Origin of the sequence: Aeromonas sp. Y318-3, from assembly GCF_027706185.1 — a bacterium.
GTDB classification, from domain to species: Bacteria; Pseudomonadota; Gammaproteobacteria; order Enterobacterales; family Aeromonadaceae; genus Aeromonas; species Aeromonas veronii.
On sequence record NZ_JAPDCN010000001.1, the window covers coordinates 226,536 to 282,383 of the forward strand.

Annotated in this window: 59 protein-coding genes (2 of these 59 running past the window's edge); 32 read left to right on the top strand and 27 right to left on the bottom strand. The window is 57.4% G+C overall.

Annotated elements, in window-relative coordinates; translation table 11 throughout:
- The 4 genes in view from OKB77_RS01135 to OKB77_RS01150 are tightly spaced (at most 14 nt apart) and all read left to right on the top strand, a layout consistent with a single transcriptional unit that may run on beyond the window.
- A protein-coding gene (locus OKB77_RS01135) for a DUF2878 domain-containing protein (RefSeq protein ID WP_150390358.1) crosses the window boundary here: on the top strand, positions 1-21 show its 3' end. Its footprint begins 453 nt before the window's first position; 21 of the gene's 474 nt are visible here — the last part of the coding sequence; the start codon falls outside the window, past its left edge; it ends in the stop codon at positions 19-21.
- Positions 21-242, top strand: a complete 222-nt coding sequence (locus tag OKB77_RS01140) for a TIGR02450 family Trp-rich protein (protein ID WP_005338671.1) — start codon at positions 21-23, stop codon at positions 240-242. Before OKB77_RS01135 ends, OKB77_RS01140 begins: the two co-directional genes overlap by 1 nt.
- Complete coding sequence (locus OKB77_RS01145) at positions 199-741, top strand: chalcone isomerase family protein (protein WP_190973214.1); 543 nt, start codon at positions 199-201, stop codon at positions 739-741. Before OKB77_RS01140 ends, OKB77_RS01145 begins: the two co-directional genes overlap by 44 nt.
- Positions 742-755: 14 nt before the next feature.
- Positions 756-1,295, top strand: a complete 540-nt coding sequence (locus OKB77_RS01150) for a DUF3833 domain-containing protein (RefSeq protein WP_270816820.1) — start codon at positions 756-758, stop codon at positions 1,293-1,295.
- Between the two features lie 73 nt (positions 1,296-1,368).
- Here the strand turns inward: OKB77_RS01150 and nqrM are convergent, their stop codons facing one another.
- The 9 genes from nqrM to OKB77_RS01195 all read right to left on the bottom strand — a co-directional run bounded on the left by nqrM (position 1,369) and on the right by OKB77_RS01195 (position 9,228).
- Positions 1,369-1,593 (bottom strand): (Na+)-NQR maturation NqrM, encoded by a 225-nt coding sequence (gene nqrM / locus OKB77_RS01155; protein ID WP_005338668.1) that lies wholly within the window; start codon positions 1,591-1,593, stop codon positions 1,369-1,371.
- Positions 1,594-1,602: 9 nt separating this feature from the next.
- A complete protein-coding gene (locus tag OKB77_RS01160; protein ID WP_199416163.1) occupies positions 1,603-2,640 on the bottom strand; it encodes an FAD:protein FMN transferase in 1,038 nt (345 codons plus the stop codon).
- A 3-nt stretch (positions 2,641-2,643) separates the two neighbouring features.
- Entirely contained in the window at positions 2,644-3,867 is a 1,224-nt protein-coding gene (gene nqrF, locus OKB77_RS01165; protein WP_005338656.1) for an NADH:ubiquinone reductase (Na(+)-transporting) subunit F, read from the bottom strand.
- Between the two features lie 32 nt (positions 3,868-3,899).
- Positions 3,900-4,496 carry an NADH:ubiquinone reductase (Na(+)-transporting) subunit E gene (gene nqrE / locus OKB77_RS01170; protein ID WP_005338645.1) on the bottom strand — a complete coding sequence of 199 codons (597 nt, stop codon included), beginning with the start codon at positions 4,494-4,496 and terminating at the stop codon, positions 3,900-3,902.
- A 3-nt stretch (positions 4,497-4,499) separates the two neighbouring features.
- Positions 4,500-5,132 carry an NADH:ubiquinone reductase (Na(+)-transporting) subunit D gene (locus OKB77_RS01175; protein ID WP_005338644.1) on the bottom strand — a complete coding sequence of 211 codons (633 nt, stop codon included), beginning with the start codon at positions 5,130-5,132 and terminating at the stop codon, positions 4,500-4,502.
- Positions 5,125-5,913, bottom strand: coding sequence for a Na(+)-translocating NADH-quinone reductase subunit C (locus OKB77_RS01180; protein WP_005358609.1), 789 nt, complete (start codon positions 5,911-5,913; stop codon positions 5,125-5,127). The genes OKB77_RS01175 and OKB77_RS01180 overlap by 8 nt, the downstream gene beginning before the upstream one ends.
- Entirely contained in the window at positions 5,903-7,132 is a 1,230-nt protein-coding gene (locus tag OKB77_RS01185) for an NADH:ubiquinone reductase (Na(+)-transporting) subunit B (protein WP_005338642.1), read from the bottom strand. Before OKB77_RS01185 ends, OKB77_RS01180 begins: the two co-directional genes overlap by 11 nt.
- Positions 7,133-7,135: 3 nt before the next feature.
- Positions 7,136-8,479 carry a Na(+)-translocating NADH-quinone reductase subunit A gene (locus OKB77_RS01190; RefSeq protein ID WP_005349684.1) on the bottom strand — a complete coding sequence of 448 codons (1,344 nt, stop codon included), beginning with the start codon at positions 8,477-8,479 and terminating at the stop codon, positions 7,136-7,138.
- Between the two features lie 434 nt (positions 8,480-8,913).
- Positions 8,914-9,228, bottom strand: a complete 315-nt coding sequence (locus OKB77_RS01195) for a BolA family protein (RefSeq protein WP_064337123.1) — start codon at positions 9,226-9,228, stop codon at positions 8,914-8,916.
- Positions 9,229-9,432: 204 nt separating this feature from the next.
- On the opposite strand from OKB77_RS01195, the gene OKB77_RS01200 reads away from it, so the two are divergent.
- From OKB77_RS01200 to OKB77_RS01220, 5 genes are all read left to right on the top strand, one after another.
- Positions 9,433-10,566 (top strand): methyltransferase, encoded by a 1,134-nt coding sequence (locus tag OKB77_RS01200; RefSeq protein WP_270816821.1) that lies wholly within the window; start codon positions 9,433-9,435, stop codon positions 10,564-10,566.
- Positions 10,567-10,583: 17 nt separating this feature from the next.
- Complete coding sequence (locus OKB77_RS01205) at positions 10,584-11,168, top strand: YajG family lipoprotein (protein ID WP_005349692.1); 585 nt, start codon at positions 10,584-10,586, stop codon at positions 11,166-11,168.
- Positions 11,169-11,170: 2 nt separating this feature from the next.
- Complete coding sequence (locus tag OKB77_RS01210; RefSeq protein WP_042053243.1) at positions 11,171-11,758, top strand: peptidylprolyl isomerase; 588 nt, start codon at positions 11,171-11,173, stop codon at positions 11,756-11,758.
- 173 nt (positions 11,759-11,931) lie between these two features.
- Entirely contained in the window at positions 11,932-13,311 is a 1,380-nt protein-coding gene (locus OKB77_RS01215; RefSeq protein WP_265775715.1) for an AmpG family muropeptide MFS transporter, read from the top strand.
- Between the two features lie 156 nt (positions 13,312-13,467).
- Positions 13,468-14,310, top strand: a complete 843-nt coding sequence (locus OKB77_RS01220) for a nucleoside-specific channel-forming Tsx family protein (protein ID WP_042053245.1) — start codon at positions 13,468-13,470, stop codon at positions 14,308-14,310.
- A 107-nt stretch (positions 14,311-14,417) separates the two neighbouring features.
- Here OKB77_RS01220 and OKB77_RS01225 read toward each other — a convergent pair whose 3' ends face one another.
- Positions 14,418-14,900: a YajQ family cyclic di-GMP-binding protein gene (locus OKB77_RS01225; RefSeq protein WP_005338634.1), complete on the bottom strand. Its 483-nt coding sequence runs from the start codon at positions 14,898-14,900 to the stop codon at positions 14,418-14,420.
- Between the two features lie 200 nt (positions 14,901-15,100).
- Here OKB77_RS01225 and OKB77_RS01230 point away from each other — a divergent pair, with 200 nt between their 5' ends.
- Together OKB77_RS01230 and OKB77_RS01235 are read left to right on the top strand one after the other, a co-directional pair.
- Positions 15,101-16,054 carry a ketopantoate reductase family protein gene (locus OKB77_RS01230; protein ID WP_129504580.1) on the top strand — a complete coding sequence of 318 codons (954 nt, stop codon included), beginning with the start codon at positions 15,101-15,103 and terminating at the stop codon, positions 16,052-16,054.
- 31 nt (positions 16,055-16,085) lie between these two features.
- Positions 16,086-16,646, top strand: a complete 561-nt coding sequence (locus OKB77_RS01235; RefSeq protein WP_129504579.1) for a DJ-1 family glyoxalase III — start codon at positions 16,086-16,088, stop codon at positions 16,644-16,646.
- 111 nt (positions 16,647-16,757) lie between these two features.
- Here OKB77_RS01235 and OKB77_RS01240 read toward each other — a convergent pair whose 3' ends face one another.
- The gene (locus tag OKB77_RS01240; protein WP_005338629.1) at positions 16,758-16,964 is read right to left on the bottom strand and encodes a hypothetical protein; all 207 of its coding nucleotides are present in this window, start codon (positions 16,962-16,964) and stop codon (positions 16,758-16,760) included.
- Between the two features lie 131 nt (positions 16,965-17,095).
- On the opposite strand from OKB77_RS01240, the gene dinB reads away from it, so the two are divergent.
- The 6 genes from dinB (at position 17,096) to rlmM (ending at position 23,709) form a co-directional block, all read left to right on the top strand.
- A complete protein-coding gene (gene dinB, locus OKB77_RS01245; protein ID WP_129504629.1) occupies positions 17,096-18,151 on the top strand; it encodes a DNA polymerase IV in 1,056 nt (351 codons plus the stop codon).
- A gap of 66 nt (positions 18,152-18,217) precedes the next feature.
- Positions 18,218-20,359 carry a methyl-accepting chemotaxis protein gene (locus OKB77_RS01250; protein WP_113739001.1) on the top strand — a complete coding sequence of 714 codons (2,142 nt, stop codon included), beginning with the start codon at positions 18,218-18,220 and terminating at the stop codon, positions 20,357-20,359.
- A 282-nt stretch (positions 20,360-20,641) separates the two neighbouring features.
- Entirely contained in the window at positions 20,642-21,562 is a 921-nt protein-coding gene (locus OKB77_RS01255) for a transcriptional regulator GcvA (protein WP_005338622.1), read from the top strand.
- Positions 21,555-22,184, top strand: a complete 630-nt coding sequence (locus OKB77_RS01260; protein WP_150390363.1) for an alpha/beta family hydrolase — start codon at positions 21,555-21,557, stop codon at positions 22,182-22,184. Before OKB77_RS01255 ends, OKB77_RS01260 begins: the two co-directional genes overlap by 8 nt.
- Positions 22,185-22,235: 51 nt before the next feature.
- On the top strand, positions 22,236-22,622 hold the full coding sequence (locus tag OKB77_RS01265) for a DUF423 domain-containing protein (protein ID WP_150390364.1): 387 nt from the start codon (positions 22,236-22,238) through the stop codon (positions 22,620-22,622).
- Positions 22,615-23,709 (top strand): 23S rRNA (cytidine(2498)-2'-O)-methyltransferase RlmM, encoded by a 1,095-nt coding sequence (rlmM, locus tag OKB77_RS01270; protein WP_005338617.1) that lies wholly within the window; start codon positions 22,615-22,617, stop codon positions 23,707-23,709. The genes OKB77_RS01265 and rlmM overlap by 8 nt, the downstream gene beginning before the upstream one ends.
- Positions 23,710-23,791: 82 nt before the next feature.
- Here the strand turns inward: rlmM and OKB77_RS01275 are convergent, their stop codons facing one another.
- From OKB77_RS01275 to queF, 7 genes are all read right to left on the bottom strand, one after another.
- Positions 23,792-24,250 carry a hypothetical protein gene (locus OKB77_RS01275; protein ID WP_005358627.1) on the bottom strand — a complete coding sequence of 153 codons (459 nt, stop codon included), beginning with the start codon at positions 24,248-24,250 and terminating at the stop codon, positions 23,792-23,794.
- 117 nt (positions 24,251-24,367) lie between these two features.
- Positions 24,368-25,375: an isocitrate dehydrogenase gene (locus OKB77_RS01280; RefSeq protein WP_005349723.1), complete on the bottom strand. Its 1,008-nt coding sequence runs from the start codon at positions 25,373-25,375 to the stop codon at positions 24,368-24,370.
- A gap of 159 nt (positions 25,376-25,534) precedes the next feature.
- Positions 25,535-26,335 (bottom strand): flap endonuclease Xni, encoded by an 801-nt coding sequence (xni, locus tag OKB77_RS01285; protein WP_128836329.1) that lies wholly within the window; start codon positions 26,333-26,335, stop codon positions 25,535-25,537.
- A gap of 135 nt (positions 26,336-26,470) precedes the next feature.
- Positions 26,471-27,826 (bottom strand): nucleotide 5'-monophosphate nucleosidase PpnN, encoded by a 1,356-nt coding sequence (gene ppnN, locus OKB77_RS01290; protein WP_005338611.1) that lies wholly within the window; start codon positions 27,824-27,826, stop codon positions 26,471-26,473.
- A gap of 148 nt (positions 27,827-27,974) precedes the next feature.
- Positions 27,975-29,591, bottom strand: coding sequence for a GGDEF domain-containing protein (locus OKB77_RS01295; protein WP_270816822.1), 1,617 nt, complete (start codon positions 29,589-29,591; stop codon positions 27,975-27,977).
- Positions 29,592-29,674: 83 nt separating this feature from the next.
- Positions 29,675-31,957 carry a tetratricopeptide repeat protein gene (locus tag OKB77_RS01300; protein ID WP_265775709.1) on the bottom strand — a complete coding sequence of 761 codons (2,283 nt, stop codon included), beginning with the start codon at positions 31,955-31,957 and terminating at the stop codon, positions 29,675-29,677.
- A gap of 210 nt (positions 31,958-32,167) precedes the next feature.
- Positions 32,168-33,016, bottom strand: coding sequence for an NADPH-dependent 7-cyano-7-deazaguanine reductase QueF (gene queF, locus OKB77_RS01305; RefSeq protein WP_265775708.1), 849 nt, complete (start codon positions 33,014-33,016; stop codon positions 32,168-32,170).
- 204 nt (positions 33,017-33,220) lie between these two features.
- On the opposite strand from queF, the gene syd reads away from it, so the two are divergent.
- The gene (syd, locus tag OKB77_RS01310; protein ID WP_265775707.1) at positions 33,221-33,769 is read left to right on the top strand and encodes a SecY-interacting protein; all 549 of its coding nucleotides are present in this window, start codon (positions 33,221-33,223) and stop codon (positions 33,767-33,769) included.
- 92 nt (positions 33,770-33,861) lie between these two features.
- Here the strand turns inward: syd and OKB77_RS01315 are convergent, their stop codons facing one another.
- From OKB77_RS01315 to OKB77_RS01335, 5 genes are all read right to left on the bottom strand, one after another.
- Positions 33,862-34,647 (bottom strand): Zn-ribbon-containing protein, encoded by a 786-nt coding sequence (locus OKB77_RS01315; RefSeq protein ID WP_139463048.1) that lies wholly within the window; start codon positions 34,645-34,647, stop codon positions 33,862-33,864.
- Positions 34,648-34,650: 3 nt separating this feature from the next.
- Positions 34,651-34,947, bottom strand: coding sequence for a hypothetical protein (locus OKB77_RS01320; protein WP_047435583.1), 297 nt, complete (start codon positions 34,945-34,947; stop codon positions 34,651-34,653).
- Between the two features lie 84 nt (positions 34,948-35,031).
- Complete coding sequence (locus tag OKB77_RS01325; RefSeq protein WP_047435586.1) at positions 35,032-35,268, bottom strand: DUF2789 family protein; 237 nt, start codon at positions 35,266-35,268, stop codon at positions 35,032-35,034.
- Positions 35,269-35,342: 74 nt separating this feature from the next.
- On the bottom strand, positions 35,343-35,642 hold the full coding sequence (locus OKB77_RS01330; RefSeq protein WP_204380779.1) for a DUF3301 domain-containing protein: 300 nt from the start codon (positions 35,640-35,642) through the stop codon (positions 35,343-35,345).
- 111 nt (positions 35,643-35,753) lie between these two features.
- Positions 35,754-36,794 carry a DUF3549 family protein gene (locus OKB77_RS01335; RefSeq protein ID WP_265775706.1) on the bottom strand — a complete coding sequence of 347 codons (1,041 nt, stop codon included), beginning with the start codon at positions 36,792-36,794 and terminating at the stop codon, positions 35,754-35,756.
- A gap of 276 nt (positions 36,795-37,070) precedes the next feature.
- On the opposite strand from OKB77_RS01335, the gene OKB77_RS01340 reads away from it, so the two are divergent.
- From OKB77_RS01340 to ptsG, 6 genes are all read left to right on the top strand, one after another.
- Positions 37,071-37,406 (top strand): YqcC family protein, encoded by a 336-nt coding sequence (locus OKB77_RS01340; RefSeq protein WP_005338596.1) that lies wholly within the window; start codon positions 37,071-37,073, stop codon positions 37,404-37,406.
- Complete coding sequence (truC, locus tag OKB77_RS01345; RefSeq protein WP_206874759.1) at positions 37,403-38,176, top strand: tRNA pseudouridine(65) synthase TruC; 774 nt, start codon at positions 37,403-37,405, stop codon at positions 38,174-38,176. The genes OKB77_RS01340 and truC overlap by 4 nt, the downstream gene beginning before the upstream one ends.
- 89 nt (positions 38,177-38,265) lie before the next feature.
- Positions 38,266-38,706, top strand: a complete 441-nt coding sequence (locus OKB77_RS01350; RefSeq protein WP_265775705.1) for a flavodoxin — start codon at positions 38,266-38,268, stop codon at positions 38,704-38,706.
- A 542-nt stretch (positions 38,707-39,248) separates the two neighbouring features.
- Positions 39,249-40,610: a maltoporin gene (locus OKB77_RS01355; protein WP_309507623.1), complete on the top strand. Its 1,362-nt coding sequence runs from the start codon at positions 39,249-39,251 to the stop codon at positions 40,608-40,610.
- A gap of 91 nt (positions 40,611-40,701) precedes the next feature.
- The gene (locus tag OKB77_RS01360) at positions 40,702-41,673 is read left to right on the top strand and encodes a MalM family protein (RefSeq protein WP_005358661.1); all 972 of its coding nucleotides are present in this window, start codon (positions 40,702-40,704) and stop codon (positions 41,671-41,673) included.
- Between the two features lie 423 nt (positions 41,674-42,096).
- A complete protein-coding gene (gene ptsG / locus OKB77_RS01365; RefSeq protein ID WP_005338586.1) occupies positions 42,097-43,527 on the top strand; it encodes a PTS glucose transporter subunit IIBC in 1,431 nt (476 codons plus the stop codon).
- Positions 43,528-43,803: 276 nt separating this feature from the next.
- On the opposite strand, the gene OKB77_RS01370 is transcribed toward ptsG, so the two are convergent.
- From OKB77_RS01370 to map, 4 genes are all read right to left on the bottom strand, one after another.
- Positions 43,804-44,187 (bottom strand): DUF3461 family protein, encoded by a 384-nt coding sequence (locus OKB77_RS01370; RefSeq protein WP_005338583.1) that lies wholly within the window; start codon positions 44,185-44,187, stop codon positions 43,804-43,806.
- 127 nt (positions 44,188-44,314) lie between these two features.
- The gene (gene dapD / locus OKB77_RS01375; RefSeq protein WP_064338550.1) at positions 44,315-45,142 is read right to left on the bottom strand and encodes a 2,3,4,5-tetrahydropyridine-2,6-dicarboxylate N-succinyltransferase; all 828 of its coding nucleotides are present in this window, start codon (positions 45,140-45,142) and stop codon (positions 44,315-44,317) included.
- 174 nt (positions 45,143-45,316) lie between these two features.
- The gene (gene glnD / locus OKB77_RS01380; RefSeq protein WP_064338549.1) at positions 45,317-47,953 is read right to left on the bottom strand and encodes a bifunctional uridylyltransferase/uridylyl-removing protein GlnD; all 2,637 of its coding nucleotides are present in this window, start codon (positions 47,951-47,953) and stop codon (positions 45,317-45,319) included.
- Between the two features lie 85 nt (positions 47,954-48,038).
- On the bottom strand, positions 48,039-48,827 hold the full coding sequence (map, locus tag OKB77_RS01385; protein ID WP_021229216.1) for a type I methionyl aminopeptidase: 789 nt from the start codon (positions 48,825-48,827) through the stop codon (positions 48,039-48,041).
- Positions 48,828-49,198: 371 nt separating this feature from the next.
- Between map and rpsB the strand changes: the two genes are divergently transcribed.
- The 8 genes from rpsB to rseP all read left to right on the top strand — a co-directional run.
- The gene (gene rpsB, locus OKB77_RS01390) at positions 49,199-49,927 is read left to right on the top strand and encodes a 30S ribosomal protein S2 (RefSeq protein WP_005303470.1); all 729 of its coding nucleotides are present in this window, start codon (positions 49,199-49,201) and stop codon (positions 49,925-49,927) included.
- Positions 49,928-50,031: 104 nt separating this feature from the next.
- Entirely contained in the window at positions 50,032-50,913 is an 882-nt protein-coding gene (gene tsf, locus OKB77_RS01395; RefSeq protein WP_005338578.1) for a translation elongation factor Ts, read from the top strand.
- Between the two features lie 71 nt (positions 50,914-50,984).
- Positions 50,985-51,719, top strand: coding sequence for a UMP kinase (gene pyrH, locus OKB77_RS01400; RefSeq protein ID WP_005338577.1), 735 nt, complete (start codon positions 50,985-50,987; stop codon positions 51,717-51,719).
- A gap of 101 nt (positions 51,720-51,820) precedes the next feature.
- Positions 51,821-52,378, top strand: a complete 558-nt coding sequence (gene frr, locus OKB77_RS01405) for a ribosome recycling factor (RefSeq protein WP_005338576.1) — start codon at positions 51,821-51,823, stop codon at positions 52,376-52,378.
- 72 nt (positions 52,379-52,450) lie between these two features.
- Entirely contained in the window at positions 52,451-53,227 is a 777-nt protein-coding gene (uppS, locus tag OKB77_RS01410) for a polyprenyl diphosphate synthase (RefSeq protein WP_005338574.1), read from the top strand.
- 27 nt (positions 53,228-53,254) lie between these two features.
- Positions 53,255-54,112: a phosphatidate cytidylyltransferase gene (locus tag OKB77_RS01415; RefSeq protein WP_026034918.1), complete on the top strand. Its 858-nt coding sequence runs from the start codon at positions 53,255-53,257 to the stop codon at positions 54,110-54,112.
- Complete coding sequence (ispC, locus tag OKB77_RS01420; protein WP_265775702.1) at positions 54,112-55,308, top strand: 1-deoxy-D-xylulose-5-phosphate reductoisomerase; 1,197 nt, start codon at positions 54,112-54,114, stop codon at positions 55,306-55,308. Before OKB77_RS01415 ends, ispC begins: the two co-directional genes overlap by 1 nt.
- Positions 55,308-55,848, top strand: the 5' end (the start) of a protein-coding gene (gene rseP / locus OKB77_RS01425; protein WP_005338567.1) for a sigma E protease regulator RseP. Its footprint extends 812 nt past the window's final position; the window shows 541 of its 1,353 coding nt (coding positions 1-541); its start codon is at positions 55,308-55,310; its stop codon lies beyond the right edge, outside the window. Before ispC ends, rseP begins: the two co-directional genes overlap by 1 nt.

Genomic DNA, 55,848 nt, shown 5'->3' on the forward strand with positions numbered 1-55,848 from the left:
GTCAAGCTGGAGGGTGAATGATGACAAACACCTTTTCGACCGACTCGTTGCTTTTTTCCAAATGGACCAAAGAGAGCCAGCATGAGCTGACTGATCGCTTCTATCTGGTGGTTGCCTGCCAGCGGGATGCGCAGGGGCAGCTGGTGCAGGTGGTGATGCAGGATATCAATACCCTGCAGGAACAGGAGATGGATTGGCATGAACTGGAAGACCCCAACCACTGGCATATGGGGTGGAATTAACCCGCTGCTGCTGGCGTTTACGCTCTTTGCTGCAACCGCGGTGCAGGCTTCTGCCGCCCCCTGGCAACAGTTGCGCCCGGTCGGGCAGGGGGAGATGAAATGGCTATGGTTCAAGCTCTACGATGCCACCCTCTACAGTGCGAGCGGGCGCTATCAGCCCGGTCACTATCCACAGGCACTGACCCTCACCTATGCCAGATCCATCGAGCGGCAAGATCTGCTGAGCGCTACTGCCGCCGAGTGGCAGCGGCTCGGTCTTGGCTCTGACGCCGAGCGTCAGCGCTGGCTCGGCCGGCTCGCTGTACTCTGGCCCGATGTGCAGGCAGGCGACAAGCTCACCTTCTATGTCGACAAGGGCGGGGCAGGCCACTTCTGGTGGCAGGGGAAGTCCCTCGGGACTCTGGCCGATCCGCAATTCTCGGCCGCTTTTCTCGCCATCTGGCTGGCTGACAACAGCCGCGATCCCGCCCTGACCCGCCGCCTGCGTGGCCAACCCTGAACATGGAGTCTCTGATGTCTTTCTATCGTGCATACCGCTGGTTGCTGTTGCTCCCCTTTTTGCTGCTGAGTGGCTGTGGTGCCAGTCTCGATGACTATCGGGGGCAGGGGCCAAACTGGGATCTCGCCCGTTTCTTCAACGGCAAATTGGTGGCTCACGGCCTGGTGACCGACCGCAGCGGCGAAGTGACCAGTCGCTTTCGGGTCGAGATGGTGGGTCGTTGGAAGGATGGCAAGGGAGAGCTGTTCGAGCAGTTCTACTTTGATGATGGCCGCCAGCAGACCCGTACCTGGTATCTGAGCAAGGGCGATGATGGTCATTGGCGCGGTACTGCTTCCGATGTGGTGGGGGAGGCGATGGGCAAAAGCCAAGGGTTTGCCCTCAACTGGCGTTATCAGCTTGATCTGGCGCTGCCGGATGGCGAGGTAGTGCGGGTGAGCTTCGATGACTGGATGTATCTGCTGGACGAAGATCGTCTGATCAATCGTGCCGAGATCAGCAAGTTCAGTATCCATCTTGGCGAGGTGATCCTCTATATCGAACGTCAGCCCTGACCGTTAACGCAAGATAACGGCCAGTAAAAAGCGCGCCTCGGGCGCGCTTTTGTTTACCGAAAAACCAGAGTCATCAGATGATGCGGTTCTCTTCCAGCATCTTGCGACGGGCCTCTTCCTTGGCCATCTTCTTCTTGCGGTTGTCACAGGGTTCCGGGCAATCGCACTCTTTCTCGATGCCGACACTACCCAGACCGCCACAGGAGCCGGAGATGGTCTTCTTCTGGAAGATGTAACCGATAGCCATGGCGGCTATCACCAGCATGAATACCCCGAAGGTGATCAGAAAAATCTGCATCTCTACCTCTTACTTCTTGACCAGATAGGGCTTGAAGGCATCGGAGTAAGCCTCTTCAAAGCCGTTGTCCGTCTTGGTGACCACGAAGATCGCCAGGCCGCGCTCGTTGGCATAGGCCAGGCTTTTCTCGGTCCCCATCACCATAAACACGGTGGCCAACCCGTCTGCAGTCATGCAGGAGGGATGGATCACGGTGACCGACACCAGACGGTGCTGGATCGGTTTGCCGCTGCGCGGATCTATGGTGTGGGAGAAGCGCTGACCATCCAGTTCATAGTAGTTGCGGTAATCGCCGGAGGTGGCCACCCCGTTGTCACCGGGCACGATCACCTCTTGTACCGTGCCGGTGCCTGCGGTGGGCTTCTCGATGGCCACGCGCCAGGGGTGACCCTTACCGTTGACGCCATTGATCCGCAGCTCGCCACCAATCTCCACCAGATAGTTGCGCGCACCCAGTGACTCCAGATATTCGGCTACCTTGTCCACACCAAAGCCCTTGGCGATGGCAGAGAGATCGACGTAAAGATCCGGAATGTCTTTTTGCAGGGTATCGGCATCTACCGAGGTGATGACGTGCAGGTTGCCCAGACCGGTCTTCTGGCGAGTCTGGGTGATCAGCTCGTCGGAGGGAACCTTGGTCGGCTTCTTGTCCGGGCCAAAGCCCCACAGATTGACCAAGGGGCCAACGGTGACGTCCAGCGCCCCCTGGCTCTCACGGCCAATGTGAATGGCCTCTGTGACGACCCGTGCGGTATCGCGGGAGACCACTACCGGTTTGTTGTCACGGCTCTGGTTGAAGCGCGACAGTTCGGAATCGGGGCGATAGGTCGACATCTGATCGTTGACCCGCTCCAGCAACACATCCACCTCAGCTTGAAGCTTGGCCGGATCGGTGATGGCGCTGTCCGCCACCTTGATGGAGTAGTAAGTGCCCATGGTGCTACCGGTGATGTGGATCTCCGGTTTGGATTGGACCGTCTCCTGACCGCACCCAGTCAAGAAAAAGGCTAGCCCGAAGGCTAGCCAGGTCTTTACAACACTGTGCATGGATTAACCACCAAAGTCATCCAACAGGATGTTTTCGTCTTCAACGCCCAAGTCTTTGAGCATGTTGATGACGGCAGCGTTCATCACCGGAGGTCCACACATGTAGAACTCGCAATCTTCCGGTGCTTCGTGGTTCTTGAGATAGTTCTCGTAGAGCACGTTGTGGATGAAGCCGGTGTAGCCGTCCCAGTTGTCTTCCGGTTGCGGATCAGACAGGGCGACGTTCCAGGTGAAGTTCTCGTTCTCGGCGGCGAGCATGTCAAAGTCTTCGACATAGAACATTTCGCGCTTGGAACGGGCACCGTACCAGAAGCTCATCTTGCGCTTGGACTTCAGGCGACGCAGCTGGTCGAAGATATGGGAACGCATCGGCGCCATACCTGCACCACCACCGATGAATACCATTTCGGCATCGGTATCCTTGGCGAAGAACTCACCGAACGGACCGGAGATAGTCACCTTGTCGCCAGCCTTCAGGCTGAAGATGTAGGAGGACATCTGTCCCGGAGGGGCAGTCCAGTTGCTGGGCGGCGGGGTCGCGATACGCACGTTCAGCATGATGATGCCGAACTCTTCCGGATAGTTGGCCATGGAGTAGGCACGGATGATTGGCTCATCGACCTTGGACTCCAGCTCAAAGATCTTGAAGCGATCCCAGTCACCGCGATACTCCTCGGGAATATCGAAGTTCTTGTAGTGCACGTGGTGAGCCGGGGCTTCAATCTGGATATAACCACCGGCGCGGAACGGTACGCTCTCGCCATCGGGGATCTGCAGCTTGAGCTCCTTGATGAAGGTGGCCTTGTTATCGTTGGAGATAACAGTACATTCCCACTTCTTCACCCCGAAGATCTCTTCCGGCAGTTCGATATCCATGTCGGAGCGAACGGTAACCTGACAGGCCAGACGCTCGCCATGACGGGCTTCGCCCTTGCTGATGTGATCCAGTTCGGTCGGCAGAATGTCGCCGCCACCGGATTTCACCCGTACCTTGCACTGGCCGCAGGAGCCACCGCCGCCACAGGCGGAGGAGACGAAGATACCGCTGCCAGCCAGCACGCCGAGCAGCTTGCCACCGGCCGGGCTGGTCACAGCCTTGGCCGGGTCACCATTGATGCTGATTGTCACGTCGCCCGCGGTCACCAGCTTGGACTTGGCGAACAGAATGACTGCCACCAGTGCCAGCAGGATCACGGTAAACATGACCACACCCAAAATAATTTCCATCTATCGTTCCTTTCTGATTGCAGGAAAGCCGATTACAGGGAGATACCAGAGAAGGACATGAAGCCCAGCGCCATCAGACCGGCGGTGATGAAGGTGATGCCCAGACCGCGCAGGCCTTCCGGAACATCGGAATACTTCATCTTCTCGCGGATACCTGCCAGCGCAACGATCGCCAGCATCCAGCCTGCCCCTGAACCCACACCGTAGACCACAGACTCCATGAAGTTGTAGTCACGCTGCACCATGAAGGAGACGCCACCGAAGATGGCGCAGTTCACGGTGATGAGCGGCAGGAAGATACCCAGCGCGTTGTAGAGTGCCGGGAAGTACTTGTCCAGCGCCATCTCCAGGATCTGTACCAGTGCTGCAATCACACCGATGAAGGTGATGAAGCTCAGGAAGCTCAGATCCAGACCGGATACCAGAGCGCCATCTTTAAGCACGTAGTTGTAGATCAGGTTGTTGGCAGGAACCGCGATGGTCTGCACCACAATAACGGCAATACCAAGACCCATAGAGGTCTTTACCTTCTTGGACACCGCCAGGAAGGTACACATCCCCAGGAAGAAGGAGAGTGCCAGGTTTTCGATGAAGATCGATTTAATCAACAGACTCAGATAGTGTTCCATACCTTAATCCTTCGCCTCCACCTGCTTGGGATCCTTGGTGCGAACGCCCCAAATGATCAGACCAATGATGAAGAATGCACTCGGCGGCAGCAGCAGCAGGCCGTTGGGCACATACCAGCCACCGTTGTTCACCAGCGGCAGCAGCTCGATGCCGAACCAGGTGCCGGAGCCCAGCAGTTCACGCACGGTCGCGACGCTCAGCAGAATGGCACCATAGCCCAGACCGTTGCCGATACCATCCAGGAAGGAGGGCAGCGGGGCACTCTTCATGGCGTACGCTTCAGCGCGGCCCATTACGATACAGTTGGTGATGATCAGACCCACGAAGACCGACAGTTGCTTGGAGATGTCATAGGCGTAAGCCTTGAGCACCTGGTCAACCACGATAACCAGTGAGGCGATGATCGCCATCTGTACGATGATCCGGACGCTGTTCGGGATCTGGTTGCGGATCAGGGAGATGAACAGGTTTGAGAAGGCGGTGACCGCCATGACCGCGAGGGTCATTACAAACGCTGTCTTCATCTGGCTGGTAACCGCCAGTGCAGAACAGACACCCAGCACCTGCAAGGCGATGGGGTTGTTGCCCAGCACAGGCGTCAACAGCAACTTCTTCATTTCGCTCTTGTCAGCCATTGTTGATTTCTCCTGCACGAACCTTGGCCAGGAAAGGACCGAAGCCCTTGGGACCCATCCAGAAGTCGAAGGTATGCTGTACGCCGTTACCGGTCAGAGTGGCACCGGAGAGACCATCGATCTCGTGCTCGGAGCCCGCCGGAGCATGGCCCTTGATGACGCGCAGCGCCGGCATGCCATTCTGGTCGAACAGTTTCTTGTCCTTGAACAGCGCCTGCCAGGCCGGGTTTTCGATCTCGCCACCCAGACCCGGGGTTTCACCGTGGTCATAGTAGGTGATGCCCTTGATGGTCTGGCCATCAGCGGCAACGGCGACGAAGGCATACATGGTCGACCACAGACCCTGACCGTAGATGGGCAGGATGATGCTGTCGATCTTGCCTTCGGCATCCTTGGCGAAGAATACCGGGATCTGCTTGGAGATCTGACGCAGGCTGGCCTTGTCGTCAGCGGCGGCAAGACGGATGCTGCGGGCCGGATCTTTGGCTGCTTGCTTGGTGTCGAAGTTGTCGGCATCGCCGTCAACAAAGTCACCGGTCGCCAGATCCACCAGACGGGCTTCGATCTTCTCGCCATACAGTTTGGCCAGGTCGCGCTTGGCCACTTCGCTCACATCCACACCGGCTACGGAGAGAATGTTGCTCTGCTTGTCCAGCGCCTTGTTTTCCTGCTGGGTAGAACGCAGGCCCACAGCGGCAACGGATACCACGATGGAACAGGCCAGACAGAGGCCGGTGACCACGCTGACGGTGCCGAGGGTTGAATCTTTATTAAACGCCACGAGCAATCCTCCGCTTGATGTTTGCCTGAGCGACGAAGTGGTCAAACAGGGGAGCAAACAGGTTCGCAAACAGAATGGCCAGCATCATGCCTTCCGGGAACGCAGGGTTGACCACGCGAACCAGCACGACCATTACGCCGATCAGGGCGCCATACCACCACTTGCCTTTGTTGGTAAAGGCGGCGGAGACAGGGTCGGTCGCCATGAAGGCCATACCGAAGGCGAAGCCACCCAGTACCAGATGCCAGTGCCACGGCATGTTGAACATGGGGTTGGTATCGGAACCGATGACATTGAACAGCAGGGAGGTGGCGATCATACCGATCATCACGCCGGCGATGATGCGCCAGGAGGCGATGCGCATGTAGACGATCATGGCGGCACCCAACAGGATCATCAGGGTAGAGACTTCACCGATGGAACCCGGCAGGTTACCCAGGAAAGCGTCCATCCAGCTGATAGCCTGGCCGGTTGCACCGTTGATCAGCGCCATCTGGCCGCCTTGGGCCCACTGGCTCAGGGCAGTCGCGCCGGAGAAGCCGTCAACGGCAACCCACACGGCGTCACCGGAAATCTGGCCCGGGTAGGCGAAGAACAGGAACGCACGACCAGCCAGCGCCGGGTTCAGGAAGTTCTTGCCGGTACCACCGAACACCTCTTTGGCCATCACCACACCGAAGGTGATACCCAGCGCAGCTTGCCACAGGGGCAGCTCGGGCGGCACGATCAGGGCAAACAGGATGGAGGTTACGAAGAAGCCTTCGTTGATCTCGTGTTTGCGTACCATGGCGAACAGCACTTCCCAGAAACCCCCGACAAAGAAGACGGTGATGTAGATCGGGAAGAAGTGGGTGGCGCCAATCAGCATTTTGCTGCCGATACCGGCAACAGCCGGATCGAGGGAGGCGCCCAGCATGGTAGCCAGGGCATATTGCCAGCTGCTGGCACCAGCAGCCGAGCCCATGTGGGCAATGGCGGCAATCGCCTGGTTACCAACGTTGTACATGCCCCAGAACATGGCCGGGAACACGGCCAGCCACACCATGATCATCATGCGCTTCAGATCGAGCGCATCACGAACATGGGAGGCGTTGCGGGTAACGCTACCCGGGGTATAGAACAGGGTGTACGCCGCTTCGAACAGGGCATAGTACTTGGCGTACTTTCCACCCGGTTCGAAGTGGTGTTCCATATTTTCAAGAAGTTGCTTGAAACTCATCGCTTAACCTTCCAGTTCAATCTTGGTCAGGCACTCACGCAAGATCGGGCCGTACTCTGTCTTGCCGGGGCAGACAAAGGTACAGAGCGCCAAATCTTCCTCATCCAGCTCCAGGCAGCCCAGTGCTTGCGCACCGTCGGTATCGCCGGAGACCATGTCCCGCAGCAGCAGGGTCGGCAGGATGTCGAGTGGCATCACCCGCTCATAGTTGCCGATAGGCACCATGGAACGGTCACTACCGTTGGTAGTGGTGGTGAAGTTGATCAGCTTGCCCTTCATCAGATGAGAGAGGGTGGTACGGGTGATAGAGAACTTGTTGGCGCTGGGGTTGATCCAGCCCAGGAACTCTTTCTCGCGACCTTCACCCAGCACGCAAACCTGATTGTGGTAGCGGCCCAGGTAGTCGTGAACACCTTCGGCTTTGGCACCACTCAGGATAGAACCGGAGATGATACGGTTTTCGTCGGCACGCAGCTCATTGTTGGTGAGCTGGCTGATGCAGGCGCCCAGACGGGTACGCAGCAGACGCGGCTTGAGCACGTTCGGGCCAGCCAGCGCGATCACCTTGTCAGTGAAGATCTGACCGGTGGTGAACAGCTTGCCGAATGCAATCACATCCTGATAGTTGATGTGCCACTGCACCTTGGTGCTGCTGACCGGATCCAGGAAGTGGATATGGGTACCCGGCAGACCGGCAGGGTGCGGACCAACGAAGATCTCTTCCTTGACCTGAGCCAGCGGAGAGTGGGGCAGACTGCCTTCGCCTTTACAGACGTAGACGGCGCCGTCGGTCAGGCGGGTCAATACGGCCAGACCATCGAGGAAGGCCTGCGGCTGTTCCTTGATAATCAGCTCGGCATCGGCTGCCAGCGGGTTGGTGTCCATTGCAGTCACAAAGATGGCGCGCGGGGCAGACGCTACCGCGGGGACTTTGCTGAACGGACGGGTACGCAACGCAGTCCACTGACCTGATGCGACCAGGATCTCTTGCACCTTGCTGCGCTCGAGCTTGGCCAGCTCGGCAGAGGCAAAATGCTCAAACGTCACCTGTTCATCGGAACCGTCCAGGTCGATGACCACAGACTGGAGAACACGTTTGGCACCACGGTTGATCTCTGAAACCACACCGGTGGCAGGAGCTGTGAATTTAACGCCCGGATTCTTCTTGTCTTCAAAAAGATCCTGACCTTTGATGACGCGATCACCTACTTTGACGAACATAGTAGGTCGCATCCCCACAAACTCCTCGCCCAGTGTCGCAACACGGGTGATGGCGGGGCCATCGTAGATTACTTGCTCTGGCGCACCCAGCACGGGGATGTCCAGTCCTCTTTTGATTGTAATCATACTTACTTGCACTACCGTTACGGGAGAGGTTGGTTAGCGCCGAGAAATACATCACGACGGGTGGTTGAATGAGTCGATGTTGTGGTTGCACCAGGTGGGCAGGCTCAACAATTATTCAACATGCAGGCTCACTCAAAAGCGCTTGAGTTTACCACTTAAGGTGCATTTTCTGCCATGCCAAATGGGCAAAATCCCCGTGCCATCACAAAATTAACCTGCAATGAATAAGCCCCTGACACCTTGTAAGTAGTGGTTTTAAAGGTTTTTTTATTTCGATACCTCGATGGGGGTATTTGCCGTTGCCTCCACTATCAGCAAAAAGCCTTGATGCCGAAATATACCCCCTTGGATGTAGCCTTTTCGGGGCCAATGGGGGAAATATGTTTAATTTTTGTTGGCAGGTTCTCAAGGGGAATCCAGTGGTACAACCGGTTTCAGGAGAGTGACGGTTTGCCAACGCAGCTCGGGGTGCGCGGGGCGTGGCCTTTTTCCTGCCACTCGCTCTCTGTGTAGGTATGCAACGCCAGTGCATGAACTGCACCGGCCAGCTCGTCGGCCAGCACCGCATTGACCTGACGATGACGGGCCAGCAGCCGCTGCCCTGCAAATTGCTCGCTGACGATCACCACCTTGAAGTGGCTCTCAGATCCCGGTTCCACACGGTGCATGTGGCTCTCGTTGATCACCTCCAGCACGGTGGGGGAGAGGGCGGCGGTCAGCTTGGCTTCAATCAGTTGTTGGATGGTCATCGGATTGGCTTCCAGAGTGAATGTCGGGCCATTCTATCGGCAGTCGCGGGATGGAATAAGCCCCCGTAAGAGGGAAATCACCCGTCAGTTGCTCCCTTGACGCGCATCGAACTGGTGAAATTCCTGCTCCTCGCTAGAATAGCGCCACTTTGCGTCGCCCCTGGCGCCTGTATACACGAATCAAGCCGAGGTTGGACTCTTCCTATGCAAACCCTTCTCGACACTCCCCATTGCCAGCTCACGCTCTACCGCTATCCGCGCCAGAGTCAGGAGACCCTGCAAGCCTGGGATGCGGCTGACGAATACCTGATCAATACCCTGGCGGAGTCTCCCCTTGAGCAGGCGGGCCCCGTCATCATAATGAATGATGGCTTTGGCGCGCTGGCGGCCTATCTGCATCCGTACTCCCCCTGCTGCGTCACCGACTCCTACATCAGTGAGCGGGCGACCCTAGCCAATTTGGCCGAAAACGGACTGGATGCGGGTGGTATCCGCTTGCAGGATGCGCTGGCGCCGCTGCCCGATGCCCCAGCACTTGTGGTGATCAAGGTCTCCAAATATCAGGCTCTATTGGAGCAGCAACTGCTGGCATTGCGTGCGGTGGTGACACCGGCAACCCGCGTTATTGCTGCCGGCAAGGCGAAGGATATTCATACTTCCACCCTCAAGTTGTTCGAGAAGTATTTGGGGCCTACCCGTACCTCGCTGGCCTGGAAGAAGGCGCGCCTCATTCACTGCGAGCCGCAGGCAGAACGTCCCGCGCTGGCCAACCCCTTCCCGACTGTCTGGCCGCTGGAGGGGAGTGGCATGCTCATCCACAACCATGCCAACGTCTTCTCGCGCACCAGTCTCGATATTGGTGCCCGCTTTATGCTGGACAACCTGCCCATCCACAGTGCCCGCAAGGTGATCGATCTGGGCTGTGGCAACGGGGTGCTGGGTCTGTCGCTGCTCGCCAAAGACAGCGAGGTGGAGGTGACCTTTATCGATGAATCCTATATGGCGGTTGCCTCGGCACAGCTCAACGTCGAGCACAATCTGCCCGATGCACTGCCGCGTGCCCGCTTTATGGTCAATAACTGTCTCGACGGGGTGGCAGTCGGCTCGGCGGATCGGATCCTCTGCAATCCTCCTTTCCATCAGTTACAGGCGATCACCGATCATATCGCCTGGCAGATGTTCAGCGATGCGCACCGGGTGTTGCCTCAGGGGGGTGAACTCTGGATAGTAGGCAACCGTCATCTGGACTATCACAACAAACTCAAGCGCTTGTTTGCCAACGCACAAGTCGTTGCGTCGAACAGCAAATTCGTTATTTTGAAAGCCATCAAACGCTAAAGCCAAAGGAAACCATGATGAAAAAGTCACTCTTGCTGCTGGCCGCCCTGATGCTGGGCGGGTGTGCCACTCATTGGCCGGAGACGGCGCTGCTCAATCCGCAGGTGATCCCCGCCAACCAGCAATACTACTCTGGCAATCGCATCACCATGGAAGGGGTAGACAAGCGTGAGGCTGCCTACGTCTTCTCCATCAAACATAAAGAGAAAGCCCCCGTGCTGGTCAACAGCGAGCGTCCGCTCAACCTGCTGATGGCCGAGCGGCTGGCCGAAGGGCTGCGCAGCCAGGGTCTCGAAGTGGGCAACAGTGGCACCACCAACCTGACGCTGGTGATCTCCAACGCCGCAGTCAATGTGGAAGAGAAGACCTTTACCTATGTCACCAAGTCCCGCGTCAGCCTGCAGGTGATCGCCGATTTCCAGGGCAACCGTCTGACCAAGCAGTTCAACATGTCCTCCAGCAAGGAGAGCCCGAGCGAGCCAAGCATGGCCGACCTGGAGTCTACACTGAACCTGCAACTGGGTAGCGTGCTGCAGCAGATCATGGCGGATGATGCGCTGCGCGGTTACCTGAAAGGTCAACCGAACGGTGCAGGGGTCTGATGATGAAAAAACTCTGGTTGCTGGCCATGCTGATCGCCCCGCTGGCGTTCGCGGGCCCGAAAGTCAGAATGGAGACCAACCACGGCAATATCGTGGTGGAGCTGGCGTCCAAGCAGGCGCCCCAGACGGTGAAGAACTTCCTGCGCTACGTGGCTGATGGCAGCTATGACGGCAGTATCTTCCACCGGGTGATCCAGGATTTCGTGGTGCAGGGTGGGGGCTACAACCAGCAGTTCCAGCAACTGCCAACTTATGAGCCTGTGGTCAACGAGTCGCGCGGTGGTCTGCCCAACAAGCGTGGCTCCATCGCTATGGCTCGCACCCAGGCGGTCGACAGCGCTACTCGCCAGTTCTACTTCAATCTGGTCGACAACAATAACCTCAACGCCGGTGGCTCTGCGGGTTATACCGTGTTCGGTCAGGTGGTGCAGGGGATGGAGGTGTTGGACAAGCTGGCTCAGGTACAGACCGGTTACAGCCCCATTCTGCGCGCCAACGATGTGCCGACCAGTCCCATCATTCTGAAGAAGGTGGTCTTGCTGGCAGAAACTCCGGCAGACAAGAAAGTCGACAAGAAAGCGGGCAAGTAACTCTCGCCGGACGCGGTTCGTCACCTCGCCCTCGTCAGGCCACAATACAAGGCTCATCCCGTTCGGGATGGGCCTTTTCTCTATCCGGGCTTCTTTGACCTATATCTTTGCTCGCCTTGGCTATCTGCCATCAACCTGCCAAAATGACGCACTTTTCCAAAGTCGTCAGGTAGTTGAACATGATCCGCAAACCAAGCTGGAGAGAGTCCCTCGCCGTCTATCTCGAATTTCGGGTGTTTATTCTCTTTGCCATGGGTTTTTCATCGGGTCTGCCGTTGCTACTGGTGTTCGGTACCCTCTCATTCTGGTTGCGCGAGGCCGATGTCAGCCTGACCGATATCGGCTATATGAGCTGGGTGGCGCTCGCCTATGGCTTTAAATGGCTGTGGTCGCCGCTGGTGGATCGCATGCCGCTGCCGTTGCTCTCCACGCTGCTGGGGCGTCGCCGTAGCTGGATGTTCTTCTCCCAGCTGCTGATTGCCGCCGCGCTGGTCGGCATGGCGTTCTGCGATCCCAAGACCGAGCTGGCCCAGCTGGCGATGTTTGCCCTGCTGGTGGCCTTTGCCTCGGCGACTCAGGATATCGTCATCGACGCCTATCGCATCGAATCCGCCCCCGAGCGGCTACAGGCGGCGATGGCTGCTTCTTACATGAGCGGCTACCGACTGGCGATGATCATGGCGGGCGCTGGTGCGCTGGCGCTGGCGGCGTGGTTTGGCAGCAACAGCGGCTATGACTATCGTGGCTGGCAGATTACCTATCTGGTGATGGCGGGTCTGATGTCACTCGGGGTTATCACCACGCTGTTTTGCCACGAGCCGGATATCGATCTGGCCGAGCAGGGCAAACAACAGGCCGAACGCAAGGCGCAGCTCCTGGAAAAAGGGTGGCCTGCGCTGCTGGCGAGTGCGGGGGCCTGGGGCTATGAGGCGGTCTGGTGTCCGTTTGCCGACTTCTTTCGTCGCTATGGCAGCTCGGCGCTGCTGATCCTGGCTCTGATCGCTTGCTATCGGGTTGCCGATGTGGTGATGGGGGTGATGTCCAACAGCTTCTATGTGGATATGCAGTTCAGCAAGACCGAGGTTGCGACCATTACCAAGGTGTTTGGCGTCATCATGACGCTAGTGGGGGCTGCGCTGGGGGGCGTGCTGGTGATGCGCTTCGGTACGTTGCGCATCCTGTTCTTGGGGGCGCTGCTCACCGCCAGCACCAACCTGCTGTTTGCCCTGCTCAATCAGGTTGGTCACAACCTGGAACTGCTGACCCTGATTATCTCGCTGGATAACCTCAGTGCCGGTATCGCTACCGCAGCCTTCGTGACCTATCTCTCCAGCCTGACCAATGTGGCATTTTCGGCCACTCAGTACGCCCTGTTCAGCTCGGTAATGTTGCTGCTACCCAAGTTGCTGGCCGGTTTTTCCGGGCAGGTTGTGGAGCAGATTGGCTACAGTGCCTTCTTTGTCGGAACCAGTTTATTGGGCTTGCCCGTGTTGTTGTTGATTGTGCTGGTCGCCAGAAAAGGGAGTGAGTTGCTCTCAACGGCTGACAAATAGCAAGCGTTTGCGTAGAATCGGGGGTGATTAGATTCACACTTCCGGATAAAGTTCCCGAGAAGTTGTTTCACCCCCAATTTTATTTGATTAGAATCCCTCTCGCTCCTTGTGGGCAGGCTACGGAAAACCTCAACTAACGCACAAGAGACCAATAAAATGGCCAAATTTACCAAGACTCTGATCGCTGCCGGTCTGCTGGCTGCTGCCGCTACCCCGGCCTTCGCTGCTGACTACAGCGGTGATATCCACAAGAATGACTACAAGTGGATGCAGTTCAACGTAATGCACACCATCGACCAGCGCCCTTTCACCACCGGTGAAGAGGACTACAACGATACCTATTTTGAAATGGAATTCGGTGGTCGCTCCGGCCTGTTTGATCTGTACGGCTATGTCGACGTATTCGATATTTTCGACTCCCGCCACAGCAACAAACACCATGGTCAGAACCTGTTCATGAAGTTTGCGCCGCGCATGTCTCTGGATGCTCTGACCGGTAAAGATCTCTCCTTTGGTCCTGTGCAAGAGCTCTACATTGCTAACCTGAACAACGTCGGCGACAAGCAGATGGAAAATCAGATTGGTCTGGGCGCCGATGTGATGGTTCCTTGGTTTGGCAAGGTAGGCATGAACCTGTATGCCCGTCATTCCACTGAGAACCAGTTCTTTACTCAAGAAGAAGGCGACTGGAACGGTTATCAGTTCTCCATGAACTGGTTCAAGCCCTTCTACACCTTCGGCAATGGTAGCTTTGTCTCCTACCAAGGCTATCTGGATTATCAGTTCGGTCTGGATACCCATGACCGTGCTGACCGTACCAGCGACAACCTGGCTACTTTCCACGGTATCTACTGGCATTCCGATCGTTATGCCGTTGGTTACGGTCTGAAGTACTTTATGGATGCTTATGGTACCAAAGATGGTTCCACTGCATTCGATGGTACTCCTTGGAAGAGCACCGGCTTCAGCCACTACTTCTCTGTTACCTACAAGTTCTAATAAAACTTGGGGTACAAAAAACCGGAGCATCTGCTCCGGTTTTTTTATGGCCGCGATTTAGATAGCGTGGCGCGAGTCATCAAGTGCGCCACGGCTGAGTGGATAAATCAGTCGCGGAAGTTCTGGAACTGCATCGGTTGACCCAGTTCGGCGCCACGGACCAGTGCCATGGTCTCTTGCAGATCGTCACGCTTCTTGCCGGTGACACGTACTTCATCACCCTGGATGGCGACCTGTACCTTGATCTTGGAGTCCTTGATCAGCTTGACCAGCTTCTTGGCGATCTCTTTCTCGATCCCCTGCTTGAACTTGACGGTCAGGTGGAAGCGTTTGCCGGAGTGAACTGAGTCACCCACTTCCATGGAGCTGTTTTCGATGTTGCGCTTGAGCAGGGCACCGCGCAGGATTTCGACCATCTGCTTGAGCTGGAAATCAGCATCGGCTTCCAGCTTTACCTCTTCCTTGTTCAACTCGAAGCTGGCTTCTACCCCACGAAAATCGAAACGGGTGGCCAGTTCACGATTGGCGTTGTCGACTGCGTTCAACACCTCGTTCATTTTGACTTCAGAGACAATATCGAATGACGGCATAGCCGGAGCTCCTCATGTTGCGTTATCGGGGGGCAAATCTACCAGAAAACGGGCAAATTTGCTGATTTTGATGGGGTTGCTCTGCTAGAATCCCCTGCGCACAGGACGGGTGGACCCGTTAGTGTCCACCAGCGACATCTTCACTTATCCCCGGTAACAGGTTGAGAGGATTGCAACCCTTACCCTGACAGAGTCACACCATGCCAAGCGGATTAAAAAATTCCCGACAGCTCGTTATTCCACCCGTTACTCCGAAGTGGTCACTGTTGGGTTGTGGCGCCCTCGGCGGCGTTTTTGCCTCCCTGTTGACCTTGAGTGGTCAATCCACCCGTGTCTTGTTGCGCGAACATCATAAGTCCACGCTCCATCCGGGGATCGATTTCACCTCGCTGGAGGGGCATGTCCAGCTGCTCAATATCGAGCGCGGATTTGTCAGCAAACCCGGCAAGATCCAGCGTCTGCTGGTGATGACCAAGGCCAGTCAGGTGATTGCCGCACTGACGCCGCTGGTGGGTAAGTTGGATGCCGGCGTGCCGATCGTGCTGCTGCACAACGGGATGGGCATTGCCGAGCAGGTGGTCGAGATGTTCCCGCACAATCCGGTGATTGCCGGTGTCACCAGCCATGGCGCCATGCAGTGCGGCCATTTTGTCTTCCGTCATACTGGCAAGGGGGAAACCTGGCTTGGCCCGATCAACGACGCCGCCAAGGCCCATGCTGCGCTCGCGGACGAGCTGGCGCTTGCACTGGGGCAGGCTGGCTGGGATGAGCAGGTATTGACGCGCCAGTGGCAAAAGCTGGCCATCAACTGTGCAATCAATCCCCTGACGGCTCTCTACAAGCTGAAAAATGGCGAGCTGGTTGGCTCCCGTTTTGCCGATGCCCTGCAGCAGATCTGCGTGGAAGTGGCGGATGTGATGTGTGCCGAAGGGATTGCAACCACGGCAGAGGAGTTGCAACGCCGGGTGATGACAGTGGTGGAGCTGACCGCTGACAATTACTCCTCCATGCATCAGGATATGGAGCTGGGACGTGAGACCGAGATCGAGGCCATCACCGGCTTCCTGTTGGCCAAGGCTGCCCAGCATGGCATTGCTGTACCGGTCAATCAGGGTCTCTATCAGGCGATTAAAGAGAAGAGCCAGGCCGTCTGATCTTTTACGAGCAAGCAGCAAGGAGGCGAACGTGAGTGTACTGGTGCTGGTGGCCCCCGGGTCGGAAGAGATAGAGACTGTTGCGATTGTCGATACCCTGGTGCGCGCCAGCATCGAGGTGGTGCTGGCCTCTTGCTGCCCTGCCGGGTCTCGGCAGGTGAAGGCATCGCGCGGGGTACAGCTGGTGGCCGATTGTCATATCGACGAGCTGACCCGTCGGGACTTTGAAGCCATCGTGGTACCCGGTGGTCTGCCCGGCAGCGAAGTGATCCGCGATACCCCGCTGGCCATTGATCTGCTCAAAGAGCAGGTCGCTCTTGGTCGCTGGCGTGCTGCCATCTGCGCCGCCCCTGTGGTGGTGTTGCAACATCATGCTCTGCTGGGTGATGCCATCGTCACCTGTCATCCCGGCTTTCAGCCCCGACTACCGACATCGCAGCTGTCACGTGAGCGGGTCGTCAGAGATGAGGCTCATCGCCTTATCACCAGTCAGGGGCCGGGCAGTGCCATCGAGTTTGCGCTTGAACTGGTTCGGGTGCTGCGCGGGGATGACGTGGCTACCGCCGTGGCTGGCCCTATGGTGCTGCCTTGAGCGCACTCTGCTGCAGAATCAAGCTGGCCATGCGTTGAAAAACGGGCCCCGGTCATCTTGATCGGGGCCCGCTTGTTATCTGCCGTTGTCGGTCACGCCATCTTGTCCGGCTCAGTAGTCGTACTGTGAGCACTGTTTTTTGTTGTACTCAGTTTTCCAGCGTGCCAATTCTTGCTCTGTGCCGAGCTTGTCCCCTTTCTTGATAGCCTGTTCCAGTATCTCAATCCGGTCGTACAGCCAGCGGCACTCTGCCGTCGGGTTGTTCTTGCCGATGCCGGTCAACGGCAGCAAACAGAGTCCCAACCAAAGATATTTCATCCCGAACGCTCCTTGTCATTGTGGTAGTAAAGGTCTCCTTGGAGTCTACTATTTTAGCCGCAACGAGAGAGATAGAGCTGCGATTATCCTTGGGGTAAGATGGTGCCATGTCTGTTTATTTATACAGTGGTATGCGCAAGATCATCCATATCGACATGGACTGCTTTTTTGCCGCGGTGGAGATGCGGGACAATCCGGCGTTGCGGGAGGTGCCGCTCGCCATCGGTGGGGCCTCCGAGCGGCGCGGCGTCATCTCGACCTGCAACTATGTGGCGCGCCGGTTCGGGGTGCGCTCCGCCATGCCGAGCGCCCTGGCGAAAAAACTCTGCCCGCCGTTGGTACTGATCCCTGGGCGAATGGCGGTGTACAAGGATATCTCCCGTCAGCTCAGAGCCATTTTCCTGCGCTATACCGATCAGGTTGAACCACTGTCGCTGGACGAGGCTTACCTCGACGTGACCCACAGCCGCTGTTGTGGCGGCAGCGCCACCCTGATGGCGCAAGAGATCCGGCAAGCCATCGTCACCGAACTGGGATTGACCGCCTCGGCCGGAGTGGCCCCCAACAAGTTTCTCGCCAAGCTCGCTTCGGAGCAGCGCAAGCCTGATGGTCTGTTTGTCATTCGTCCCGACGAAGTGGCCGAATTTGTCTGCCAGTTGCCCCTCGGCAAACTGCCCGGGGTGGGGCGCAAGACCGCCGAGCGGCTGGAGGCTCAGGGGCTCTACACCTGTGAGGATGCGCGGGCCTTGTCGGCACAAGAGCTGTGCAGTCGTTTTGGCAAGCTGGGGGAGATGTTGACGACCCGGATCTGGGGGCTGGATGAACAGCCGGTGCAGGCGCACCGGATCCGCAAAACCATCGGGGTGGAGACCACTTTGGCGAGCGATGTTTGTGACGAAGCCGCCTGCCTGAAGGTATTGCAGCAACTGCTACCGGAGCTTGAGCGGCGATTTCAGCTGGCGTGCCCTGCCGAGCAGGTGATGGGGCAGGGGATTAAACTCAAGTTTGCCGACTTCCACCAGACCACAGTCTATCGCAGTCAGGGTGGCTATCAGCCAGCCTTGTTCGTTCCCCTGCTCAAAGAGGGGCTACAGCGGGCACAAGGGCGTTCGGTTCGCCTGCTGGGCTTGGTGGTGGGTTTGCCAAAAGAGGGTGAAGTTAATCAACTCTCGCTGGATTTGCTGTGAGAGAGTTAAGTTTTTGTTTATAAAGTCGATAATCTATCCATATCTGTATGACGTAGGAATATTGGCATGAGCGCTCTTTCTGTCCAGGGTCGGATTACCCTGATCGCCGGTTGCTGTCTGTTGGTGACAGCCGCCGCTCTGGTTGCCTCTTCGATTTACAACGCGAACAAGATGCAACAGCAGGTGCGGCAAGCCACCATGCACGAGGCGCAGCAGTCTGCCGAGAACTGGATGAAGGCGATGGGCTCGGAGCAGGCGGCCAAGGTGACCAGCTATCTCGATGAGGCCTATTTCCGCGCCAGTTTGCTGGCCGAGAGCGTGTTGTTCCAGCGCAAGAATGCGGCCGAGAACTTTGTCCATTCGGAGGCGCTGCGCAGCGCCGTCAATCAGCAACTGCACGATGCCGTTGCCTCATCGACCAATCTGCTTGGTGTCTATGCGGTGTTCGAGCCTGACCAGCTGGATGGGGAAGACAGCAACTATCAGGGCTCAACGGCGCTGGGTTCCAACGACAAGGGGCGTTTTTCCAGTTACTGGGCCTATGACAACGGCAAGATAGAGCCGGAAGTGCAGAATGAGGATGTACTGGCCGATGAGAGCCCGACTGAGGCTGGTGGAATCGAAAACGAGTGGTATCGCTGCAGTATTCGCACCCGTGCCCTCTGCCTGCTGGAGCCCTATCTGGACGATGTGGGCGATAAACAGATATTGATGACCTCGGTGACGGTCCCGCTGCTGGAGCAGGAGACCTTGCTGGGGATGGTCGGGGTCGATATCTCGCTGGCCACTTTGCAGAGTCTGGTCAGTACCATGGACAAGGAGCTCTATGACGGCAAGGGCAGAATCTTGCTGGTCAGTCACGAGGGGCGCGTGGCGGGAGCCGATGAGTTCGATGTGACCATGGGGCGTGGGCTGGATCAGAAGTATCAGGGGCTGGCCAGCGAGCTGAAAGGCTGGCTCAGTCAGGGTCAGGAGCTGACTCGCTGGAGCAGCGATGGCACCCTGTTGCAGACCTTTGTCCCGGTATCCATGCGTGGCACCGACCGTAAATGGGGCATCTACATTGAATTGCCACGGGCAGTAGTACTGGCCTCGGCCCAGCAACTGCAAGATGAGCTGGCCAGTGAGGCCAATCGCAGCGTGGTCTCGCAGCTGTCGATCGGAGTGCTGATCTCGCTGGTTGCCCTGAGTTTTATTTGGTTGATGGCGCGCCAGATTGTGGCACCCATCCGCGCCGTAGTTGCCCGTCTCAAGGATATCGCCAGCGGCGAGGGGGATTTGACCCAGCGTATCGAGATCCTGCGGCAAGACGAGATCGGCGAGTTGGCCAAGTGGTTCAACAGCTTCCTCAACAAGTTGCAATCCACCATCAGTCAGGTGATTGATACCGTCTCCGGTACGCGTAATAGTGCCGAGCGAGCCGCGCAGGTGGCCGAGCGCACCAGCAGCGGCATGCAGGCCCAGTATCAGGAGATCGATCTGGTGGCGACGGCATTTGAAGAGCTGAGCGCCACGGCGTTGCAGGTCTCCGGTAATGCCGGCTCGGCGGTGGCGGCTGCCAACACCACTGACGCCGCAGCGCAAGAGGGCAAATATGTCGTTGCCGACACTCAGGAGGCGATGCGCAAGCTGATGACCATCATCAACGATGCCCAGCCGGTGGTGGAGCGACTCTCCGCCAACAGTGACAACATCAATGACATTCTTATCGTGATCCAGGGAATTGCCGAGCAGACCAACTTGCTGGCGCTGAATGCGGCTATTGAAGCGGCGCGGGCCGGTGAGCAGGGCCGTGGCTTTGCCGTGGTGGCTGATGAGGTGCGCAATCTGGCGGGTCGCACCCAGAATGCCATCGTCGAGATCCAGACTCTGATCAGCCAACTGCAATCCGGTACCGGCGCCGTGGTCAAGGCGATTCGCGATGGTCATGGACAGGCTGACGAGACCCTCGCCAAGGTGGATCTCTCGGTGCAGGTGCTGGAGCAGATTATCCAGTCGGTCTCCACCATCCATCAGATGAACGAGCAGATTGCCCGGGCGGCGCAGGAGCAGAGCCGGGTGGCGGACGAGATCAACCGCAACGTCAGCAACATTCGCGATGTGAGCCACACCATTCGGGCCGAGGCGGCGACATCCGCCGAAAATGGTCGCGAGCTCTCTGCGCTGGCGGACAAGCAGCAGCAGCTGGTGGGGCAGTTCAAGGTATAGAAGATGAAAAAAGGCGCCATCCAGCTGGAGGCGCCAAACACATTCAGATGACAGACTGGGTCAAACCGGTGAGATTTGAGCCCCTCTTCCCGCAGAGGAAGAAACACAACACCACAATCGCAGTCGAAAGACTCACTAAAAACACATGTAAACCAACACGTAGTAGAAAATGTGAGCCATATGACGACTGATTGCTGGGCGAATTATGTTTATTCACTGGTCGACCCGCAACCGACAAATTATAATGCGCCCCATTAGAAAAACTCATCGTCGGCTGGTGTCATGTCTCGTCGTTTACCCCCGCTCAATGCCCTCAAGGCCTTTGAAGCTGCGGCTCGTCACTTAAGCTTTACCCGCGCAGCAGAAGAGTTGTTTGTGACTCAGGCTGCCATCAGTCACCAGATCAAGGCGCTGGAGGAGTATCTTGGCATCAAGCTGTTCCGCCGCAAAAACCGCTCCTTGTTGCTGACCGAAGAGGGGCAGGGCTATTTCCTGGATATCAAGGACATCTTTGCCTCCATCTCAGAGGCGACCGACAAGCTGCTGGCCCGCAGTGCCAAGGGGGCATTGACTGTCAGTTTGCAGCCGAGTTTCGCCATCCAGTGGCTGGTGCCGCGGTTGGTCAAATTCAGCGAGCGTCATCCTGATATCGATGTACGGATCAAGGCGGTCGACCTTGACGAAGGGTCGCTCACCGACGATGTGGATGTGGCCATCTACTACGGGCGCGGCAACTGGCCGGGTTTGCGCTCGGACAAGCTGCATACCGAATACCTGATCCCGGTCTGCTCCCCCTTGCTGCTGACCGGGCCCAAACCGCTGCGTACGCCGCAAGATTTGACTCTTCATACCCTGCTGCACGATACCTCCCGCCGCGACTGGAAGGCCTGGTTCCGCCAGCTAGATATTGATGCACCCAACGTCAATCAGGGGCCCATCTTCAGCCACTCTACCATGGTGATCCAGGCGGCGATCCACGGCCAGGGGGTGGCGCTTGGCCACAGCGTGCTGGCACAACCCGAGATTGAGGCCGGCCGCCTTATCTGCCCGTTCGAGCAGGTGCTGGTGAGCAAAAATGCTTTCTATCTGGTGTGCCAAGAGCAACAGTCGGATCAGGGCAAGATCGTGGCCTTCCGCGACTGGATGCTGGAGCTGGTGGAGCAGGAAGAGGCGCGTCGCAGGGCAAGGCTCGCCGATGCCTGATGTGATCCGCGAGGGGGCAATTGATGCCCCCGTTCGCATTTTGCTGGCCCACGGGGCAGGCGCGGGGATGGATCATGTCTTTCTTGCCGAGTTGTCACGCCTGCTGGCTGGCCCCGACATCGAAGTGGTGCGCTTCAACTTTCCCTACATGACAAGGCGAGCACAGGATGGCAAGCGCCGCCCGCCTGACAGGGCGCCTGTGCTGCTTGCTCATTGGCGCGACATGATCCGCGAGTTTGCCCATCCACGACTGTTTCTGGCGGGCAAGTCGATGGGCGGGCGGATGGCGGCGGAACTCTATAGCGAAGGCGAGGGTGAGATGAATGCTGCAGGATTGCTCATTCTCGGGTATCCTTTCCACCCTCCGGCCAAGCCCGACAGCTGGCGAGGCGAGGTACTCAAGCATATTGCAGTGCCAACCCTGCTGTTGCAGGGGGAGCGCGATACCTTCGGTAGTCGCGCCGAACTGGCCGATTTCCCCTTCTCACCCGCCGTATCGGTCCATTGGTTGACCGATGGTGATCATGGTTTCAAACCGCGAAAAGCCAGTGGCGTGAGTGAGCAGGAGAATATGCAGCATGCAGCGGCGGCCATCAGCCATTTTGTGGCCCGGCATGGATAGCACGAGAGGGTTGGCTTTATTGCCAGCCGTGATGAGAGAGGGAGAGTGAGGATGCAGATCCATCGACATTGGCTGATACTGGCCGGTCTCTTCGGGTTGACGGCCACCATGCTGGGGGCTTATGGCGCCCATGGATTGGCGGCGACCGGCATTACGCCCGAGCGTCTGGCGGCATTCAATACCGCCGTGCAATATCAGTTTTTTCACGCATTGGCCCTGCTGGTTCTGGGCTGGTGTGGTGTGCGCAGCAAGGTGATCCACCTGGCTGGCACCGCTTTTGTGCTGGGGATCATCGGATTCTCCGGCAGTATTTACGCCATGGTGCTGCTTGGCAGCAAGGGGCTGGGGTTGATTACCCCGGCCGGTGGCCTCTGTTTTATGTTGGGATGGACGGCCCTCTGCTGGGCTGGCTGTCGTCTTGGAGGAAAAAATGAATAATCTGCTGCTTTATTGCCGCCCCGGTTTTGAGAAAGAGGCGGCTGCAGAGATCACCGAGCGTGCCGGTAACATGCAGTGCTACGGTTTCGCCCGGGTCAAGGACGACAGCGGTTATGTGATCTTCGAACTGTATGACGAGGAGCAGGCGGATTTGTTGGCTCGCAAGCTGCCGTTCCGCGAGCTTATCTTCATCCGCCAGATGCTGGTGGTCACCCATGAGCTGAAGGATCTGGATGTCGCGGACAGGATCTCCCCGATCCTTGAGGCGGTGAGTGACTACACCATTTGCGGCGATCTGCGGGTCGAAACCGCGGACACCAACGAAGCGAAAGAGCTGTCAGCCTTTTGCCGCAAGTTCACCGTGCCGCTTCGTCAGGCGCTGCGCAGCAACGAGATCCTGACCAAGAAGGAGACGCCGAACCGTCCGGTGTTCCACGCCTTCTTCATGGCCAATGATCACGTGTTGCTGGGCTACTCCTATTCGTTCAACAACTCCGGATTCCACATGGGGATCCCGCGCTTGCGCTTCCCGGCCGATGCGCCGAGCCGCTCCAGCCTCAAGCTGGAGGAGGCGTTTTACGTGTTCGTGCCGCGGGAAGAGTGGGATGTGCGTCTCTGCTCAGGCATGAAGGCGGTGGATTTGGGCGCCTGCCCGGGTGGCTGGACCTATCAGCTGGTGCGTCGTGGCATGATGGTGACGGCGGTCGACAACGGCATGATGGCCCAATCCCTGATGGATACCGGTCAGGTCAAGCATATCCGGGATGACGGTTTCGTCTGGCGTCCGAGCAAGAAGAACACCTACTGGCTGGTGTGCGACATGGTCGATAAACCGGCGCGGGTCGTTCACATGATTGCGGACTGGTTCCGTGAGGGTGACTGCCAGGAGGCGATGTTCAACCTCAAGCTGCCGATGAAGAAGCGTTATGCCGAGTCGGTGCACAATATCGAGGTATTGCGCGAGATGCTCAAGGAGATCGACAACGCGTTCGTGATCCAGGCCAAGCAGCTCTATCACGATCGAGAAGAGATCACCGTGCATGTTTACAACAAGTACTGGGTCTCCAAACTCGAGCCCAAGGCGTGATGTAGCAGTTCTGCCCGTACGATAAATACCAAGGCCGACAGGGAAACCTGTCGGCCTTTTGCTATTCGGCTGCCGGAAAATATCAGAAACGGTAATCGAGGCGCAGGGAGGATTCGTCGTCGGTCACCTTGATCTCTATCTGCAGCGGGATGGTTTTGTCGACCGGATTGAATTGCATCTTTATCCCATCTCCTCTCAGCCTGAGGGCGGTGTTCATTCCGCCAGCCTTGAACTTGACCTTGGGTCTGAAGCGTTCGACCGACAGACTGACGCTTTTTTCCGGGGTCAGATTGAGCTGCGGGTAGGAGGTGATCTTTTGATTACCAAAGTTGTCGGTGGAGACTTCAATACCAAACGACAGGGGTTTGGGTGCCTTGAGCAGGTCGTTGGTATTCAGGCTCGAGCGCCATACCTCGGTGGCAGTCCGTTTTTCCTGCTGTGGCAGTTTGGCGGTTTGGGTCTGTTGATCCTGCTCGAAAGCACTGGCAGTGCCACACACCAGCAGCAGACCCGACACCAGATAGCACCCGTATCCCTTCATGAAAAACACTCCCTGTTCTTTTTCTCTATTGAACATAGTTGCTGTTTGGGGAGTGGCAAAGGATTCGGAAACATAAAAAAGGGAGCCGAAGCTTCCTTTTAAAATCAATGAATTAACTCACAGGCGATCGATGATGGCCTGGGTGAATTCGCTGGTGGAAGCCGTTCCACCCAGATCGCGGGTGACCCGATCACCGGATTCGATGGTGGCTCGTACTGCCTCGCGGATCCGCTCTGCTTTATCCTGCATGCCGAGGTACTCCAGCATCTGGATGGAGGCGAGGATCACCGAGGTCGGGTTGGCAATGTTCTTGCCTGCAATGTCGGGGGCAGAGCCGTGGACCGCTTCGAAGATGGCCGCGCCATCGCCGATGTTGGCGCCGGGCGCCATGCCAAGGCCGCCGACCAGACCGGCGCACAGGTCCGAGAGGATATCGCCGAACAGGTTGGTGGTGACCATGACATCGAAACGCTCCGGGTACATCACCAGATTCATGCAGGCGGCATCGACGATCATCTCTTCGCTCTGGATATCCGGGTAGTGGCTGGCGATTTCACGGGCTACTTCGAGGAACAGGCCGGAGGTCGACTTGAGGATGTTCGCCTTGTGGATGATGGTGACCTTCTTGCGCCCTTCCTGACGAGCCAGCTCGAAGGCAAACTTGACGATGCGCTCGGCCCCTTCGCGGGTGATGATGCTCATCGCCTCGGCACTCTTGTTGTCATCGCTGCGCTTCTGACCTGCACCCGAGTACATCCCTTCGGTGTTTTCGCGCACCGTGATGATGTCGATGTTGTCGTAACGGCTTCTGGTGCCCTTGAAGGAGATGACCGGACGCACGTTGGCGTAGAGGTTGAACTTCTTGCGCAGGGAGACGTTGATGGAGGTAAAACCGCCGCCGACCGGTGTGGTCAATGGCCCTTTCAGGCTCACCTTGTTCTTCTCAATCAGATCCAGGGTAGCCTGGGGCAGCAGCTCGCCATGCTTCTCGAGGGCAACCAGACCTGCATCAGCGTATTCGTACTCAAAATCACAGCCCGCATGGGTCAGGATCTGGATGGCTGATTCAATAATGCTGGGGCCGATGCCGTCGCCGGGGATCACGGTAATTTTTCTTTTGGACATGAGAGGGTTCCACTTCCAGGGTATAGGGGAGGATGGGGCTGCTTTATAGCATTTACTCAGCAAACCAACCACATTCCTTTACATTCTACTCACTTTTATCAACAGCGAGGGTGAGTCTCGTCATGGTTCACGCCCTTGCCTGCATTTTTGTTCGGCACTTTAGTCTGGCTGGGGCGGGTAGCGGATGTCCCGCAGGTTGAATCCCAGCGGAATATCCCGCTGCAAGTGCACCAGCCGCTGGGCCAGCAGGGCTTCATCCTGATGTTGGCGCAGCTTGAGCAGTGGCTTGGCGGCGTCCTCTTGCTGACAGGCTTCGAGCATGGCTGCCAGATTGCCATATTGCTGCAACAGCTGGGTGGCGGTCTTGGGGCCGATCCCCGGAACCCCCTTGATATTGGAACCGCTGATACCGGTCAGGGCCCAGAAATCGACCAGCTGAGCAGGGGCAACCCCATATTGCTGCTGGACGAAAGCAGCATCCAGCCAGCGTTTGTTGAAGTAGTCGCGCACCCGGATCTGCGGGCAGATGAGCTGGCAGAACCCCTTGTCGGTGGAGATGATGGTCGCCTGATGGCCGTGGCTGGCGATGCCGCTGGCGAGAGTGGCGATAAGATCATCCGCTTCATCTGTTTCGGAGAGCAGGGCATCGACACCGCACTCCCAAAAGGCATCCTGCAGGGTCGCCAGCCCTTCACGCAGTTCGGGGGGCATGGGAGTTCGCCCCTCCTTGTAGGCCGGATAGACCTCCTTGCGCCAGCTATGCACCTCGCCATCAAACACGGCAATGACATGGGTCGGCTCGCTATTGGCCAGCAGCTTGCGGCAGGTATTGATAAGGTTGGCGCGGGTGGCAACCAGCGCCTGGGCAGGGGTCAGTGCCTGCTGGGCCTGTACCGCGTGCAGACGGCGAATGAGGTTGAGGGCATCGATGATGAGCAGGTGTGGCCGGATAGTTGACATGGGGCACTCTTGGCGATCGGGACGCCCCATTGTAACAAACCGCTCGCCTTATGGGGGATTGATGGCAGTCGGGAAGGCATAGCGCCAATAAAGAGGGGCGCCGATGCGCCCCTCTGTCGATGATGTATCTGTACCCTAGCGGACGATTTCGTAGCAGGGCACATACTGACTGCCCGGCAGCTTCATCCGCTGCTGCTTGACGAAGCTCTCCAGCAGCTTGTCCATCAGGTGCATCAGCTCCTTGTCGCCGTGCAACTTGAAGGGGCCCTTCTTCTCGATGGCGCGAATGCCCCCTTCCTTGACGTTGCCGGCGACGATGCCGGAGAAGGCACGACGCAGGTTGGCGGCCAGCAACTGGGGCGGCTGGTTGCGGTGAAGGTCCAGACTGGCCATGCTGGCGTGATCCGGTTCGAAGGGGAGCTGGAACTCCGGCTCAATCTTGAGGGACCAGTTGAAGGAGTAGGCATCGCCGACCGATTTGCGGTATTCGCGGATTTTCGGCATCGCCTCTTTCATCACCCGGGCCACTTCCGGCGCATCGCCGACAATGATCCGGTAGAGCTTGGTCGCAGGTTCACCGAGGGTCGCCTTGATGAAGTCGTCGATGGCACGGAAGTAGTCGGCACTCTCTTTCGGGCCGGTCAGGATGATGGGCATCGGCTGCCGCTCGTTGGCCGGATGCATCATGATGCCGAGCAGATAGAGCAGCTCTTCGGCGGTGCCGACCCCGCCCGGGAAGATGATGATGCCATGGCCGAGGCGTACGAAGGCTTCCAGCCGTTTCTCGATATCCGGCAGGATCACCAGCTCGTTGACGATGGGGTTGGGCGGTTCGGCCGCAATGATGGAAGGCTCCGTGAGGCCGATGTAGCGCCCGTTGCGCACCCGCTGTTTGGCATGGCCGACGGCGGCCCCCTTCATCGGGCCCTCCATGGCGCCAGGGCCGCAACCGGTACAGATGTTCAGCTCACGCAAGCCCAGCTCGCTGCCCACGGCACGGGTGTACTGGTATTCGATCTCGTTGATGGAGTGGCCACCCCAGCAGACGATCAGGTTGGGATCGGCGCCGGGCAGGATCACCTTGGCGTTGCGCAGAATGGCGAACACCACGTTGGAGATGTGAGTGGAGTTGGTCAGATTGACCTGGCGGTTGGACTCGAGCTGATTGGAGACATAGAGAATGTCGCGCAGCACCGAGAAGAGGTGCTCCTGAATGCCGCGAATGATCTCGCCATCGACAAAGGCGTGCTCGGGGGCATTGAACAGTTCCAGCTTGACCCCGCGCTCGCGCCGGATCACATGAATATCGAATGATTTGAAGCGCTCCAGGATCTCCTTGGAGCTGTCGGTATGGCTACCGGAATTGAGCACTGCCAGCGAGCAGTTGCGAAACAGTTGATAGATATCGCTGGAGGCAGTCTGCTTGAGGCGATCCACCTCAAGCTGTGACAGCAAATCCATGCTGCCGACGGGATTGATGTGCGTAATCATAGGTTCCCCTTTACTCACTTGTTATCGTTGTGTTTTTCCCTGGGGAGAAAAGGGGACGCTATGTTGCATCCCCTGAGATCGATAGTAGTGGTAACAGAGGGTGTAGGGAAATAGGGCGCCGACTGTTCGCTGTTTTTTTAGCCGCTTGTCAGGCCAGTGTCACTTGATCCCGACCGGTGTGCTTGGAGTGGTAGAGCGCCTTGTCCGCCCGTTCAAACACATCTGACGGGTTGTCCCCATCCTTGAACAGGGTTGCGCCGATGGAGATGGTGATCTCCACCTTGGCATCGCGAAAAAGGAACGGGATGCTCTTGATGGTCTGGCGCAGGGTCTCCAGCGGCTTCTGGAACTTGTCCGGGTTGATGTTGGGCAGCAACACCACGAACTCTTCTCCACCAAAACGGGCGATGAAGTCGGTGTCACGCAGCGCGCTCTGCAGCGCTTTGGCGACTACTTTCAGCGCCTTGTCACCCGCCATATGGCCGTAGTTGTCATTGATATTCTTGAAGTGATCGATGTCGATGATCGCCATGCAGAGCGGAGTGCGGTAACGAAGCCAACGTTTGTACTCCTGCTCCAGCCGTTCATCGAGAGCGGCCCGGTTGTGTACCTGGGTCAGGCTGTCGAGGAACAGCTTGTGTTTTTGAATGGTCAGCCGCTTCTTGTACTCGGCGGTCTCCTCCTTCATCAAGCGCAGCTTGGACTCCATGGTGGAGAGGCGGGTGAGCAGGTGACGCTCTCGCGCCGCCGTGCTGTCACGCTCTTGCAGCAGCAGGTTGATGGCGCCCATATGGCCGGAGATGGCGCGCTTGAGCGCATCGATGGAGTTATGGCTGGCTAGGGAGTGATCGATCGCCTGCAACTCGTTGACCAGCGCCTCACGGGTCTCTCGGGTTTCGTTTTGCAGCGCACGCCCCTCATCGAGGGATTCGGTAAAGCCGACATGTACCGCGGACAGGCTCTCGTTGAGGGAGCTGAGGAAGGCGCGGGAGGCTTTACGCTCCTCACGGGTGCCTTCGATGATGAGCTCGATCACCTGCAGGCAGGTTTCCGCCAGCAGGGCAGGGTTGATCCCGATCAGCAGCTGACGGCGAATGTCGCTCAGGCTCTCGCCGATGGCGCCGGCAAAGTCGAGTTCGGTGATAAGCCGCTGCAGCTCATCGGCGATACGGGCGTGATCCTTGAGATCAAACGGGTCGACATCGGGCTGGCCATCGTTGCTGGCAGTATCGCTTTCTTGTTGAGTTGCACCTGACGGTGCCAACAGGGGTTGGCTTGGCAGCAGCTGGATCTTGATCGCCTGCTGGTAGAACTCCAGCAGCTTGATCACCTTCTTCTGGTGATCGGCAATGCCGTAACCGGCGGGACTTGCCAGAAATTCCTTGAGGGACTTGCGGGTCTCTTCCGGGAAGCCCTTGATGTTTTTCAGCTGTTTGGAACCAAGTTCGATGGCGGTCTGGGTCAGGGTGATCGACTCTTCCAGCGCATTGCTGTGCTGCTGCAGCAGTTTTTCAATGGCCAGCAGATCCTCGTCTAGCGCGGTAAATGCGGGATTGTTATCCAGTTTCTGCTTGAGCTTGGCGAAGCGATTGTCCAGCTCGCGGTCGAAGCCACGGCAGGAGAGCATCAACTTGTTGATAAACTGAATACCACGGGCACGCTCTGCATCGGAAAACGACAGTACGCCGTCGAGTTCCAGCTGTTTCTGCTGAAGGGATTCCCTGAGTCTTGCCAATTGTCCTGCTACGGCAGCGATGTCATTCATTATCAGGTCGCCCTGTTGTCATTATTGTTTTTGGTGTTGGATAGCAACAGTGGTCGAACTTGGTTTCGATCCTCGCCTGTTATCTACATTATTTCCTGGTGGTTATCGGCTGCCGGCTTCCTTGCAAGGCTGGGCCAATTAACCCATTGCTTTTCATGAGAAGAATTGACTTTTACCAGTCCCTTGTCAATTGCCATCAGGCCGCATTGCCACACATCTCCATTAAAAAATGCCGCTTGTTGGCAATCGATCGCCGCGAGCTCCAACCAGGCGTTTTGTTGGCATTTTTCACTGAGCTGAATGGCTCCCGACAGGGCGAGATAGCAGAGGTCAAACAGGCCATTGTGATCGAGCGCGGTCGCCGCTTTCGGCAGGAAGGGGTGACTGACAATCCCGAGGCTGATCTGGTGATCCAGCGGATAGTTGCAAGGGAAGGCGGCGATGGCGGTCAGCAGGTCTCCCGCCAGTTGATGCAGGTTGGTGACGTGGCGTTGTGGCACCACATAGAGCATGTGTCCTTCACGCAAGTCATAGATACGGCCATCTTGTGGGGTCAGGGTGTCCATATAGGCACCAAAGGCCTGCTCGATTTCTCTGCTGGCCTGATAGCCGTGGCGCTCCAGCGTGTTGACCAGGAAAGGCACCCGGAACAGCAGATAGTGCAGCTTGTCATCGAACTCGCTGGAGGGCTGTTCGCTGAGGTACCAGCGATCCGATTTCAGCTGGCGCTTTGCCATCTCCCGCGGCCAGCGGTTCATCAGTCGCTGCCAGTTGGCTAGCCCCGAGCGTGGCTCGATCAGCAGGGCCTCATTGGTCCGTTTCAGTTGCAGGCGGGCAGTACGCAGCTTGAGCCAGAGGGTGAAGAAGAGGTAGATAAAGAGCGCCAGCAGCAGGCTGGTGGTGATGCTCGACCAGAGATAGCGCTCCTGCTGATGCTGGCTGTTGTTAAGCCGCTGCTCCAGCTCCTTGATATGTTGCACCCGCTCGACCTGGACATAGTTGTCGCGGATCGCCGCCTGCTCCATGGCCTGCTCCTGCTGGCGCACCTCCTCGCCAAGACGGTGGAAGCGCTTGTAGCTGTCGAGTGCCTGACGCAGATACCCCTTCTGCTCATAGGCCAGCGACAACAGGCGGAATACCTCGTACTGACGGCGGGTATCGCCGAGCTGATTGGCCAGCGCGCGGGCGTTCTCCAACTGCAGGATGGCGATGGCGGCCTCCTGTTTCTTCAGATAGAGCTCGCCGAGCAGCAACAGGGTATCGATCAGCGGCTCTTTGGCATCGCTCAGTTCGTGGGACTGACGGGCCGCATTGAGGTAGTTGCTGGCCAGCGAGAGGTTGCCGCTTTGCAGGTAGGTTTTGCCGATTTCGTATTTGAGCAGGGAGGCCTGCGGTCGGTTGCTCCCCTCATCGAGCAGATCCAGCGCATTGAAGAAGTAGACCAGCGCCATATTGAGGTCGCCCTGCTCGCGATTGAGTCGCGCCAGCACCATCAGGGAGTCACATAGCAGGGAGGGGTTGCCGATGGAGTGGAAGTAATTGGCCGCCTCATTGGCATACTGCAGCGCTTTCTGGGGCTCCTGCTCCTGCTGGTAGAGTTTGACTATCTGGTTCGACAGCAGGCCGAGAAAGAGCGGGTCATTGAGGCTTTTGGCCTGTTGCTGGGCATCGATATATTCCCCCAGCGCCAGTTGCGGCTGCTGCAGCGCGCGATAAAGATCGCCGCTGATGGCGCTGACCCAGGCACTGGCGAGAGGATTGGGGGTCTTGGCGGCCCAGATCCGCGCATCTGCCAAGTGGGCCTTGGCATCATCGAAGTGCTGGTTCTCGATGTCGTAGCTGGTGCGTTGCAGGCGGCCATAAATCTGGAGCTGGCTCTGCTTGAGCGTGGGGACGGCCAGCTGTTCGTCCAGTTGATCCATCAGGGCGCGGCTGGTGCTCTGGTTATCCGGTTTGAGGGCCTGACTGCGGATCTTGAGATAGAGGCCGTGCGCCTTGAGTTCCGGTTGCCGCTCTTTGTCTGCCAGCGCCATCGCCTTGTCGAGCGCTTGCTGGGTGGCCTGATATTGGCCCAGTTGCAGCAGACACTCCCCTTTGAGCAAGTGGGCGCCTATGGTCTGGGCCGCCGTGCTGTAGCTCAGGATGGGTTCGCGATAACCGAACTCCTGGCGATTGCTGATGATTTGCTGGGGATTATTGGCTGCGCGCGTCAGGAAGGCGGTGGTGATCTGGACGCATCTGGCAGGATCGGTCAGTACCATCGATTGCGCTTGTTGCAGATCGATAGAGAGTTGCTCCTTGTCCAGATCCAGATTCGGAGCTGACAGGGAGGACATCATCATGGCCAGAAAAAACAGTTGATTCATTGGATTAAGGACGGCGCAGAGGTGTAGGCATGTTATCCAAGCCCCCCCCTGCGAGTCCAGCGTTTACTGTGGTTTGCTGGTGGCCGGCAAGTGGGTTTCGTCTGGATTTTATTATCCAGCCCCCTTATCCCAGCTGCATAAAGCATCGATTGAAACCTTTTTGCCAGTCATGGAGGGCAGTGCGACTGCCCTCTCTGTCGCAACTCGACTTTATTGGCGGATCAGACGCAAGTTGGCGGGCACGGCTTCGAAATCGGAGCGGAACGGGTTGATGTCGAGGCCGCCGCGGCGGGTATAGCGGGCATAGACGGTCAACTGCTCAGGCTGACAATAGTGCTTGAGGTCGATAAAGATCCGCTCGATGCACTGCTCGTGGAATTCGTTGTGCTGGCGGAACGAGATGAGATAGCGCAGCAGCTTCTCCCGATCGAGTTTCGGCCCTTTGTAGCGGATCACTACAGAGCCCCAGTCCGGCTGGCTGGTCACCAGACAGTTGGATTTGAGCAGGTGGCTGTGCAGGGTCTCTTCTACCTGTTCGCTACCGGCTGCCCCTTGCAGCAGGGACGCATCAAATTCGTAATTGTCTACCTCGATATCCTGCTCGTCGATGCACTCGCCGGGCAGCTGGGCAATCTGGTGCGGCGCCTTGTCGAGTGGGAACAGGGTCACCTTGACGGTCTCACCCGCACAGGCACTCAGATCCCTGGTCAGCATGGCGGCGACTGCCTCTATAGAGTCGCAACGGGTCTGGTTGAAGGAGTTGAGGTAGAGCTTGAAGGATTTGGATTCGATCAGGTTCGCACTGGTGGCCGGAATGGCTACTTCACCCACCGCCACCATCGGCTTGCCCTTGGCGTTGAGCCAGGAGAGCTCATAGAGGGTCCAGACATCGCAACCGCTAAAGGGCAGATCATCGCCCAGCTGGAGATCATCCCGGTTCAGGCTACGTGGAACCGGCTGCAGCAGGGAGGGGGTGTACTGGCTAATGTAATCGGATTGCTGGCCCAGACTCAGGCCGGTCAGGGCGCTGGCCCCGGCGTATCTATCTTGTTTGCTCACAGGGTTGCTCACGTAATGTGCTCATGATGAGTGGAATGAAACGGGCCATTGCAGGGCCGGATGGTTGCAGCCGTTTGGCTTGGGCGTCGGCCTCTCTGTATCCCGGGTTCTGTATCCCGGGTCGCAAGGTCGGCTGGCAACCTTGTCTGTTACCGGGTTTGGTGGTGCAATAGCGGACTTTGCCAGCAATTGTGGGGATTTTCGATGTCGGATCAAGTTTTGTCTGCCCTGGAGCACTTTTTTGCCCGCTGGCAACGGGATGGCGAGGCCAGACGAGGCCTGCCCCTGTGCGAGTGGGAGGCGGACTGGCGTTCCCCCTGCCAACTTGGTGAGCCCGCCGATGGTCGGGTGGCCTGGCGTCCTTACCAGCGCTCCGAGCCCGCCGATTTTACGGCCATGGCCGATGCCCTCGAGCTGATAATTCATCCCAGCGCCATCGCCCTGTTCGGGCACTGGTTCAGCCGCCCCATCCCCTGCCTTTTCAAGGGGCTGCGCCTTGAACTGATCCTGCCGTGGAACGACGCGGATCTCGACCTGCTCAAGGAGAACCTCATCGGCCACCTGCTGATGTTGCGCAAGCTAAAACGAACCCCCTCCATCTTTATTGCCACCACCCGCAACGAGATGACGCTCATCTCGCTGGATAACGAGAGTGGTCAGGTGTGGCTGGAGTGGCTCGATTCAGGCCGCCGTCTGACGCTGGCGCCCTCCTTGCCGGCGTTTCTGGAACGGCTGGAGACGTTGCCACAATAGCGCCGGATCGAGCCAAGGTTACCCATCGGAACGAAAAGAGCCTTGCCATGTGGCAAGGCTCTTTTTTATGGCATTGCGTACAGGGAACGCGCTTAATCCTTGAAATCCCAGGAGAGGTTGGAGACCAGACGGCAGCTGTCGCACTTGAAGTCAAAGATCTCGTGCAGTGGCGCTGCCAGCGCCCACTCACCGCCACAGCTGGGGCAGGGGCGCGCCTTCTCCTCGGCAGCGCTCAGCCCGCCCACCCGGTAGAGGTAGTAGTAGGTGGGGATGCCGCTCAGCACTTCCAGCCGTTTGGCCAGATCGCTGCCTCGCCGGTAGAGGCGGCTGCCCACTTCGCCGATTTCGTGCAGCGCCGCATGTTCGGCGATGGAGCCGTTCATCTGTAACTGATCACACGCCTCCCAATCCTCCTGCCACTTGATGATCTGTTTCTGATCGCCGTTGGCGACCGCGGGCAGTTGGTAGAGCGGAATGGGGGCGAAGTGGTCGCCACAGCGCAGCGGCGAGCAGGTGTGCAGGAAGCTGGTGTAGAGCAGCATCCAGCTCGGCCGCTCGCCCTGCTGGCCGCAAGGATCTGTGCTGTCGGAGAGCAGATCCGCCCCCTGCAGTTGGAGTTTCGGCGCCAGCAGCCCGGCCTGATTGAGCTGCTGTTCGGCCAGTTTGACCTGCTCGCTCTGGTTGTCGGGGTGCAGGCTATCCTGCTCCGGGCAAACCACCCGACTGACGAAATAACCGTCGTGCATGCTGGTGGGGAACTCCCGCCCGAGGATCTGGCCCTGATAACGCAGCATGTCGAGGTAGTTGACGATGGCCCGCTCGGCGTCGCCAAGGGAGGTATCGCGGTAACACTCAAAGCAGAGTTCGACGATATACATGGTTCAGCCTTGCCCCTGCTGGAGGAGCATGTCGGTCAGGCGATCTACCTTCTGTTCGATGCGCGCGAGCTGTTCGGCGAGTTGCTGCAGGGTGAGCTCCGGCGCTTGCTGAGGGGCTGCCTCTTGCTGGATCTCGCTCTCGGCGGTCGCGATGGGCTGCTGCTTCCACTGGCTCAGCACTTTCAGTAGCTCGGCCATCGGCACGGGCTGGGTGAGGCGGGCCTTGATCATGGCGGTGGTGGGCGTCAGGCCCTTGGCGGCCAGCTCGTTGGCAATTCGGATGATCTCGTGGGCGGACATAAGCATGCTCTGGGTGAGAAGGAGGGATCGATATCGGGGCGGGATCTTAACCAAAGCCGGCAGGGGAGGAAAGGGGCGGGCGGCTTAGCGGGGCTGGCGCAACATCACATCGAGCTGGTCGATCGCCTCGCACCAGTCGGAGTCGTTCCACAGGGCGTCGCGCAGAAAGCTGGCCTGGGCGGCGTTCCAGAAACTGGCCTCCGGCAGCAGGGTCTCATTGTCGAGGTGATGGTCGTGCACAAAGCGGTGCAGGCTCAGCTCGTCGTTGGCCATCCCGAGCTGGGCAAACAGGGCTGGCAGATCGTGGACAAGGGGTTCCATCTCGTCTCTCCCTTTGTTTAATCCCTGAGATTATAGACAGGCACAGCAACCGGGAGCAGAGACGAGATTGGGGATCAGGCAGAGGGGATGCGATGGGGGGGCAGATCGACGCCCACGATGTGCAGCCCCTGCATCTTGAGGGTGCCGTGATAGTGGCTCTCGCCATCGCTGGAGAATTCAAACTGATAGTGGGTCAGCAGCCGCAGGGGATTATGCGCCAGCTCCCGCCGATGGCGAGCCAGTGACAGCAGTTGCAGATCATGGTGCTGGCAGTAGCGGCGCATGTATTGCCAGGCCACTTCTGCCTGTTGGCGTTGCAGCCAGAACAGGCCGGCTACGGCAATCAGCAACAAAATTCCGAGCATCTCTCCCATAGGCGGGCTTCCTTATCGTGATGTCGATAACCGGGAGTCCTGCTCGGCACTCCCGATCTCCTTTTCTATTTCCCGCCGTGTTGCCTCGTGGCGTGAGGGGGAGGCGAGGGATCAGGCCGAGGCAAACAGACGGCCGATGGCCTTGCCCAGCGAATCGCTGCGGTTGGGGTCACGCAGTCTGGCCAGCATATCATTGCGCAGGGCCGGTAAAGTGACCAACTCGGCAAAAACCTGATTGAAGAACTGGGTCGGTTGTAGCGCCAGCTGTTCCAGATAGTGGCTGAGCAGATTGACATCTTTCAGATCGGGCCAGAGCCGGCCGGCGATGGCGAGCAGTAGCGCAGGGCTTGGCTGGGTTTGCAGCAGGGTTAGCAGCTTGTTGGTGCGCAAAGTGCTGCCGGGGCAGGATGCCATGGCGCGGCAGAGGTAGGCCAGGGTCTCCGGGTTGGGGGCGGCGCACTCCTGCTCCTTGCCGATCCGCTCAAGCAGGGCGCCTTGTACTGCTGGCGGCAGCGGGGCGTTTTCAAGGCTCTGGCAGAGGGCGTAGAGCGGCTCTTGCGGCAGTTTGGGCAGCGCCTTGCAGATCAGCGCCAGATTGCGCTCATCATGAAGTCGCTCGGCCAGATCGGCAAAGCCCTGCAGCCCCAGCGTTTGCCAACCGATGTCGTTGGGGGCGGCCAGATAGTGGCAGAGGGCATCGTAATAGGCAGAAGGGGCCTGCTCCAGCTGGCGCGCCAGCTTGGCATGCAGACTGGCCATCTTGGCCTCCGCCGGGCGGAAGGTGTAGGGATTGTCGGCCAAGCGCTGGGCTTTTTCCTCGTCCAGATCGCCGGTGAGCTTGTAGCCCAGGGTCTCCACCACCTGATCCATGAACAGCTTGGGGCCGTTTGACATCAGCAGGCCGCGCTCATCGAGGGCGAACTTGAGAAACCAGAGGTAGTGGCGAGACTCGCTCGGTTGGAAGAAGTGCACACCCAGCCAGGCGTGCTGTTGCAGCGGCCAGGGGTAGGGCTCCTGTTGCTGCTCGATGCGCACAAAGGTATCGCTTGCCAGTGACCGCACCTGGCGGCCCATGTCAAACAGCTGGAACTGGGTGCCAGCCTGGGTCAGAAATTCGGTCAAGGTATTGATGGCAGTAGGCGTCGCAGACATGGTGAGATCCGGCTAATGGTGATGCGGGCCGATTATAAGGCCCTTGCCGAGGATAGCCAGTGGCAGCAGACGTGCGCTGCGGCAGATATCAACATGGCAGCCATGCGGGGGGAGGTGTATAGTATCGCCCTTTTTTAACGGCGGCAGGCCGCGCTGGCTGCCGTGTATGTCGACGAGCTGGCTGAATCGCCGGTGCTGCGTGACGGAATTTATTTGCATCCTGGCTGACCCTGTCGGGTCGGCGGATCAATTTGTGGTTATGAGGAAGAGAGCGAGATGAATCAATATTTGCTGGTAGCTGGCCTGTTGGGGGAACTCACCGCCGAGTTGCAGCGCCTCGAGCGCTGGCAAGCTGACCATCCCGGTGACGAAGCCCTGGCAAGCACCTTGCCTTTTTGTGTCGATACCCTGAGCTTTGATCAGTGGCTGCAGTTCGTGCTGATCCCGCGCATGGAGCAGTTGGTGATGTTGCAGGCGCCGTTGCCCACCAGCGTCTCCCTTTATCCCATGGCCAGCGAAGTCTACAAAGAGGATCTGGCCGAAGCAGAAGCGCTGCTGCGCCTGATCGCCCGTTTCGATCTGCTGCTTTCCGGCAAAGTGATCGAACAATGATGCCAGATCAAACCCGAGAAGAGAGTGACCTGAAGCTGACCCTGCTCTATCAGGATGAGTGGCTGGTGGCGGTCAACAAGCCGTCCGGTCTGCTGGTGCATCGCAGCTGGCTCGACAAGGGCGAGACTCGTTTTGCCATGCAGATGACCCGGGATCTCATCGGTGGTCGCCATGTCTATCCGGTGCATCGCCTCGACCGTCCCACCTCCGGAGTGCTGCTGTTTGCGCTCGATCCGGTGATTGCCCGCGCACTCACTGAAGCCTTCACCCAACGTCAGGTGCACAAGGAGTATCTGGCATTGGTGCGTGGCTGGGCGCCCGAGCAGGGGGTGATCGACTATCCCCTCAAGGAGCAGCTGGACAAGATTGCCGATGCCATGAGCAACCCGGATCGTCCGGCGCAGGATGCCGTCACCACCTTCCGGCGCCTGCATAAGGTCGAGCTGCCCCACGCGGTCTCCAAGAAGCACCCCACCAGTCGCTACAGTCTGGTCAGATTGTTCCCGAAGACCGGCCGCAAGCATCAGCTGCGCCGCCATATGGATCACCTGTTCCACCCCATTGTCGGGGATACCACCCACGGGGATGGTCGTCACAACCGTTTCTTTCGCGAGCACTTTGGCTGCGAACGGCTGCTGCTGGTGGCCCGCACCCTGAGCTTTACCCATCCGGTGCTCAAGGTGCCGATGCGGATCCAGGCGCCACTCGGTCAGGATGTGCTGCGCCTGTTTGCCGAGCTGGGCTGGCCCGCCAGCGAGAGCGACTACTAAGCGCCTGATCCTCAGCCCTGAACCGGTGGCATCTGACGCCAGCTTGCTGATAGAGTTGCTAAAAGAGTGACTCAAGCAGGGAGAGGAGAATGGCGCAGATCGATATCGTGGTAGGAACTGTCTACGGCGCAGCCATGCTGGTGGCCGAGACCTTGGCAGATGAGCTGGAACGCAAGGGGCATCACTGTACCCTGCACGAAGAAGCACGGCTGGCGGACATTGACCCCGGCCGTTTTTTATTGCTGATCAGTGCCACTACAGGACAGGGGGACATTCCTCCCAATCTGCAGCCCTTTGCCAGCGAGCTGGCTGACAAGGCGCCCTGGCTCAAGGGGCTGCGGTATGCCCTGATTGCCATGGGTGACAGCAGCTATGACCATTTTTGTGGCGCGGGCCGTCGGCTGGACGGATTGCTGCAAGAGCTGGGCGCCACGCGAGTGATTCCCCCGCTGGAGCTAGATGCTACCGTGCACGATGAACCCGAACAGGTGGCACTCAGCTGGCTGAAAAAGTGGGATATTCAGCCCTGAATATTCTCTGAAAAAGAGCCATATCAATCCCCTGATCTTTAACCGACAGGGGATTGTTATTTGCACAAATGTCATCTCACTCAGCAAGCATATTTCCCACTCTTATTGTCGATAGTGGCGGAGGGATATTTTCCCCTTTTGGCATTCCATCGGCGTAATGGTTTCAAGCGCACCGCAGACCCGTCGTCCAAATAAAAGTTCAATCTTGAAAGCGATCTCAGTCATGTTTTTGTCATTCGAACGTAAAATAATGACTTTGGTTCAGTCGCGAATTAATTGCTGGTAACGCTTTCAGATTCGTTTTAATTGCTGATTTTGTGGTCTTGTTGGTCATGTATTGCCTTTTTGGTCGTTTTTTTACCTGCTTGTGTTGTGGCGATCGTTTGCCGAGCGATTTGTCGCCATTTTGTGAGTCGCTTCATATTTGTCGTGAAATACGCTCCCTATAATCAACCTCGGTTATCACCAACAGGATTACATGGTGATAAGAAGTTGAATATTCAGGATCACACTCCTCACTGCGGGAAATAAGGAATATGACAATGAAAATGAAGTGGCTCCCGATTGCAGCAGCTGTTACTGCCGCCCTGGCTTCCCAAGCCGCCTTTGCCGTAGATTTCCACGGTTACTTCCGTTCCGGCGTTGGTGTTTCCGGCGACGGCGACATGGTTAAATACAACGTCAATAAAGTTGGCCGTCTGGGTAACGAAAATGATACCTACGGTGAAGTGCAACTGGGTCAGGAAGTATTCAACAAAGATGGCAAGACTTTCTATGTTGATTCCATGTTTGCCATGGCTTCCAACGGTTCAAACGACTGGGAAGGTACCGGTACAGTTTGTAACTTCGATGCCAAGCAGTGCAATGGTGATTCTGACTTCGCTCTGCGTCAGTTCAACGTACAAGCCAAAGGCTTGCTGAACTTTGCTCCTGAAGCAACCCTGTGGGCTGGTAAGCGTTACTATCAACGCCATGACATCCACATCTCCGACTTCTACTACTGGAACATCTCCGGTGCTGGTGCTGGTATCGAAGGCATCCAGGCTGGTCCGGGTAAAGTCTCTTTCGCATGGGTACGCAACGATCGCAGCGCTGCCGATGTGTTTGGCCAATACACCAAAACAGGTGTAACTAAGAAACCCGTTTTGGATGCCAATGGTAATCCGACCGGTAATTACATCGAAGAGCCTACTTACACCAAGAACGAAGACCTGAACGTCAATACTCTGGATCTGCGTTATGCCGGCATCCCGCTGTGGACCGATGCTTCTCTGGAGCTGGGCGTGGATTACGCTCTGGTCAATGAGACCAACGATCAGAAAGCACTGAAAAAAGACCCGAAAGACGGCGTCATGCTGACTGCTGAGCTGACCGCAGGCATCCTCGGTGGTTTCAACAAAACCGTGCTGCAATACGGTACCGAAGGTTACTCCAAGACCATGGCTTTCTATGGCGATGGTTCCTGGTACGGTGCTGAAGCCAAAGACGGTGCCGATGGTTATCGCTTGATCAACTGGGGTGTGATCCCGATGGGTAACTCCTGGGAGATGGGTCACCAGTTGGTCTACGGTGTAGGCAACGAAATGTGGGACACCAACGACAAGTATGAAACCATGTCTGCCGTTGTTCGCCCGATGTACAAGTGGGATGACTTCAACAAGACCATCTTTGAAGGCGGTTACTTCAAGGACAAGAACAAGTCCACCAACGGTACTACCGAAGATGATTCCGGTTACAAGCTGACTCTGGCACAAGCCTGGTCTGCCGGTTCCAGTTTCTGGGCCCGTCCGGAAATCCGTGTGTTCGCCTCCTACCTGGCTAACGATGAAGACAAGAAAGTCTTCGAAGGCAATACCTCCAAAGACACCTACCAATTTGGTGTTCAAGCAGAAGCTTGGTGGTAAGCAAAAGTTTAAGTTAAGTTAGTGACTGCCCCCTTATGGGGGCAGTTTTGTTTCGCCGGATCACGGCCACCGGATTATGGAGATAAGAAAAATGAAACGGGTAAAGATGTCTATTGCAGCCGTAATCACTGCGCTATTAACCGGTTGTGCCGGAAACATGGTTGTTCCTCTGCAAGAACATGGCTCGATCTTGAGCGATGCAGATCAAGCCAAGCAAGCGTTGGCCAAAGCCTCAAGCTGCTGTGTGGCGTTTAAAGATTTCAGTTATGCCCCCTTGCCTGAAGGTGAGACCTTGCTGGCCATTGATGGCAAGCAACCCACTTTTCAGTTTGATGAGGGGATGAGTTACTTTGCTGCTTATCGCCTGCCGACCAACACCGGCAATCTGGCGATCAGCCTGGCATCACAGGTGAGTAAAACCGTGATGGTGCCCAAGGTCATTATGCTGGATGCCGAGTTCAAGGTGACTCGGGTCCTGGGTGAGTCAGTATTCAGCTATCAACCTGCTCACTTGCTCGATAACGACCGTATCGAAGGACGTGTTTTTGTTGACCGCAGCATGCCTGGCAACCCGGCCAGCGAAACATACATGATCGTTTATGCGCCCGCGGATAAGCTCTCAGGCAGCACAACAATCCTGCATCCATCAAAAGCATTTGCTCGCGCTAATGGTACCGTTGAGCCTGATATCAAGGATCCGGTGATCCCGCACTCCCCTTGGGGTTTGGTGCAGATCAAAGTCAAAGATATGGCCCGTGGGAGTGGCCTTGAAGCGGTATTCAAACCCGAATATGCCGACAAGGTGGCCATGAGCCAGGGTCAGCAGGTTGCAGCGATAGCGACTACCGCAGCCGTTACCACAACTGCAACAGCTGCGGTCGCAGCCAAACCTGCTCCTGCCATGTTGAGTGAAACTGAAGCCTTCTACCAGAGCCAGATCGAAAAAGCGGTCAAGGCGGGGGATATCGACAAGGCGATGAAGCTGGTGAACGAGGCCGAGCGGGCTGGTTCAACCAAAGCAAAAAGCGTGTTTATTGATGCGGTCAAGCGCTCGCAAAAATAGAGTAATACGACCGTTTGCTGGTCAGATATATTTGTTGAGGCCTCCCTTGTTGGAGGCCTTTTTAATCGGTAGACTGTAATAAATAAAAATCACGCCGTTACATTTAGTTACAATGAGTTTCCGTTTGATGTAAATGGCATTATTAAAATACAAAGTGAAACTGCTATTTATATGTCTTTGTAATAGAGTGATAATGCGGATTATTAACTTATATTAGATGCGTTTTTTAGCTGCTAAACAAGTTGTGATCTTCCCTCCAAATTCAATATTCCCCCGCCTTCGAAAGCAGCAATTTATGACCCGCTGGGTTATATTCTGATGGTCAAAATAAACAAGCCCGACTCGAAGATATCTGAATGAATCAGTGCTTATTTCATCCAGATAGATCGTTCAGGGACGACAATCCATTCAGGAGCGCACACAATGTTCAAAAATGCTTTCTCTAATCTGCAAAAGGTTGGTAAGGCGCTGATGCTGCCAGTATCAGTCTTGCCAGTCGCAGGTATTCTGCTGGGGGTGGGTGCTGCCCACTTCAGCTGGATGCCGGAAATTGTCTCCCAATTGATGGAGCAAGCCGGTGGTTCTGTATTTGGCCAGATGGCCCTGCTGTTTGCAGTGGGTGTTGCTCTGGGCTTTACCAATAACGACGGTGTATCCGGTTTGTCAGCCATCGTTGGCTACGGCATCATGGTCGCAACCCTGAAGGTCATGGCACCTGTGATGGGTGTTGAAACCATCGAAACCGGCGTGCTGGGTGGTATCCTGGCCGGTGGTATCGCTGCCTGGGCGTTCAACCGTTTCTACAAGATCCAGCTGCCAGAGTACCTGGGCTTCTTCGCGGGCAAACGTGCCGTACCCATCATCACCGGTTTCCTCTCCATCGGTCTGGGTGTGATCCTGTCCGTGATTTGGCCGCCAGTCGGTGGCGCCATCGGTGCCTTCTCTGACTGGGCTGCCAACCAGAACCCGGTACTGGCCTTCGGTATCTACGGCGTGGTTGAGCGTTCCCTGATCCCGTTCGGTCTGCACCACATCTGGAACGTACCGTTCTTCTATCAGGCTGGTACCTGCGTCAACGGTGCCGGTGAAACTGTTCACGGTATCATGACCTGCTTCCTGACTGCTGATGACGCTTCCCGCGCTGCCGGTAACGGTTTCGGTCAGCTGGCTGGTGGCTACCTGTTCAAAATGTTCGGTCTGCCTGCTGCTGCGTTCGCCATCGCTCACGCTGCCAAGCCGGAAAACCGTGCCAAGATCGTTGGTATCATGGCCTCTGCAGCCCTGACCTCTTTCCTGACCGGTATCACCGAGCCGATTGAATTCTCCTTCCTGTTCATCGCTCCGGTTCTGTACGCAATTCACGCTGTACTGGCTGGCCTAGCTTATGTGCTGACCAACTCTCTGGGTATCGTACACGGTCACACCTTCTCCAACGGCTTCATCGACTTCGTGGTGCAATCACCGCGTGCCGACAACATGCTGCTGCTGGTAGGTCTGGGTCTGGTTTACGCGGCCATCTACTACGTCGTATTCAGCTTCGTTATCCGTGCCATGAACCTGAAAACCCCGGGTCGTGAAGACGAGACTGCTGAAGAGGCCGTTGGCCAAGGCAAAGACGAGATGTCTGCTGCTCTGGTTGCCGCCTTCGGTGGTAAAGAGAACATCGCTTCTCTGGATGCCTGCATCACCCGTCTGCGTGTTGGCGTGAAAGATGTTGCCAAGGTTGACCAGGCTGGTCTGAAGAAACTGGGTGCTGCCGGTGTTGTAGTGGCTGGTTCCGGCGTTCAAGCCATCTTCGGTACCAAGTCCGACAACCTGAAAACCGACATGGACATCTGGATGAAGAGCAACTAATCCTGTTGCCTGAATATCAGAGTTCTTGAAGAGGGAGGCGAAAGCCTCCCTCTTGCTATTTGTGGCTATGGAGCGTGCTAGTCGCTGTAGATCGATCTCGGCAGGAGTCTCGTTGCCCAAGATGCGATGTGTAACGGGATACCTTCTGTCGGCGTTGTGCCTCGCTCGCCTTATCGCACACCATCACCAGATCAACCTTATAGCCAGATAAAGTCATCCAGTAATCAGCCAATAAAAAGAGCGCCATCTGGGCGCTCTTTTGTCGAGTCGAGGGGATTAGAGTTTCTCCAGATCCCGTTCGATTTCGCTGATCTTGTTTTGTACCACTTTTTCCAGATGGCGCAGGTCGCGCAAGATCTTCTGCTTGATGTCCGGGTCGGCCTGCTGATGGACGCCCTGGGTCAGGTTGTCCAGCTCATCCACCACATACTTGAGGTTGGCGTTGATCTCGGTGACATCCTTGTACTCATGGGTGCCCGAGTCGACCAGCATGGTTTTGCGCTGGCGGGGATACTTGAATTTGACACTCTTGGCGAAGAACTCGCCCTTCTGCTTCTTGAAGTAGATCTTGAGGATGTCGTGGTTGGCCTCCTGGCGCAGGGTATAGCTGTCGACGGAGGCGGGATCCTGGATCCCCAGGCTCTTCAGATTCTCGTACATCAGGCTTCCTCGGTTTGAAACGATCCTGTCCCATCCATCTTAACCGATGCCTCATGGCTTGCCTGTGACAGGGGCGCCAAAATGAAAAGAGCGCCATAAGGCGCCCTTTTCATCACGGCAATGCTGATTACTCGTCGATGGAGCGCAGCAGGGCGTTGATGCCGACTTTGGCGCGGGTTTTGGCATCGACCTTCTTGACGATCACCGCCGCGTAGAGGCTGTACTTGCCGCACTTGGAGGGCAGGGAGCCGGAGACGACCACGGAGCCAGCCGGTACGCGGCCGTAGTGGATTTCGCCGGTTTCGCGGTCATAGATGCGGGTGGACTGGCCGATGAAGACGCCCATGGAGATGACGGAACCTTCCTCGACGATGACCCCTTCAACCACTTCGGAGCGGGCACCGATAAAGCAGTTGTCTTCGATGATGGTCGGGTTGGCCTGCAGCGGTTCCAGTACGCCGCCGATGCCGACGCCGCCGGAGAGGTGGACGTTTTTACCTATCTGGGCGCAAGAGCCGACAGTAGCCCAGGTATCGACCATGGTACCTTCGTCAACGAAGGCGCCGATGTTGACATAGGAGGGCATCAGCACGGTATTGGGGGCGATAAAAGAGCCTTTGCGGGCGGTCGCCGGCGGCACCACGCGCACACCCGCTTCCTTGAACTGCTCGGCGGTGTAGTTGGAGAACTTGAGGGGAACCTTGTCGTAGTACTGGGCATCGTCGCCCTTGATGATGCCGTTGTCGTTGATGCGGAAGTAGAGCAGTACCGCTTTCTTCAACCACTGATGGACAACCCACTCACCGGCGATCTTCTCGGCAACCCGTACCTTGCCAGAGTCCAGCAGGTCGATGGCTTGCAGGATGGCGGACTTGGTGGCGCTATCCACGGAGCCCGGAGTAATGGTGTCGCGGCGCTCGAAGGCCGCTTCAATGATCTGTTGCAACTCGGTCATGACAGGTTTCCTTTAAAAAATTCTGTTTGTTGTATCACACTTTTCCGACTGTTTTTAAGGGGTTGACCGGAATTCTTCCGGCCAGCGGCCATTTCTTCATCCGGTGTGCGCCAACCAGTTGTTTGGCATGGCAAAAAACGCCTGACAATCAGCCTCTTTCGAATCACTATTCGCTTAATCCAGTACCGATTGCTGGGGATTGAGCTGGTGTACCAGTCGCTCTTCCAGCTGTTTTTGCTGCTCGGCGGTCAATGGCTCGCCATCGAGGCTGGTCAGGCTGAAAAAGTCCTCGACCCTCTCACCGAAAGTGGCGATTTTGGCGGCGTGTAGCGACAGTCCGCACTGCTGGAAAACGGCACCGATCCGCGCCAGCAGGCCGGGGGTATCGAGGGCAGTCAGCTCCATCAGGGTGTGACGGCTCTCCCCTTTATGAGGCAGGAAGACTACCCGGGTCGGTACGCTGAACTGGCGGTGGCGCCGCGACAACGGCTTATTGCGCAGCACCAACTTGCCCGGCTCCTGCAGCGCCTTCTCCAGCGCTTTCTTGATGGTGGCGGTGCGGTTGGGGCTGATGGGCTCGCCGCTCGGCTCCAGCACCACGAAGGTATCGAGCACATAGTTGCTGCGCGAGTTCATGATCTGGGCGTCGTGGATGTTAAGGTTCTTCTGATCCAGCGCCGAGGCCACGGTGGCAAACAGATTCGGCGTGTCGCGGCAGTAGATAAATACCTCGCTGCCGCCGCGGGTCGGGTGTTTGCCGATGATCACCAGCGGAGCCGGATTGTCGCCATGCTCGATGATGTGGCGGCAGTGCCAGGCGATCTGCTCCGGGCTGTGACGCAGGAAGTAGTCGGCCTTGAAATCGGCCCAGAGCAGGTTGATCGCCTCTTCCGATACATCCCTTTGTGCCAGCAGTTGCTTGGCCTGACGCTGGTTTTCGCGAATGCGCAGCCGCATGTCGGGCGGGTTCTCCAGCCCCTGGCGCAGCGCCTTCTGGGTCGCGAAGTAGAGCTCCCGCAGCAGGGTGCCCTTCCAATCGTTCCACAGGGTGTCGTTGGTGGCGCAGATATCGGCCACGGTGAGGCAGTAGAGCAGGTCGAGATGCTGTTCGTCGCGCACCTTCTGGGCAAAATCGGTGACAACGTCGGGGTCATAGATGTCGCGGCGCTGGGCTGTGACCGACATCAGCAGATGGTGGCGCACCAGCCAGGCGACCAGCCGACTCTCGTAGCGATCCAGACCGTGCAGCTGGCAGAACTCCAGCGCATCGACGGCGCCGAGTTCCGAGTGATCGCCGCGCCGCCCTTTGGCGATGTCGTGGAACAGGGCGGCGATGCTGAGCAGCTCCGGTTTGCGCAGCCGGGTGAAGACCTCGTGGCAGAGCGGGTGGCTCTGGCGACTGGCCGGATTGGGAAACTGGTGAATGTTCTTGAGTAGCCGATGGGTGTGCTCATCCACCGTGTAGGCGTGGAACATGTCGAACTGCATCTGGCCGACGATGAGGTTCCACTGGGGCAGATAGGCCGCCAGAATGCCGTACTTGTGCATCAGGGTGAGCGGTAGGCCGATGCCGTTGGGGTGGCGCAGCAGCGCCATGAACAGGCGACGGCAGTCAGGCAAGTCCTGCAGCCAGCAGTTGAGTTTGCGGCGCGCCTCGCGCAGCTGGCGCAGGGTGGCCGAGTGGATGCCGGCAATCTCGGGATGCTGGGCCATCTGATAGAAGAGGCGCAAGATGGCGGCCGGTTCACGGCTGAACAGCTCCGCATCCACCGCATCGATGAGGCGGCCACGGAGCTGGAACTCGTCGGAGAGGCGGCGCACATCCATGGCGGTGTTGCCGAGGATCGCTTCGTCAAACAGCTGCAACAGCATCTCGTTGAGCTCGGAGACCCGCCGCACAGTCTGGTAGAAGCGCTTCATCATCTGCTCGACCGGAGTGTTGCCCTCTCCCTCGAACCCCAGCATCTGGGCCACGGTGCGCTGGCGATCGAACAGCAGGCGGTTATCCCCCTTGTTGATCGCCATATGCAGGGCGAAACGCACCTTCCAGAGGAAATTCTGGCAGTCGAGTAGTTCACGATACTCGGCGCGGTTGAGAAAGCCGTGGCTGGTCATCTCGAACAAGGTAGTGGCGCCGAAGTGGCGGCGGGCAACCCAGGCGAGGGTTTGAATATCCCGCAGGCCGCCCGGATTGCTCTTGAGATCCGGTTCCAGCTTGTAGGCGGTGCCGAGAAACTGCTGATGACGTTCAGCCTGCTCCTGGCGCTTGGCGCGAAAGAAGGCTTCGCTTGGCCAGAAGTGCTGGGGGCCGGTGGCCTCTTTCAGTTGCTGGAATCCCTCCTGGCGACCTGTGATGTAGCGGGCCTCGATGAGGTTGGTTGCTACCGTGATATCGGCGCGCCCCTGCTCGAGGCACTCCGCCACGTTGCGCACCGCCTGACCCACCTCCAGCTTGAGATCCCATAGCAAGGTGATGAACTCGCCGATCCGCAGTCCCAGCACCTCGTCCAGTTCGTCGCCGTCATAGAGGATCAGCAGGTCGATATCGGAGTGGGGGTGCAGCTCGCCACGGCCATAACCGCCTACCGCGATGAGGGTGAGGTCGCTCTTGTCGAAGCCGAACTTCTGCCACAGCCGGCAGAGCAGCTGATCCATGTATTCGGAGCGGGTGGCAACCAGCTCGATGATGTTGTCACCGGCATCGAAACGGGCGTGCAGCCAGCCGAGAAAGCGGCTCAGGTACTCTTTGCAGTTGTCGCGAGTGAGCTGGTCATCGGGTAACAAATGGGGGGAAAGCAGGCTGGCGTCCATGGCATCTCACACACAGTGGCAGGCAAACGGCTGAAACAGAAGTAAAAACCCCGGCGCTTTGGAAGTTCAGGGCCGGGGTTCGATGTTAGCTGTGTTTGATGAAGCGGTCGATAGTGTCATCGGGGCGCAGGGTGAGCACCTCGCAGCCATCATCGGTCACAAGCAGGGTGTGCTCCCACTGGGCGGAGTCGCCGCCATCCTTGGTGGTCACGGTCCAGCCATCCTTCGGATTGACCTTGCAGTGATACTTCTTGCTGTTGACCATCGGCTCGATGGTGAAGCACATGCCTGCTTTCAGCTCCAGCTTGCCGCTGTTGCGATAGTGGAGGATCTGTGGCTCTTCGTGGAACTCGGCACCGATGCCGTGGCCGCAGTAGTCACGCACTACGGAGAAACCGGCCTTCTCGACGATGGGCTGAATAACAGCGCCAATCTCGGTGATGCAGGCACCCGGACGCACCTTCTTGATGGCGGCGTAGAGGCTCTCTTGCGCAACTTTACAGAGCTGGCGGCGCAGCGGGGTGGTCTCGCCCACGATGAACATGGCCGAGGTATCGCCGTGGTAGCCATCCTTGATGACGGTGATATCCAGATTAATGATGTCGCCATCGCGCAGTTTCTTGTGATTCGGGATACCGTGGCAGATCACATCGTTCACCGAGGTGCAGATGGATTTGGGGAAGCCGTGGTAGTTGAGCGGAGCTGGAACCGCCTGTTGTACGTCGACAATATAGTCGTGGCAGAGGGTGTTCAGTTCGTCAGTGGTGACGCCAGCTTTGACATGGGGCGCAATCATGACCAGCACATCGGCGGCCAATTGGCCGGCAACGCGCATCTTTTCAATCTCTTCCGGTGTCTTGATTTTAATGGACATGGGATCTCTCTTGCGGCCTGCCGCTGGGCCTGCGAGGGCAGACAGGACAGGTAATGAAAAATAGATGCGTTTGCAATCAGGGCAAAATTTTATCCGCAACCCCCGCGTACTTCCAGTGTGATTGTCATCACAACGTCAAATCAGCGTCGCAGCATCCTCTGGCGGGATCCATATTTACACCTGTTTAGGGTGTCGGCCGGTGGTGTCCTGAACAAAGTTATGATATAAAGCGCGCCGGAATGGGGAACTTGCGTCCCGATTTCATCACCCTTACTTAAACAACACACACACATCGACACATATGCCGGGGTGCCTTAACGGGTCGGTTATATGGGATGTGTGGAGGCCTAACCCCAATACAGAGGTATAAAATGGCTAAAGTTTCTATGCGCGACATGCTGCAAGCCGGCGTTCACTTCGGTCACCAGACTCGTTACTGGAACCCGAAAATGAAATCCTACATCTTCGGTGCCCGCAGCAAAGTTCACATCATCAACCTGGAAAAAACCGTTCCGATGTTTGACGATGCCATGAACTTCATCAGCTCCGTAGCTGCCAAGAAAGGCAAGGTACTGTTCGTTGGTACCAAGCGTGCCGCGTCTGAAGCCGTAAAAGAAGCCGCTGAGCGTTGCGACCAGTTCTATGTAAACCACCGCTGGCTGGGCGGTATGCTGACCAACTGGAAAACCGTTCGTCAGTCTATCAAGCGCCTGAAAGATCTGGAAACCCAGAGCCAGGACGGTACCTTCGACAAGCTGACCAAGAAAGAGGCGCTGATGCGTACTCGCGAAATGGAAAAGCTGGAGAAGAGCCTGGGTGGTATCAAGAACATGGGCGGCCTGCCTGACGTTCTGTTCGTTGTCGATGCCGACCACGAGCACATCGCTATCAAAGAAGCCAACAACCTGGGTATCCCGGTAGTTTCCATCGTTGATACCAACTCCAACCCGGACGGCGTTGATTACGTCATCCCGGGTAACGACGACGCTATCCGTGCCGTACAGCTGTACCTGAATGCTGCTGCTGACACCGTACTGGAAGCTCGCGCTCAGGACATCGTTGTTCAAGCCGAACAAGATGGCTTCGTTGAAGCTGAGTAATTGATAAGGACTGTAAAGCCCTTATTAACCAAGCTGATGTAATTGGTTAGCAGGGGCCCTTGTGGCCCCTGTTTCTTGTCAATTCAAGACCGAGGATACTGGACATGGCTAACGTTACTGCCGCCCTGGTAAAAGAACTGCGCGAGCGCACTGCCGCTGGCATGATGGATTGCAAAAAAGCACTGGAAGAAGCTGCTGGTGATATCGAGCTGGCAATTGAGAACATGCGCAAATCCGGTCAGGCCAAAGCCGCCAAGAAAGCTGGCCGTATCGCCGCTGAAGGCGTTATCTTTGCTCGCACCGAAGGCAACGTTGCCGTCATGATCGAGCTGAACAGCGAAACCGACTTCGTCGCCAAAGATGCCAGCTTCATGGCAATGGGCCAGAAGATCGCTGACATCGCTGCGACCCAGAAAATTGCTGACGTTGACGCGCTGAAAGCCGCTGACTTCGGTAACGGCGAATCCGTCGAGCTGACCATCACCAACCTGATCGCCAAGATCGGTGAGAACATGAACCTGCGTCGCGTGATGCTGGTTGAAGGTGACAACCTGGGTACCTACGTTCACGGTTCCCGCATTGGTGTTATCACCAAGCTGACCGGTGGTTCTGCCGAGCTGGCCAAAGATCTGGCCATGCACGTTGCTGCCAACAGCCCGCAATTCGTCAAGCCTGAAGACGTGTCTGCTGAAGTCGTTGCCAAAGAGCGCGAAATCCAGATCGACATCGCCATCAACTCCGGCAAGCCGAAAGAGATCGCCGAGAAGATGGTTGAAGGCCGCATGAAGAAGTTCACCGGTGAGGTTTCCCTGACTGGTCAACCGTTCGTGAAAGATCCTTCCATGACCGTTGCCGAGCTGCTGAAGAAAGAAGGCGCTGACGTTGTTTCCTTCACCCGTTTCGAAGTGGGCGAAGGCATCGAGAAGCAAGAGACCGATTTCGCTGCTGAAGTTGCAGCCCAAATCGCGGCCGCTCAGAAGGCCTAATCGAACCGGTTTTTCCGTTTCCCCAGACCGCGACTTATGTCGCGGTCTTTATATGACCAGGAATCAGTGACATGAGTACCAATCCCAAACCTGCATACAGACGTGTTCTTCTGAAGTTGAGTGGTGAAGCCCTGCAAGGATCCGAGGGTTTCGGCATTGATCCGGCGGTGCTGGAGCGGATGGCCCAAGAGATCAAAGAACTGGTTGAGTTGGGTGTTCAGGTCGGTCTGGTCATCGGTGGCGGCAACCTGTTCCGTGGTGCCGGTCTTGCCAAAGCGGGCATGAACCGCGTGGTGGGCGACCACATGGGTATGCTGGCAACCGTGATGAACGGTCTGGCCATGCGTGATGCCCTGCATCGTGCTTATGTGAATGCCCGTCTGATGTCTGCCATCTCCCTGCAAGGCGTCTGCGACTCCTACAGCTGGGCTGAGGCAATCAGCCAGCTGCGTGCTGGCAAAGTCGTTATCTTCTCTGCCGGTACCGGCAACCCCTTCTTCACTACCGATTCTGCGGCTTGCCTGCGCGGGATCGAGATCGAAGCTGACGTGGTACTCAAAGCCACCAAGGTTGATGGTGTATACAACGAAGATCCGGTCAAGAATCCGGATGCCGTGCTGTATCATGAACTGAGTTATGATGAAGTTCTTGAAAAAGAGCTCAAGGTGATGGATCTTGCTGCCTTTACCCTGGCACGTGACCATGATCTGCCGATCCGCGTGTTCAACATGAACAAACCGGGTGCCCTGCGCCGGGTTGTCATGGGTGAACCGGAAGGCACTCTGATCCACCACGTTGGTAAATAAGATAAAAGTGAGCCACCTGGCGCTCTTATCCTATCCATCACGTCAGTAAATAAGATAGACACGGGCCGTGTAGCGGCTCGTTCGCCAAAAGGAAAACCACTGTGATCAACGAGATTAAAAACGACGCCAAGGACCGTATGGGCAAGAGCGTAGAAGCGCTCAAGACTCAAATGTCCAAGATCCGTACCGGCCGCGCTCACCCGAGCCTGCTCGACGGCATCCAGGTTGAGTATTACGGTGCTGCCACTCCGCTGAAACAGTTGGCCAACGTCGTGGCAGAAGATGCTCGCACCCTCTCCATCTCCATTTTTGACCGCTCCATGATCCAGGCGGTAGAGAAGGCGATCCTGACCTCCGATCTGGGCCTGAACCCGTCCAGCAATGGCCAGACCCTGCGCGTGCCGCTGCCGCCGCTGACCGAAGAGCGTCGTCGCGATCTGACCAAGATCGTCCGTGCTGAAGCGGAAAACGCCCGTGTTGCCGTGCGCAACATCCGTCGTGACGCCAACGCCGACCTGAAAGCGCTGCTGAAGGACAAAGAGATCTCCGAAGACGACGACCGTCGAGCCCAGGAAGAGATCCAAAAACTGACCGACTCCTACATCAAGCTGGTCGATGAGGCCCTTGCCGTAAAGGAGAAGGAGCTAATGGAAATCTAACCGTCTGAAAGGTATATTACGAGCGCCGTGTAGTGCCCCTGCACGGCGCTTTTGTCTTTGTGGGAGAATTACATGTCGCTTTTGGCTGCGTTGGGTGATTGTGCCAACTCGTCTTTACCCCGTCACGTCGCCATCATCATGGATGGTAACGGTCGCTGGGCCCAGAACCGAGGCAAGATGCGGGTTTATGGCCACAAGGCGGGCGTCAAGTCAGTGCGCGAGGCCGTTACCTTTGCTGCGCGTGCCAAGATCGAGGCATTGACCCTGTTTGCATTCTCCAGCGAGAACTGGCGCCGCCCGGAAGGGGAGGTCAGTGCCTTGATGGAACTGTTCATCACAGTGCTGGGTCGTGAGGTGCAGAAACTGCACAACAACGGGATCCGGCTCAAGGTGATTGGCGATACTGCTCGCTTTAGTGAGCGGTTGCAGGCCAAAATCGCCAAGGCGGAAGCCTTGACCGCCAATAACAAGGGGTTGACCCTGAACATTGCGGCCAACTATGGCGGCCAGTGGGATATCGCCCAGGCCGCCCGCAAGCTGGCTAAAGCAGTGGCGGCCGGTGAACTGGCCGCTGACGACATTGATGAATCCATGTTGACCCGCGAGGTTTGCATGGCCGATCTGCCACCCGTGGACCTGTTGATCCGCACCGGTGGCGATCATCGCATCAGCAACTTTGTGTTATGGCAGCTCGCCTATGCCGAGCTCTATTTTACCCCGGTATTGTGGCCCGACTTCAACGAGGCCGAGTTCAGTGAGGCGGTTGCCTCTTTCGTTGCCCGCGAGCGTCGCTTCGGTTGCACGGGTGAACAGATACGGGAATTGATCGCCGAGCAGCAGACCGGCTAAACCCCGCTCCCAAGAGAGAGGTTTCTTTTGCTAAAACAACGAATTATTACTGCTTTGATGTTGATCCCCCTGGTGTTGGGGGCGCTCTTCTTTCTGCCATTGAAATTTTTTGCCCTGTTGGCTGCGCTGGTGTTTTTGTTGGCCAGTCGCGAATGGAGTGGGTTTGTCTCTGCTGCTCCGCAACAATGGTTACCCATCGTATTTTGTCTGTTGCTCGGTGCCAGCCTCTTTTGGCTGCCGGTGGAGCAACTCTGGACGCCCCACCTGCACCCCCTCGTGATGGGCGTGCTCTGGACCGCGGTAAGCTGGTGGTTGCTGGGTCTGCTGCTAGTGTTGCGTTATCCCCAAAGCGCCAAGCTGTGGAAAGAGTCTATCTGGCTCAAGTCGCTGTTTGGTCTGGTGACCCTGGTTCCCTTCTTCTGGTCGCTGGTCGCCATCCGTGGTTACAACTTTTACCATGACCCCATGATGGGGGCCTGGATCCTGTTGTTCGTGATGGGACTGGTCTGGGCGGCAGATTCTGGCGCGTATTTTTTCGGCAAGGCGTTCGGTAAGCACAAGCTTGCCCCCGCCGTCAGTCCGGGCAAAACCATCGAAGGAATGTGTGGCGGCCTCTTTACCGCCAGCCTGCTGGCCATCGGCGTTACCTGGTCGATGGGATTTGTTCCTGCCAAGATGATCACCGTGCTGTTTTGCTCTCTGCTGGCGGTGCTGGCCTCCGTGCTCGGCGATCTGACCGAAAGCATGTTCAAGCGCGAAGCGGGCATCAAGGATTCCGGCACCTTGCTGCCGGGTCATGGCGGTATTCTCGACCGGATCGACAGCCTGACCGCCGCCCTGCCGGTGTTTCTGCTCAGTTATCTGCTACTCAGTCAGGAGTTTTGATGCACAAGTCACTGGTTATTCTGGGAGCCTCCGGCTCCATTGGTCAGAGTACCTTGAAAGTGCTGCGCCATAACCCGGGCAGTTGGCAAGTGTTGGCGTTGACCGCCGCCCGCAACGTGGATGCCATGTTGCGGGACTGCCTCGAATTCTCCCCCCGTTTTGCCGTGATGGTTGATGAGGAGGCCGCCCGTGAACTGGCTGCCCGTCTGAAAGCGCACGGTAGTGCAACCCGGGTCATGTCTGGTGCAGCAGCCCTCTGCGAGGTTGCCGCTCACCCCGACGCCCATAGCGTGATGGCCGCCATCGTCGGTGCGGCCGGACTGGCCCCGACCATGGCCGCGGTACGTGCCGGCAAGCGTATTTTGCTGGCCAACAAGGAGGCGCTGGTGATGTCCGGTGCTTTCTTCATGGAAGCCGTGCGCGAACATGGCGCCGAGCTGCTGCCCATCGACAGCGAACACAATGCCATCTTCCAGTGTCTGCCGACCGCCGTGCAGCGCCAGCCCGGTTTTTGCGATCTGGCGGCGGCGGGGATCAGCAAGATTTTGCTGACCGGTTCTGGCGGCCCGTTCCGTTACACTGAGATCAGCGAGTTGGCCAAGGTGACGCCGGCGCAGGCCATCGCCCATCCCAACTGGTCGATGGGGGCCAAGATTTCGGTCGACTCCGCCACCATGATCAACAAGGGGCTGGAGTACATCGAGGCGCGCTGGTTGTTCAATGCGGCGCCCGAGCAGATCCAGGTGGTGATCCACCCCCAGTCGGTGATCCACTCCATGGTGCAGTATAAGGATGGCTCTGTACTGGCCCAGCTTGGTAATCCGGATATGTGTACCCCCATCGCCCATGCGCTGGCTTACCCCAATCGCATCCCTTCCGGTGTGGAACCTTTGGATTTCTTCAGTGTCGGAGAGTTCAGCTTTATCCGGCCTGATTATGATCGCTATCCCTGTCTGGCGCTTGCCATCAATGCCTGCCAGAAGGGACAAGCGGCGACCACTGCGCTCAATGCGGCCAACGAGGAGGCGGTTGCCGCCTTCCTGGCCGGGCGCATCGGCTTTATGGATATTGCCCGGATCAACGAGGCAGTGATGCTGGCGCTGGATAGCAGCGCAGTCGGCTCGCTCGATGATCTGTTTGCCCTGGACGGTGCGGCAAGAGCCCGTGCTCACACTTTGATTGAGGAGCTTGGCTGATGGGCGGTGTGTTGTGGAATATCGGTGCCTTTGTTGTTGCGCTGGGCCTGCTGGTCGCGGTGCACGAGTTTGGTCACTTCTGGGTGGCCCGTCGTTGTGGCGTCAAGGTTGAGCGCTTCTCTATCGGTTTTGGCAAGGCGATCTGGCGCCGGATGGGTAAAGATGGCACCGAATATGTGCTGGCGCTGATCCCCCTCGGTGGTTACGTCAAGATGCTCGATGGCCGGGTCGATGAACTCAAGCCCGGTGACGAGCAGTATGCCTTCAACCACAAGAGTGTCTGGGCGCGGATGGCGATTGTCGCCGCGGGCCCTATGGCCAACTTCGTGTTTGCCCTGTTTGCCCTCTGGCTGATGTTTATCATCGGGGTGCCGAGCGTCAAGCCGGTGATTGGTGAGGTGCGTCCGGCATCCATCGTTGCCGAGGCGGGTGTGCTGCCGGGGATGGAGATTGTCGGGGTTGGCGATGAGCAGACCGGCGACTGGGAGAGCGTCACTTACGCCCTTATCAGCCATCTGGGTGATGATGCAGTGACTCTCA

Bases quoted from the DNA above. Each gene is read 5' to 3' on its own strand.
- OKB77_RS01140 (WP_005338671.1), top strand. From the start codon at position 21: ATGACAAACACCTTTTCGACCGACTCGTTGCTTTTTTCCAAATGGACC.
- OKB77_RS01145 (WP_190973214.1), top strand. From the start codon at position 199: ATGAACTGGAAGACCCCAACCACTGGCATATGGGGTGGAATTAACCCG.
- OKB77_RS01150 (WP_270816820.1), top strand. From the start codon at position 756: ATGTCTTTCTATCGTGCATACCGCTGGTTGCTGTTGCTCCCCTTTTTG.
- nqrM (WP_005338668.1), bottom strand. From the start codon at position 1,593: ATGCAGATTTTTCTGATCACCTTCGGGGTATTCATGCTGGTGATAGCC.
- OKB77_RS01160 (WP_199416163.1), bottom strand. From the start codon at position 2,640: ATGCACAGTGTTGTAAAGACCTGGCTAGCCTTCGGGCTAGCCTTTTTC.
- nqrF (WP_005338656.1), bottom strand. From the start codon at position 3,867: ATGGAAATTATTTTGGGTGTGGTCATGTTTACCGTGATCCTGCTGGCA.
- nqrE (WP_005338645.1), bottom strand. From the start codon at position 4,496: ATGGAACACTATCTGAGTCTGTTGATTAAATCGATCTTCATCGAAAAC.
- OKB77_RS01175 (WP_005338644.1), bottom strand. From the start codon at position 5,132: ATGGCTGACAAGAGCGAAATGAAGAAGTTGCTGTTGACGCCTGTGCTG.
- OKB77_RS01185 (WP_005338642.1), bottom strand. From the start codon at position 7,132: ATGAGTTTCAAGCAACTTCTTGAAAATATGGAACACCACTTCGAACCG.
- OKB77_RS01190 (WP_005349684.1), bottom strand. From the start codon at position 8,479: ATGATTACAATCAAAAGAGGACTGGACATCCCCGTGCTGGGTGCGCCA.
- OKB77_RS01195 (WP_064337123.1), bottom strand. From the start codon at position 9,228: ATGACCATCCAACAACTGATTGAAGCCAAGCTGACCGCCGCCCTCTCC.
- OKB77_RS01200 (WP_270816821.1), top strand. From the start codon at position 9,433: ATGCAAACCCTTCTCGACACTCCCCATTGCCAGCTCACGCTCTACCGC.
- OKB77_RS01205 (WP_005349692.1), top strand. From the start codon at position 10,584: ATGAAAAAGTCACTCTTGCTGCTGGCCGCCCTGATGCTGGGCGGGTGT.
- OKB77_RS01210 (WP_042053243.1), top strand. From the start codon at position 11,171: ATGAAAAAACTCTGGTTGCTGGCCATGCTGATCGCCCCGCTGGCGTTC.
- OKB77_RS01220 (WP_042053245.1), top strand. From the start codon at position 13,468: ATGGCCAAATTTACCAAGACTCTGATCGCTGCCGGTCTGCTGGCTGCT.
- OKB77_RS01225 (WP_005338634.1), bottom strand. From the start codon at position 14,900: ATGCCGTCATTCGATATTGTCTCTGAAGTCAAAATGAACGAGGTGTTG.
- OKB77_RS01230 (WP_129504580.1), top strand. From the start codon at position 15,101: ATGCCAAGCGGATTAAAAAATTCCCGACAGCTCGTTATTCCACCCGTT.
- OKB77_RS01240 (WP_005338629.1), bottom strand. From the start codon at position 16,964: ATGAAATATCTTTGGTTGGGACTCTGTTTGCTGCCGTTGACCGGCATC.
- dinB (WP_129504629.1), top strand. From the start codon at position 17,096: ATGCGCAAGATCATCCATATCGACATGGACTGCTTTTTTGCCGCGGTG.
- OKB77_RS01250 (WP_113739001.1), top strand. From the start codon at position 18,218: ATGAGCGCTCTTTCTGTCCAGGGTCGGATTACCCTGATCGCCGGTTGC.
- OKB77_RS01255 (WP_005338622.1), top strand. From the start codon at position 20,642: ATGTCTCGTCGTTTACCCCCGCTCAATGCCCTCAAGGCCTTTGAAGCT.
- OKB77_RS01260 (WP_150390363.1), top strand. From the start codon at position 21,555: ATGCCTGATGTGATCCGCGAGGGGGCAATTGATGCCCCCGTTCGCATT.
- OKB77_RS01265 (WP_150390364.1), top strand. From the start codon at position 22,236: ATGCAGATCCATCGACATTGGCTGATACTGGCCGGTCTCTTCGGGTTG.
- rlmM (WP_005338617.1), top strand. From the start codon at position 22,615: ATGAATAATCTGCTGCTTTATTGCCGCCCCGGTTTTGAGAAAGAGGCG.
- OKB77_RS01275 (WP_005358627.1), bottom strand. From the start codon at position 24,250: ATGAAGGGATACGGGTGCTATCTGGTGTCGGGTCTGCTGCTGGTGTGT.
- OKB77_RS01280 (WP_005349723.1), bottom strand. From the start codon at position 25,375: ATGTCCAAAAGAAAAATTACCGTGATCCCCGGCGACGGCATCGGCCCC.
- xni (WP_128836329.1), bottom strand. From the start codon at position 26,335: ATGTCAACTATCCGGCCACACCTGCTCATCATCGATGCCCTCAACCTC.
- ppnN (WP_005338611.1), bottom strand. From the start codon at position 27,826: ATGATTACGCACATCAATCCCGTCGGCAGCATGGATTTGCTGTCACAG.
- OKB77_RS01295 (WP_270816822.1), bottom strand. From the start codon at position 29,591: ATGAATGACATCGCTGCCGTAGCAGGACAATTGGCAAGACTCAGGGAA.
- OKB77_RS01300 (WP_265775709.1), bottom strand. From the start codon at position 31,957: ATGAATCAACTGTTTTTTCTGGCCATGATGATGTCCTCCCTGTCAGCT.
- syd (WP_265775707.1), top strand. From the start codon at position 33,221: ATGTCGGATCAAGTTTTGTCTGCCCTGGAGCACTTTTTTGCCCGCTGG.
- OKB77_RS01315 (WP_139463048.1), bottom strand. From the start codon at position 34,647: ATGTATATCGTCGAACTCTGCTTTGAGTGTTACCGCGATACCTCCCTT.
- OKB77_RS01320 (WP_047435583.1), bottom strand. From the start codon at position 34,947: ATGTCCGCCCACGAGATCATCCGAATTGCCAACGAGCTGGCCGCCAAG.
- OKB77_RS01325 (WP_047435586.1), bottom strand. From the start codon at position 35,268: ATGGAACCCCTTGTCCACGATCTGCCAGCCCTGTTTGCCCAGCTCGGG.
- OKB77_RS01330 (WP_204380779.1), bottom strand. From the start codon at position 35,642: ATGGGAGAGATGCTCGGAATTTTGTTGCTGATTGCCGTAGCCGGCCTG.
- OKB77_RS01335 (WP_265775706.1), bottom strand. From the start codon at position 36,794: ATGTCTGCGACGCCTACTGCCATCAATACCTTGACCGAATTTCTGACC.
- OKB77_RS01340 (WP_005338596.1), top strand. From the start codon at position 37,071: ATGAATCAATATTTGCTGGTAGCTGGCCTGTTGGGGGAACTCACCGCC.
- truC (WP_206874759.1), top strand. From the start codon at position 37,403: ATGATGCCAGATCAAACCCGAGAAGAGAGTGACCTGAAGCTGACCCTG.
- OKB77_RS01350 (WP_265775705.1), top strand. From the start codon at position 38,266: ATGGCGCAGATCGATATCGTGGTAGGAACTGTCTACGGCGCAGCCATG.
- OKB77_RS01355 (WP_309507623.1), top strand. From the start codon at position 39,249: ATGAAAATGAAGTGGCTCCCGATTGCAGCAGCTGTTACTGCCGCCCTG.
- OKB77_RS01360 (WP_005358661.1), top strand. From the start codon at position 40,702: ATGAAACGGGTAAAGATGTCTATTGCAGCCGTAATCACTGCGCTATTA.
- ptsG (WP_005338586.1), top strand. From the start codon at position 42,097: ATGTTCAAAAATGCTTTCTCTAATCTGCAAAAGGTTGGTAAGGCGCTG.
- OKB77_RS01370 (WP_005338583.1), bottom strand. From the start codon at position 44,187: ATGTACGAGAATCTGAAGAGCCTGGGGATCCAGGATCCCGCCTCCGTC.
- dapD (WP_064338550.1), bottom strand. From the start codon at position 45,142: ATGACCGAGTTGCAACAGATCATTGAAGCGGCCTTCGAGCGCCGCGAC.
- glnD (WP_064338549.1), bottom strand. From the start codon at position 47,953: ATGGACGCCAGCCTGCTTTCCCCCCATTTGTTACCCGATGACCAGCTC.
- map (WP_021229216.1), bottom strand. From the start codon at position 48,827: ATGTCCATTAAAATCAAGACACCGGAAGAGATTGAAAAGATGCGCGTT.
- rpsB (WP_005303470.1), top strand. From the start codon at position 49,199: ATGGCTAAAGTTTCTATGCGCGACATGCTGCAAGCCGGCGTTCACTTC.
- tsf (WP_005338578.1), top strand. From the start codon at position 50,032: ATGGCTAACGTTACTGCCGCCCTGGTAAAAGAACTGCGCGAGCGCACT.
- pyrH (WP_005338577.1), top strand. From the start codon at position 50,985: ATGAGTACCAATCCCAAACCTGCATACAGACGTGTTCTTCTGAAGTTG.
- uppS (WP_005338574.1), top strand. From the start codon at position 52,451: ATGTCGCTTTTGGCTGCGTTGGGTGATTGTGCCAACTCGTCTTTACCC.
- ispC (WP_265775702.1), top strand. From the start codon at position 54,112: ATGCACAAGTCACTGGTTATTCTGGGAGCCTCCGGCTCCATTGGTCAG.